The organism is Pseudomonas syringae (genome assembly GCF_001698815.1).
Classification (GTDB): domain Bacteria; phylum Pseudomonadota; class Gammaproteobacteria; order Pseudomonadales; family Pseudomonadaceae; genus Aquipseudomonas; species Aquipseudomonas syringae_A.
On record NZ_LGSI01000037.1, the window covers coordinates 57,672 to 113,569 of the forward strand.

At 60.5% G+C, this 55,898-nt stretch carries 53 protein-coding genes and 6 pseudogenes (2 of these 59 cut by a window edge); 33 read left to right on the top strand and 26 right to left on the bottom strand.

Going from position 1 to position 55,898, the window contains the following annotated elements; translation table 11 throughout:
* From hemN to AFK24_RS10110, 7 genes and pseudogenes are all read left to right on the top strand, one after another.
* Nucleotides 1-1,182: the 3' portion of an oxygen-independent coproporphyrinogen III oxidase gene (gene hemN / locus AFK24_RS10085; RefSeq protein WP_065833096.1), read on the top strand. It extends 207 nt beyond the left edge of the window; 1,182 of the gene's 1,389 nt are visible here — the last part of the coding sequence; its start codon lies off the left edge, out of view; the stop codon is at nt 1,180-1,182.
* 175 nt (nt 1,183-1,357) lie between these two features.
* A pseudogene (locus AFK24_RS29875) lies at nt 1,358-1,540 on the top strand (nitrous oxide reductase family maturation protein NosD); the annotation flags it as partial.
* Nucleotides 1,528-2,196 (top strand): annotated as a pseudogene (locus AFK24_RS10090) (ATP-binding cassette domain-containing protein); the annotation flags it as partial. The pseudogenes AFK24_RS29875 and AFK24_RS10090, both read left to right, overlap by 13 nt.
* Nucleotides 2,193-3,023 (top strand): ABC transporter permease, encoded by an 831-nt coding sequence (locus tag AFK24_RS10095; RefSeq protein ID WP_065833097.1) that lies wholly within the window; start codon nt 2,193-2,195, stop codon nt 3,021-3,023. The pseudogene AFK24_RS10090 and the gene AFK24_RS10095, both read left to right, overlap by 4 nt.
* A gap of 27 nt (nt 3,024-3,050) precedes the next feature.
* Nucleotides 3,051-3,581 carry a nitrous oxide reductase accessory protein NosL gene (locus tag AFK24_RS10100; RefSeq protein WP_139110485.1) on the top strand — a complete coding sequence of 177 codons (531 nt, stop codon included), beginning with the start codon at nt 3,051-3,053 and terminating at the stop codon, nt 3,579-3,581.
* A 24-nt stretch (nt 3,582-3,605) separates the two neighbouring features.
* A pseudogene (locus AFK24_RS10105) lies at nt 3,606-3,947 on the top strand (anaerobic ribonucleoside-triphosphate reductase activating protein); the annotation flags it as partial.
* A pseudogene (locus AFK24_RS10110) lies at nt 3,932-4,141 on the top strand (methyl-accepting chemotaxis protein); the annotation flags it as partial. The pseudogenes AFK24_RS10105 and AFK24_RS10110, both read left to right, overlap by 16 nt.
* A gap of 50 nt (nt 4,142-4,191) precedes the next feature.
* Here AFK24_RS10110 and AFK24_RS10115 read toward each other — a convergent pair.
* From AFK24_RS10115 to AFK24_RS10135, 5 genes are all read right to left on the bottom strand, one after another.
* The gene (locus AFK24_RS10115; protein WP_065833099.1) at nt 4,192-5,571 is read right to left on the bottom strand and encodes a 4Fe-4S binding protein; all 1,380 of its coding nucleotides are present in this window, start codon (nt 5,569-5,571) and stop codon (nt 4,192-4,194) included.
* On the bottom strand, nt 5,559-6,413 hold the full coding sequence (locus AFK24_RS10120; protein ID WP_065833100.1) for an FTR1 family iron permease: 855 nt from the start codon (nt 6,411-6,413) through the stop codon (nt 5,559-5,561). The genes AFK24_RS10115 and AFK24_RS10120 overlap by 13 nt, the downstream gene beginning before the upstream one ends.
* A 22-nt stretch (nt 6,414-6,435) precedes the next feature.
* Nucleotides 6,436-6,768: a cupredoxin domain-containing protein gene (locus AFK24_RS10125; RefSeq protein ID WP_065833101.1), complete on the bottom strand. Its 333-nt coding sequence runs from the start codon at nt 6,766-6,768 to the stop codon at nt 6,436-6,438.
* Entirely contained in the window at nt 6,769-7,293 is a 525-nt protein-coding gene (locus tag AFK24_RS10130; RefSeq protein ID WP_065833102.1) for an iron transporter, read from the bottom strand. It lies immediately after the preceding gene.
* An 87-nt stretch (nt 7,294-7,380) separates the two neighbouring features.
* Nucleotides 7,381-7,740 (bottom strand): hypothetical protein, encoded by a 360-nt coding sequence (locus AFK24_RS10135; protein ID WP_065833103.1) that lies wholly within the window; start codon nt 7,738-7,740, stop codon nt 7,381-7,383.
* A gap of 160 nt (nt 7,741-7,900) precedes the next feature.
* On the opposite strand from AFK24_RS10135, the gene AFK24_RS10140 reads away from it, so the two are divergent.
* Nucleotides 7,901-8,113 (top strand): DUF3079 domain-containing protein, encoded by a 213-nt coding sequence (locus tag AFK24_RS10140; RefSeq protein ID WP_065833104.1) that lies wholly within the window; start codon nt 7,901-7,903, stop codon nt 8,111-8,113.
* Between the two features lie 75 nt (nt 8,114-8,188).
* On the opposite strand, the gene AFK24_RS10145 is transcribed toward AFK24_RS10140, so the two are convergent.
* From AFK24_RS10145 to AFK24_RS10180, 8 genes are all read right to left on the bottom strand, one after another.
* Nucleotides 8,189-8,398: a hypothetical protein gene (locus AFK24_RS10145; RefSeq protein WP_065833105.1), complete on the bottom strand. Its 210-nt coding sequence runs from the start codon at nt 8,396-8,398 to the stop codon at nt 8,189-8,191.
* A gap of 77 nt (nt 8,399-8,475) precedes the next feature.
* Nucleotides 8,476-9,657, bottom strand: a complete 1,182-nt coding sequence (locus tag AFK24_RS10150) for a fumarylacetoacetate hydrolase family protein (protein ID WP_065833106.1) — start codon at nt 9,655-9,657, stop codon at nt 8,476-8,478.
* Between the two features lie 17 nt (nt 9,658-9,674).
* Complete coding sequence (locus AFK24_RS10155) at nt 9,675-11,459, bottom strand: IlvD/Edd family dehydratase (RefSeq protein WP_065833107.1); 1,785 nt, start codon at nt 11,457-11,459, stop codon at nt 9,675-9,677.
* A 16-nt stretch (nt 11,460-11,475) separates the two neighbouring features.
* Nucleotides 11,476-12,360: an NAD(P)-dependent oxidoreductase gene (locus AFK24_RS10160; protein ID WP_065833108.1), complete on the bottom strand. Its 885-nt coding sequence runs from the start codon at nt 12,358-12,360 to the stop codon at nt 11,476-11,478.
* Nucleotides 12,357-13,730: an MFS transporter gene (locus AFK24_RS10165; protein WP_065833109.1), complete on the bottom strand. Its 1,374-nt coding sequence runs from the start codon at nt 13,728-13,730 to the stop codon at nt 12,357-12,359. Before AFK24_RS10165 ends, AFK24_RS10160 begins: the two co-directional genes overlap by 4 nt.
* A gap of 61 nt (nt 13,731-13,791) precedes the next feature.
* Entirely contained in the window at nt 13,792-14,766 is a 975-nt protein-coding gene (denD, locus tag AFK24_RS10170; RefSeq protein WP_065833110.1) for a D-erythronate dehydrogenase, read from the bottom strand.
* A 148-nt stretch (nt 14,767-14,914) separates the two neighbouring features.
* The gene (locus AFK24_RS10175) at nt 14,915-15,763 is read right to left on the bottom strand and encodes an ureidoglycolate lyase (protein WP_065833111.1); all 849 of its coding nucleotides are present in this window, start codon (nt 15,761-15,763) and stop codon (nt 14,915-14,917) included.
* A gap of 29 nt (nt 15,764-15,792) precedes the next feature.
* Nucleotides 15,793-16,533 (bottom strand): SDR family oxidoreductase, encoded by a 741-nt coding sequence (locus AFK24_RS10180; protein ID WP_065833112.1) that lies wholly within the window; start codon nt 16,531-16,533, stop codon nt 15,793-15,795.
* A gap of 107 nt (nt 16,534-16,640) precedes the next feature.
* Here AFK24_RS10180 and AFK24_RS10185 point away from each other — a divergent pair, with 107 nt between their 5' ends.
* Nucleotides 16,641-17,597, top strand: a complete 957-nt coding sequence (locus AFK24_RS10185; protein WP_065833113.1) for a LysR family transcriptional regulator — start codon at nt 16,641-16,643, stop codon at nt 17,595-17,597.
* 117 nt (nt 17,598-17,714) lie between these two features.
* Nucleotides 17,715-19,001: an MFS transporter gene (locus tag AFK24_RS10190; protein ID WP_065833114.1), complete on the top strand. Its 1,287-nt coding sequence runs from the start codon at nt 17,715-17,717 to the stop codon at nt 18,999-19,001.
* Between the two features lie 3 nt (nt 19,002-19,004).
* Here the strand turns inward: AFK24_RS10190 and AFK24_RS10195 are convergent, their stop codons facing one another.
* Complete coding sequence (locus AFK24_RS10195; RefSeq protein WP_065833115.1) at nt 19,005-19,406, bottom strand: hypothetical protein; 402 nt, start codon at nt 19,404-19,406, stop codon at nt 19,005-19,007.
* 139 nt (nt 19,407-19,545) lie between these two features.
* Here AFK24_RS10195 and AFK24_RS10200 point away from each other — a divergent pair, with 139 nt between their 5' ends.
* Nucleotides 19,546-20,127 (top strand): GNAT family N-acetyltransferase, encoded by a 582-nt coding sequence (locus AFK24_RS10200; RefSeq protein WP_065833116.1) that lies wholly within the window; start codon nt 19,546-19,548, stop codon nt 20,125-20,127.
* A 118-nt stretch (nt 20,128-20,245) separates the two neighbouring features.
* On the opposite strand, the gene AFK24_RS10205 is transcribed toward AFK24_RS10200, so the two are convergent.
* Nucleotides 20,246-20,959: a murein L,D-transpeptidase catalytic domain family protein gene (locus AFK24_RS10205; protein ID WP_065833117.1), complete on the bottom strand. Its 714-nt coding sequence runs from the start codon at nt 20,957-20,959 to the stop codon at nt 20,246-20,248.
* An 84-nt stretch (nt 20,960-21,043) separates the two neighbouring features.
* On the opposite strand from AFK24_RS10205, the gene AFK24_RS10210 reads away from it, so the two are divergent.
* Nucleotides 21,044-22,615 (top strand): L,D-transpeptidase family protein, encoded by a 1,572-nt coding sequence (locus AFK24_RS10210; protein WP_065833118.1) that lies wholly within the window; start codon nt 21,044-21,046, stop codon nt 22,613-22,615.
* Between the two features lie 55 nt (nt 22,616-22,670).
* Here AFK24_RS10210 and AFK24_RS10215 read toward each other — a convergent pair whose 3' ends face one another.
* From AFK24_RS10215 to AFK24_RS10240, 6 genes are all read right to left on the bottom strand, one after another.
* Nucleotides 22,671-24,428 (bottom strand): L-lactate permease, encoded by a 1,758-nt coding sequence (locus AFK24_RS10215; RefSeq protein WP_065833119.1) that lies wholly within the window; start codon nt 24,426-24,428, stop codon nt 22,671-22,673.
* Nucleotides 24,429-24,539: 111 nt separating this feature from the next.
* A complete protein-coding gene (locus tag AFK24_RS10220) occupies nt 24,540-25,841 on the bottom strand; it encodes an NAD(P)/FAD-dependent oxidoreductase (protein ID WP_065833120.1) in 1,302 nt (433 codons plus the stop codon).
* Nucleotides 25,842-25,844: 3 nt separating this feature from the next.
* Nucleotides 25,845-26,609, bottom strand: coding sequence for an amino acid ABC transporter ATP-binding protein (locus tag AFK24_RS10225; RefSeq protein WP_065833121.1), 765 nt, complete (start codon nt 26,607-26,609; stop codon nt 25,845-25,847).
* A gap of 19 nt (nt 26,610-26,628) precedes the next feature.
* Nucleotides 26,629-27,339, bottom strand: coding sequence for an amino acid ABC transporter permease (locus AFK24_RS10230; RefSeq protein WP_065833122.1), 711 nt, complete (start codon nt 27,337-27,339; stop codon nt 26,629-26,631).
* Nucleotides 27,340-27,348: 9 nt separating this feature from the next.
* Nucleotides 27,349-28,011 carry an amino acid ABC transporter permease gene (locus AFK24_RS10235; protein WP_065833123.1) on the bottom strand — a complete coding sequence of 221 codons (663 nt, stop codon included), beginning with the start codon at nt 28,009-28,011 and terminating at the stop codon, nt 27,349-27,351.
* Between the two features lie 33 nt (nt 28,012-28,044).
* Complete coding sequence (locus tag AFK24_RS10240; protein ID WP_065833205.1) at nt 28,045-28,881, bottom strand: transporter substrate-binding domain-containing protein; 837 nt, start codon at nt 28,879-28,881, stop codon at nt 28,045-28,047.
* A 121-nt stretch (nt 28,882-29,002) separates the two neighbouring features.
* Between AFK24_RS10240 and AFK24_RS10245 the strand changes: the two genes are divergently transcribed.
* The 17 genes and pseudogenes from AFK24_RS10245 to AFK24_RS10320 all read left to right on the top strand — a co-directional run bounded on the left by AFK24_RS10245 (nt 29,003) and on the right by AFK24_RS10320 (nt 48,882).
* Complete coding sequence (locus tag AFK24_RS10245) at nt 29,003-29,908, top strand: LysR substrate-binding domain-containing protein (RefSeq protein ID WP_065833124.1); 906 nt, start codon at nt 29,003-29,005, stop codon at nt 29,906-29,908.
* Nucleotides 29,909-30,327: 419 nt separating this feature from the next.
* On the top strand, nt 30,328-31,185 hold the full coding sequence (locus AFK24_RS10250; RefSeq protein ID WP_065833125.1) for a class II aldolase/adducin family protein: 858 nt from the start codon (nt 30,328-30,330) through the stop codon (nt 31,183-31,185).
* 10 nt (nt 31,186-31,195) lie between these two features.
* Nucleotides 31,196-32,167, top strand: a complete 972-nt coding sequence (locus tag AFK24_RS10255) for an ABC transporter substrate-binding protein (RefSeq protein ID WP_065833126.1) — start codon at nt 31,196-31,198, stop codon at nt 32,165-32,167.
* On the top strand, nt 32,164-34,614 hold the full coding sequence (locus AFK24_RS10260) for a TonB-dependent receptor plug domain-containing protein (protein ID WP_065833127.1): 2,451 nt from the start codon (nt 32,164-32,166) through the stop codon (nt 34,612-34,614). The genes AFK24_RS10255 and AFK24_RS10260 overlap by 4 nt, the downstream gene beginning before the upstream one ends.
* Nucleotides 34,615-34,627: 13 nt before the next feature.
* The gene (locus AFK24_RS10265) at nt 34,628-35,971 is read left to right on the top strand and encodes an LLM class flavin-dependent oxidoreductase (protein ID WP_065833128.1); all 1,344 of its coding nucleotides are present in this window, start codon (nt 34,628-34,630) and stop codon (nt 35,969-35,971) included.
* A gap of 74 nt (nt 35,972-36,045) precedes the next feature.
* Nucleotides 36,046-37,668, top strand: coding sequence for an ABC transporter substrate-binding protein (locus AFK24_RS10270; protein ID WP_065833129.1), 1,623 nt, complete (start codon nt 36,046-36,048; stop codon nt 37,666-37,668).
* 298 nt (nt 37,669-37,966) lie between these two features.
* The gene (locus AFK24_RS10275) at nt 37,967-38,983 is read left to right on the top strand and encodes an ABC transporter permease (RefSeq protein ID WP_080482115.1); all 1,017 of its coding nucleotides are present in this window, start codon (nt 37,967-37,969) and stop codon (nt 38,981-38,983) included.
* Nucleotides 38,980-39,870 carry an ABC transporter permease gene (locus AFK24_RS10280; RefSeq protein ID WP_139110486.1) on the top strand — a complete coding sequence of 297 codons (891 nt, stop codon included), beginning with the start codon at nt 38,980-38,982 and terminating at the stop codon, nt 39,868-39,870. The genes AFK24_RS10275 and AFK24_RS10280 overlap by 4 nt, the downstream gene beginning before the upstream one ends.
* Nucleotides 39,867-41,522 (top strand): dipeptide ABC transporter ATP-binding protein, encoded by a 1,656-nt coding sequence (locus AFK24_RS10285; protein WP_065833130.1) that lies wholly within the window; start codon nt 39,867-39,869, stop codon nt 41,520-41,522. Before AFK24_RS10280 ends, AFK24_RS10285 begins: the two co-directional genes overlap by 4 nt.
* A gap of 144 nt (nt 41,523-41,666) precedes the next feature.
* Nucleotides 41,667-42,332 (top strand): amino acid ABC transporter permease, encoded by a 666-nt coding sequence (locus tag AFK24_RS10290; protein ID WP_065833131.1) that lies wholly within the window; start codon nt 41,667-41,669, stop codon nt 42,330-42,332.
* Nucleotides 42,313-42,972 (top strand): amino acid ABC transporter permease, encoded by a 660-nt coding sequence (locus AFK24_RS10295; RefSeq protein WP_065833132.1) that lies wholly within the window; start codon nt 42,313-42,315, stop codon nt 42,970-42,972. The genes AFK24_RS10290 and AFK24_RS10295 overlap by 20 nt, the downstream gene beginning before the upstream one ends.
* Nucleotides 42,969-43,730 carry an amino acid ABC transporter ATP-binding protein gene (locus AFK24_RS10300; protein WP_065833133.1) on the top strand — a complete coding sequence of 254 codons (762 nt, stop codon included), beginning with the start codon at nt 42,969-42,971 and terminating at the stop codon, nt 43,728-43,730. The genes AFK24_RS10295 and AFK24_RS10300 overlap by 4 nt, the downstream gene beginning before the upstream one ends.
* Nucleotides 43,727-44,599, top strand: coding sequence for a transporter substrate-binding domain-containing protein (locus AFK24_RS10305; protein ID WP_065833134.1), 873 nt, complete (start codon nt 43,727-43,729; stop codon nt 44,597-44,599). Before AFK24_RS10300 ends, AFK24_RS10305 begins: the two co-directional genes overlap by 4 nt.
* Nucleotides 44,600-44,879: 280 nt before the next feature.
* Nucleotides 44,880-45,644 (top strand): annotated as a pseudogene (locus tag AFK24_RS32015) (PAS domain-containing protein); the annotation flags it as partial.
* 114 nt (nt 45,645-45,758) lie between these two features.
* Nucleotides 45,759-46,193 (top strand): annotated as a pseudogene (locus tag AFK24_RS32020) (methyl-accepting chemotaxis protein); the annotation flags it as partial.
* Nucleotides 46,194-46,453: 260 nt separating this feature from the next.
* Complete coding sequence (locus AFK24_RS10315) at nt 46,454-47,905, top strand: iron-containing redox enzyme family protein (RefSeq protein ID WP_065833136.1); 1,452 nt, start codon at nt 46,454-46,456, stop codon at nt 47,903-47,905.
* Nucleotides 47,902-48,882: a methyltransferase gene (locus AFK24_RS10320; protein WP_080482116.1), complete on the top strand. Its 981-nt coding sequence runs from the start codon at nt 47,902-47,904 to the stop codon at nt 48,880-48,882. Before AFK24_RS10315 ends, AFK24_RS10320 begins: the two co-directional genes overlap by 4 nt.
* Before the next feature lie 59 nt (nt 48,883-48,941).
* Here AFK24_RS10320 and AFK24_RS10325 read toward each other — a convergent pair whose 3' ends face one another.
* On the bottom strand, nt 48,942-49,634 hold the full coding sequence (locus AFK24_RS10325; RefSeq protein ID WP_065833137.1) for a hypothetical protein: 693 nt from the start codon (nt 49,632-49,634) through the stop codon (nt 48,942-48,944).
* Nucleotides 49,635-49,893: 259 nt separating this feature from the next.
* Here AFK24_RS10325 and AFK24_RS10330 point away from each other — a divergent pair, with 259 nt between their 5' ends.
* Nucleotides 49,894-50,271, top strand: a complete 378-nt coding sequence (locus AFK24_RS10330) for a hypothetical protein (RefSeq protein WP_065833138.1) — start codon at nt 49,894-49,896, stop codon at nt 50,269-50,271.
* Nucleotides 50,272-50,793: 522 nt separating this feature from the next.
* On the opposite strand, the gene AFK24_RS10335 is transcribed toward AFK24_RS10330, so the two are convergent.
* Entirely contained in the window at nt 50,794-51,357 is a 564-nt protein-coding gene (locus AFK24_RS10335) for a type 1 glutamine amidotransferase domain-containing protein (RefSeq protein ID WP_065833139.1), read from the bottom strand.
* Between the two features lie 107 nt (nt 51,358-51,464).
* Nucleotides 51,465-51,683 (bottom strand): hypothetical protein, encoded by a 219-nt coding sequence (locus AFK24_RS10340; protein ID WP_065833140.1) that lies wholly within the window; start codon nt 51,681-51,683, stop codon nt 51,465-51,467.
* A 169-nt stretch (nt 51,684-51,852) separates the two neighbouring features.
* On the opposite strand from AFK24_RS10340, the gene glsB reads away from it, so the two are divergent.
* Nucleotides 51,853-52,761 (top strand): glutaminase B, encoded by a 909-nt coding sequence (glsB, locus tag AFK24_RS10345; RefSeq protein ID WP_065833141.1) that lies wholly within the window; start codon nt 51,853-51,855, stop codon nt 52,759-52,761.
* A gap of 117 nt (nt 52,762-52,878) precedes the next feature.
* Nucleotides 52,879-54,027: a DUF1615 domain-containing protein gene (locus AFK24_RS10350; protein WP_170826313.1), complete on the top strand. Its 1,149-nt coding sequence runs from the start codon at nt 52,879-52,881 to the stop codon at nt 54,025-54,027.
* On the opposite strand, the gene AFK24_RS10355 is transcribed toward AFK24_RS10350, so the two are convergent.
* Complete coding sequence (locus tag AFK24_RS10355) at nt 54,024-54,254, bottom strand: DUF6555 family protein (RefSeq protein ID WP_065833142.1); 231 nt, start codon at nt 54,252-54,254, stop codon at nt 54,024-54,026. The two genes, AFK24_RS10350 and AFK24_RS10355, sit on opposite strands and share 4 nt — an antisense overlap.
* A 92-nt stretch (nt 54,255-54,346) precedes the next feature.
* Nucleotides 54,347-54,772 carry a DUF1810 domain-containing protein gene (locus AFK24_RS10360; protein ID WP_065833143.1) on the bottom strand — a complete coding sequence of 142 codons (426 nt, stop codon included), beginning with the start codon at nt 54,770-54,772 and terminating at the stop codon, nt 54,347-54,349.
* A gap of 147 nt (nt 54,773-54,919) precedes the next feature.
* On the opposite strand from AFK24_RS10360, the gene AFK24_RS10365 reads away from it, so the two are divergent.
* A protein-coding gene (locus AFK24_RS10365) for an ABC transporter ATP-binding protein (protein WP_065833144.1) crosses the window boundary here: on the top strand, nt 54,920-55,898 show its 5' portion. The gene runs 833 nt beyond the window's last position; 979 of the gene's 1,812 nt are visible here — the first part of the coding sequence; the start codon lies at nt 54,920-54,922; the stop codon falls past the right edge of the window.

A 55,898-nucleotide genomic window follows, 5' to 3' on the forward strand; every position in this document is an offset into this window, starting at 1 on the left:
TACTACTGCGCCTGCAACAAGATCATTACCCAGAAAACCCACCGCGCCGTCGAATACCTGACTTACCTCAAGCGGGAAATCGTCATGCAGGCCGCCCTGTTCGACCGTTCGCGCAAACTCACGCAACTGCACCTGGGCGGTGGCACGCCGACCTATCTGACCAGCGAACAGCTGGCTGACCTGATGGATTGCCTGCACCAGGCATTTGACATGGATGACAGCGATGACCATGAGTTTTCCATCGAAGTCGACCCTCGCACCATCAGCGCTGAGCAGATTCAGTCGTTGCGCCAGCTGGGCTTCAATCGCCTGAGCTTTGGCGTGCAAGACTTTGACCCGGACGTGCAGGCCGCGGTCAATCGCCAGCAAAGCGAAGAGCAGATTTACGCGCTGGTCGCTGCGGCGCGCCAGGCGCGATTCAAATCGATCAGCGTCGATCTTATCTACGGTCTGCCCTTGCAGACCGTGAGCAGTTTCGATGTCACCCTCGGCAAGATCATCGCGTTGCGTCCGGACCGGATTGCGGCCTACAGCTACGCCCATTTGCCGGAGCTGGTGCGCGCGCAGCGGCTGATTCGTCCGGCCGACATGCCGCCGCCGGAGCGCAAGCTGGAGTTGCTTGAACTGACCATCCGCCGTCTGACCGAGGCCGGTTATGTCTATATCGGCATGGACCACTTCGCCTTGCCGGACGATGAGCTGGCGTTGGCCCGGGCCAATGGCACGTTGCAGCGCAATTTCCAGGGTTATTCAACCCATGCCGATTGCGATCTGATCGGTCTCGGTGTGTCGTCGATCGGCAAGGTCGGCGACAGCTACAGCCAGAGCGTCAAGGAGCTTTCACAGTATTACGCCCGGCTCGATCAAGGCTTGCTGCCGGTGCATCGGGGTTATCGATTGAGCGCCGATGATCAGCTGCGCCGTGAAGTGATCAGCGATCTGATGTGCCATGGCCGAATCGATTTCGACAAATTTGAAGCGCTGCATGACTTCTGCTTTACCGAGTATTTTGCCGATGCCCTGGCGCAACTGGATGAGCATGTTCGCGATGGATTGCTGCAGATTCACGACGACTCGCTGGTGCTGTTGCCCCACGGGCATCTGATGATGCGCAGCGCGGCGATGGCCTTTGACGCCTATCTGGGCGGCGAGCAGAAAGGCCGGTTTTCACGCACCGTTTGAAGTGGCGAGGCGCTCTGTCGCAAGGATTTTATCGAGTTGATTTCAATCAAGGGCAGGCTGCGCAACGCACCCTAACATGAGCGCAAGACCCTGGAAATCAGCGAATTCATGACAATCCATCAGCCTTCGATACATGGCAACCGACGCGCCTGGAGCGTCCGGCTGATGGTGATAACCCAACGACAACGTCGACCGTCTGCTGTGGCTCTACCCGCAGGTGCGACTGTTGATGAATAGCCCCGGGATCGAATTGCTGCGCGGCGTGCAACGGGCCTTTCCGGTAGTGAAATCGCCGGGCGTACTGGACAGCCATCCGCTGATGAAATCCACCCTCCAAACCCTGACCACCCGCTGCTGACGGGCCTGGAAACCCTGCGCCATTTCGCGCGACTCAAAGGGGCAGCGCCCGCTCAGGTGGACGTGCTGCTGGAAGAAGTTGGCTTGACCGGTGCGGCGCATCGCCGGGTCAAGACTTACTCCAAGGGCATGCGCCAACGCCTGGGACTGGCGCAAGCCTTGCTCGGCGAACCGCGCCTGTTGTTGCTCGACGAGCCGACGGTCGGCCTTGATCCCATCGCCACCCAAGACCTCTATCGGTTGCTCGATCGTCTGCGCAGCCAGGGCAGCAGCATCATTCTCTGTTCCCACGTACTGCCGGGGGTCGAGGCGCACATCAACCGCGCGGCGATTCTGACCCAGGGGCGCCTTTTGGCGCTGGGCAGTCTGCGCAACCTGCGGGAGGAAGCCGGGTTGCCGACGCTGATTCGCGCTAACGGGCTCAAGCGCGCCGGGCCGTTGCAGGAATCCTGGAACGACGCCGGGTACGTCACCCAGCGCTGGGGTGCGGAAGGTCTTGAGGTGGCCGCGCTCAATGGCAGCAAGCTTGACCTGTTGCGCCAACTGCTCAATGAAGACGACCCGGCTGACGTGGAAATAACCCCACCGTCCCTGGAAGACATCTACCGCTACTACATGGGGCGGGCGGGTGCGACCCCCAACGGAGAGATCGTATGAACCCGATCTGGAACATGGCCCGCAAGGAGTTCAGCGACGGCATGCGCAACCGCTGGTTGTTGGCGATCAGCATGCTGTTCGCGATATTGGCCACCGGTATCGCTTGGCTGGGGGCCGCGGCGTCCGGTCAACTGGGATTTACCTCGGTGCCTGCCACCATCGCCAGTCTGGCCAGTCTGGCGACTTTCCTGATGCCGCTGATTGCCTTGCTGTTGGCCTATGACGCCATTGTCGGCGAAGACGAAAGCGGCACCTTGCTGCTGTTATTGACCTATCTGCTCGGGCGCGGGCACATCCTGCTCGGCAAATTTATTGGCCACGGGTTGATCCTCGCACTGGCGACGCTGATCGGATTCGGCTGCGCAATGCTGGCCATCGCCCTGCTGGTGGAGGACGTTGAGCTGAACCTGCTGCTCTGGGCGTTTGGACGATTCATGTTGTCGTCGACGCTACTGGGGTGGGGCTTTCTTGGACTGGCCTATGCGTTAAGCAGCGTGTCTGCCGAGAAATCCACGGCGGCCGGGCTCGCGTTGGGCGTGTGGTTTTTCTTCGTGCTGGTGTTCGACCTGGCACTGCTGGCATTGCTGGTGCTCAGCGAAGGGCAGTTCAACCCGAAAGTGCTGCCCTGGTTATTGCTGCTCAATCCTGCCGACATCTATCGCTTGATCAATCTCTCCGGTTTCACAAACGGCACCAATGCCGCAGGCGTGCTGACTCTGGGCAGCGATCTGCCGGTGCCCGGCGCAATGCTCTGGTTATGCCTGATGGTGTGGGTTGCCGTGCCGTTGGGCTCGGCCTGGCTGCTGTTCCGCCGCCGGGTGACATGAATTCACACTTTGGTTTTGGAGCATCTGATGATCAACACTCTATTTTCGACGACGGCACGTGCGGTGGCTGGCTTGATGATCTGTGTGCTGCTGGCGGCCTGTGACGAGCCCGCTAAAGCCAGCTACAGCGACGCTGCCGTGGCGTTTCATCCCAGTGATGAGTGTCATGTCTGCGGCATGATCATCGACGGCTTCCCCGGGCCCAAGGGCGAAGTGGTCGAGCGTTCCGGGGTCAAGAAATTCTGCTCCATGGCGGAGATGATCGGTTGGTGGTTGCAGCCGGAGAATCATCCTGGCGATGCCAGGCTGTATGTTCACGACATGGGCCGCAGTTCATGGAACGCTCCAACTGATTCTCATCTGATCAATGCCAGGGATGCTTTCTATGTGGTCGGCACTCGACTCAAGGGGGCCATGGGCGTGGTGCTGGCTTCGTTCTCCAGTCAGCAGGCTGCCGAGACACTTGCTGCCGAACAAGGCGGCCGTGTGCTGCGGTTCAGCGAGATTGATCAACCCAGGCAAACAATCCGAGCACCGCGAGCGGGTGCACTTCACTGAAAGCGCGGCGCTGGCCGGGCGCCAATGAGTCGAATGCTTCGGGTCGTGGGCATGGTGCCCCTGACCACTATCGACTATCCGGGACAGCTCGCCTGTGTGCTGTTTTGCCAGGGTTGCGCCTGGCGTTGTCGTTACTGCCATAACCCGCAGTTGATCCCGCCGCGCGGCGCGGATGAAGTGGAGTGGCGCCAGGTCCTGGGCTTTTTGCAGCGTCGGCAGGGCCTGCTGGATGCGGTGGTCTTCAGCGGCGGTGAGCCGACCCTGCAAGACAGCTTGTCCGACGCCATGGCCGAAGTGCGGGCGATGGGTTTTCGCATTGGTCTGCACAGTGCCGGGATCAAGCCGTCGGCGTTCGCCAAGGCACTGAGCGCAACATGATGATTGCCAGCGCCACGGAGGAACAGGCATTGGTCGCGCGTGAGGTGGATCGCAACCTGATGGGTATTCGCAACTTGTCTGAACAGGTCTTGCTGGGGGCGCGACATACGCAAACCGCCGGCCTCGATCTGGCGCAGATGGCTGGGGCGCTGCACCAGACAGTGGCGCGCTTCAAGGTCTAGTTCAGCCTGAGCAGGGCCGGATGGGTGGTTGGATCAGGGCGTTGAGGGACTCAGGCCCAACCCCAGAATTGCAACCACCATCCCACTCCGATCAGACCGTTGGCGAGCAACAGGCAAACGCCACCAGACAGGCGCCGAGCCAGGCCAATGCCTTCGCGGTCCAGGCGTTTGCAGCCCAACAGCAGGCTCCAACCCATCGCGGCCATCAACAGACAAGCGCGGGCTGGCTGGACCCACTCCAGCAACAGACCTTCATAGCGCAGCAATTTCACTGTCGTGGCCGACAGCCCGAGAAATAATCCTGCACCACCCAGGGGTGTGAGCGTCAACGCCAGAGGCCAATACAGTGCAGGGTCCTTCGCCAGTCGCGCCGTCACTTGCAGGAGGATCAGCAGCGTGGTGCCGAGGAGCATCGAACTCAGGCTCAGATAAACGACAATGCTGAAACCGTCCAGCCAGCTGAAGCTGTCGTTGAGCAGCGGGTAATGGGTGAGTAACCACCACGGCGCGTCATCCTGCAACGCCCAGAGCTGATCGTGTTCCACCAGCCATTGGGCGAGGGTTTGTTTGAGGGTGATGAACCAGGGGCTGACGGTCCACTGAAACGCACCCATGGCCAGGCCGATCACGCCAAACAGCAGCAACCGGGCATCCCAGCGGGACAGCGTCTGCGCCGTCGCGTGAAGAATCTCCTGGTTGCTGGAACGAGCGATCAGTTGGACCGCGCCGCGTTGTCCGCTGCAGCGGCCGCAGGCATGGCAATCACTGGAGCCCCGCAGGCGACGGATATCCAGGAGCGGCGCGCAATTGGGCGGCGGCAGGCGTGGCGCGGCATTTTCGATCCAGCGCTGCTCATCGACCTGAAAATGCACAGGTGCCAGTCGGGCGAGCAGGGCGAAGACCCCGCTGACCGGGCACAGGTAACGGCACCAGACCCGTTTGCCCCGGGCAAACAGCAGGCCGATGCCGACCGCCGCGACGGTCGAACCGCCAAGAATCAACAACGCTGCCTGCGGGTAGTCATAAACGCTGATCAACTGGCCATAGAGGGTGGTCAGGCAGAACGCCAGGGTTGGCCAGCCGCCCCAGCGCAACCAGCGCGGCACCCCCAGACCTTTACCGTACTGGCTGGCCCATTCACTCAGGGAACCTTCCGGGCAGAGAACGCCGCACCAGAGCCGCCCGAACAACACCATCGACAGCAGCACGAACGGCCACCAGAGCCCCCAGAACAAAAACTGCGCGAACACGGTCAGGTTGTCGAGCATCCGCGCCTGGCTGTCGGGTAGCGGCAACAGGGCGGGGATCACCAACAGCAGCGCATAAAAACCTACGACGACCCACTGTACGGCGCGAATGAGGCGCGCGTGGCGGCGCATGCCGTCCCCCACGCGCTGCAGCCATCGATTGCGCCAGCTCAGGTCGGGCATGGCAGGTTTTCCGCAGTCCGTTGCCGTAGCCAGCCGCCGACGACCAGCCAGTAACCGACCCACACCAGCAAGGTCATGCCACTGGGGGTTGCCCGATAACCGGCAAAACCGGCAAGAAAACTGCCCAATCCATGGCTGTCGCTCAACAGAGCGCTGCTGTCCCAAAGCGCCTCGCCAACGAGGCTATAAACCCACTCCGGCACATCGAGCGCCAATAGTTGGCCGTTGATGCGCTCGCTGCCGCTGACCAGCAGTGCCGCGCCAAGCATCAGCAGGATGATTTCGCTGATTGCAAAGAAGCGCTGCCAGGAAATGAAGCGGCGACTGCTGTGTAACAGGCCGATGGTGAGCGCCGACAGCACCAGTCCGAATGCGCCACCGACGGCGAACAAGGCCAGCTCCGGGCCTCGCAAACGCGCGCCGGCACCGTAGAGAAATACCACGGTCTCGCTGCCTTCGCGGCTGACGGCGAGCATCGCCAACACTAACAGCCCAAGGCCGCCGCGCCGGGCCAGATGGCTATCGGCGTGGCGTCGCAAGTCATGTTTGAGCGTGCGCCCGTGGTGATGCATCCAGCCCACCATTTGCACCATCAGCAGACTGGCAATCAGCGCCAGTGCGGCCTGGAACCATTCACTGGCCGAGCCGCTCATGGCCTCACCGGCAAACAGAATCAGCACCGCGAGCAGGCCTGAGAGCAGCAAACCCAGCATCACACCGCCCCACAGGAACTTGACCAGCCGATTGCCTTGGCCTTGCTGGCTGGCCCAGGCCTGGAGAATGCCGATCACCAGCAGCGCCTCGACGCTTTCGCGCCAGACGATGAACATTGATTGATTCATGGAAACTCCGTGCGTGGACGGGTTATTTGGCGAGGATGCCGCCCTCGGGCAGTTGCGGATTGAACTCGTCGAAAAAGGGATAGTGACCGGGCCTCAGCGGGTGAATGACGACGAAGGTGGTGACGCCCGGCGACAGTACTTTTTCAACCCGCAGCGGTGTGCTCTCGAACTCGGCCGGCCCTTGACCATCGTTTTTCAGGACGATCTTGAAACGCTGCCCGGCCGGTACCTCCAGCAAGGCGGGAGTGAAGTGGCCATCGCGCAGGATCAGTTCGTAGGTCGGTAGCTCGGCATGGGCGGTCAACGGCGCAACGGCTCCGGCGAGCATCAGCCAGGCAAGAGGCAGGCGCTTCATTCAATAGCCGCCTTTTTTACCAATCCCGGCGTAGATGAATTCGTAGTGCAATTCGCAGCGTTCGAACCAGGGCGCTACACCGGTTTCCTTATCGGTATGACGTCCGAGGGAGCCGTGACCGGCGGGTGGCAGGACGGTGAAGGTCAGTTGATATTTGCCCGGCCCCAGCAACTTCACGTTGTCGCCATAGTGCGGGCCGTCATTGGCGACCATCGCATGGAAGTCGCCCTTGAGTTCGTCCGGGTCGCCGGCTTTTTTCAAGTTGAACGAGACATTGAGGTAAGGCACGAAACTGCCTTCCTGAAAGCCCTGCCGATTGTCGGCGGTGGCCCGAATGTCGGCCTCCAGATGGACATCCGAATCGGCCGTGGCCCGCATCATGCCAGCCGGCGCCATCTCGATCGGTTGCAGATACACCGCCCCGACTTCCAGCCCCTGACACAGCTGTGGTTCTCCAATCGGGTATTCCTTTGCGTGAGCCAAAGGTGCAAGCAGGAGCAGGGCGAGTGAGAGGTGGGTACGCATGATGTCTTCCTGAGCACTGACGAGTAGGAACCCGAGTCTAGGAAGTTTTTCTGCGAATAATAATGATTGTTATCAAGTTTCGTGTGATTAAACCGCTGGCTCGTCACGCTGGCGAAATCGTTGGGCGCGTTCGACGCTGTGGGTCATCTGTGCAGCCGCGTGAACGGTCAACGGATGTTGGGTAAAACCGGGTCTGGGGGAAATGTAGTCGGCCATTTCCCGGGCCACGGCGAGCTGGCGTTCCGAACCTTCGGCCAGCAGCGCGATGACCAGGTTTTCCAGGGCAATGACCCGGACACGCAAGTGAACCAGTTCGGCGTGGGTCAACGCGGGCGGGGCGGTGAACGCCTCGCCATCGATGGACTGTGCGGCGTTTTGATCGTCCCATGTCGACAGGGGTGGATGGTCGGGTGTCTCAGCATTTTGGAAAGGATTTTTATTGAGCATGAGCGACGTCTCCAAGTCTGATCAGCAGTTGCAAGCTTAGCCCCAGGATCGCGATGGGGCGAGGGCAGCTGCTCGATGTCGATATCTTGATATCCATCAAGGATAACGTTGCACCCAGGCTGTAAGTTGGGAGTACGCCTCTCGATGAACGGAGAACGGCATGGCCAAGAACTTCCCCGCCAACCCCTCGCACCCCGAACGGATCTGTTGGGGATGCGACCAGTATTGTCCGGCCAAATCCCTCGCCTGCGGCAATGGCTCCGACCGGACGATGCATCCGGCCGAGCTGTTCGGCGAAGATTGGGACGTACCCGGCGACTGGGGCCTGGACAAGCTCATCGTCACAGACAAAGCGCCGGATAAAGGTGTGTAGTGGGTTGGCATCACCCTGCAGTGACACTTCAAGGGCTCGTCGTCCTGATGCGCCTGACCGTTGCGTGACCGGTATTTAAATCCCGAGTCCAAACCTGAAGTTGCCAAACTTCCAGTCTGGCGAACTTTTCTGGTAGCAGCCTGGCTGGTTGGCCGGTGTTGCGTCGCAGGATATCTTCCCGACTTTGCTTGAACCCTGGCCTTCGCCGGTGCCGCGTTCGCTGTATACAGCGCAGCCACCCAGCATCGGCAACGCTAATGCCAGGGCAAGTATCAGATGCTTCATATGTCTTTCCTTAAACATAAATGGGTTCGGCCATTAAAACATATCTGATTACCTGCACCCGGCACTGCCGGGTGGTTTCAGCGCAGCAATCCACGCTGCGCGAGATTTCTCATCAATGCGCCGACCCCAAACGTCCAGGGCGGTGCCTGATGGCTGCCGGTCACGCGGTTGTGCAGGGCGCCCAGTGACGCGGATGAAATGCTCACCAGATCGCCTTCCTTGTGAGTAAAGCCCTGGCCTGGCAGGTCGCGATCATCGGTGGGGGCGAAGAGTGTGCCGAGAAACAGCACGAAGCCGTCCGGGTATTGGTGGTTGGCATTGAGTGTCTGCGCGGCGAGATCTGCCGGATCACGGCTGATCTGACTCATGGAACTACTGCCGTTGAGCACGTAGTCGTCATTGCCTTCGACCCGCAGGGCCACTTCACAGCGCCGCACATCGTCAAGGCTGAAATGTTCGTCGAACAGGCGAATGAACGGCCCCAATGCGCAGGAAGCGTTGTTGTCCTTGGCCTTGCTCAGCAGTAACGCGCTGCGGCCTTCGACGTCGCGCAGGTTGACGTCGTTCCCCAGGGTCGCACCGTGAATACGGCCTCGGCTATCCACGGCCAGCACCACTTCCGGTTCCGGGTTGTTCCAGCTCGACTCGGGATGAATCCCGATGGCGCTGCCGCTGCCCACGGCGGCCAGGAGCGGCGCCTTGGTGAAGATTTCCGCGTCAGGGCCGATGCCGACTTCCAGGTACTGCGACCACATTTTTTGCTCAATCAATACCTGTTTCAGGCGCAAGGCTTCCGGGGAGCCGGGGCGCAAGTCACGCAGGTTGTCGCCGATCACGTTCTGCACCAGGCCACGGATTTGCTCGGCACGCTGCGCGTCGCCGCCGGCTTTCTCCTCGATGACCCGTTCGATCATGCTGGCGGCGAAGGTAACACCGGCGGCCTTGATGACTTGCAGGTCCGCCGGTGCCAGCAGGCTGGGCTTCGCCGGATCGCGCAGCTCGCCGCTGTTGGCCAGCAACGCTTCTATTGTGCCCAGCGAGGTGCCAATGGCGTCGCGTACCGCCTGCAGCGGGGCTTCGTTGTCCAGCAGCTGGCTCAGGGTCGGGAAGCGTGCGGTGCAGTCGATGACTTCACCGTCACGCAGCACCACCACGGCCGGACCGCCAAGTTCGCCCGGCAGCCACACGCGACCGACCAGCGTCGCGCGTTGCCAATCGTCGGGCAGGGTATTTCCAATCGTCAATTGCAGCGCTTGCATAAGGCTGATCCTTGGGTTCAGTGGGAATGGCGCGGGGTGCCGTTTTCCGGGATAACGCGCCAGTACAGAGTGGCCGGTTCCAGACAGCCGCCCGTGGACAGCTGGCCGACCAGTTGCCGGTAGAGTTCCTGCCATGGGGTTTGCGAAGGGGCGAGGGCGGGCAGCGGTTCCTGGCGACGGACGTCCAGTTCGGCGTCGTCCACCAGTAGATTGACGCTGCGCGCATTGAGGTCGACGCGTAGCCGGTCACCGGTGCGCAGCAGCGACAGGCCGCCACCCACGGCGGATTCCGGGGACATGTTGAGAATCGACGGGCTGGCTGAAGTGCCGCTCTGGCGACCGTCGCCCAGGCACGGCAGCGAGTCGATACAGGCCTTGATCAGCGCGGACGGCGGCGCCATGTTCACCACTTCGGCGCTGCCGGGATAACCAACGGTGCCGCAGCCGCGAATCACCAGGATGCAGCGCTCATCGATGTCCAGAGTCGGGTCGTTGATCCGTGCCTGATAGTCTTCAGGCCCTTCGAACACGATGGCCCGCGCTTCGAAGCAGTTGGGTTGCAACGGGTCGCTGAGGTAGGTGCTGCGGAACGCTTCGCCCACCACCGACATCTTCATGATGGCGCTGTCGAAAAAATTGCCGCTCAGGACGATGAAACCAGCGCGGTGCTTGAGCGGGTCTTCCCAGGTACGAATGACGTCGCGGTCGCCAGTCACGGCATCTGCAACGATCTCGCCCATGGTTCTGCCACTCACCGATTGGCAATCACGGTGCAGTCGGCCGACCTTGTCCAGTTCATGCATCACGGCGGGTACGCCGCCCGCGCGGTGGAAGCCTTCACCGAGATATTCGCCAGCAGGCATGCAATTGACCAACAGCGGCACGTCTTCTCCGACCCGCTGCCAGTCTTCCAGTGACAGGTCGATGCCGCTGTGGCGGGCGATGGCGATCAGGTGCGGTGGGCAGTTGGTGGAAGCGCCCAACGCGGAGGCGACGGCGATGGCGTTCTCGAACGCCGCGTGGGTCATGATCTGTGACGGACGCACGTCTTCGCGAACCAGATCGACAATGCGCAGACCTGTGGCATAGGCCATCTGCCCGCGCTCGCGGTAGGGCGCAGGAATGCTCGCGCAGCCCGGTAACGACATCCCGAGCGCTTCGGCCAGGGCGTTCATCGACAGGGCCGTGCCCATGGTGTTGCAGTGGCCAACCGAGGGTGACGACGCGGTAGTCAGGGTCATGAAGCCCTCGTAGTCGATTTCGCCCGCGCTGAGCAGATTGCGCGCATGCCACAGCACGGTGCCTGAACCGATGCGCTGGCCCTTGTGCCAGCCGTCGAGCATCGGCCCGCCGGACAGCACGATTGACGGCAGATCGGTGGTCGCCGCGGCCATCAGGCAGGCTGGCGTGGTTTTGTCACAACCGGTGGTGAGCACCACGCCATCCAGCGGATAGCCGTGCAGCACCTCCACCAGTCCCAGATAAGCGAGGTTGCGGTCCAGTGCGGCGGTGGGGCGACGCGACTGCTCGGCAATCGGGTGCACGGGGAATTCCATCGGGATGCCGCCCGCGTCGCGAATGCCGTCCTTGACCCGTTTGGCCAGTTCGATGTGATGGCGGTTGCAGGGTGTCAGGTCGCTGCCGGTTTGGGCGATGCCGATGATCGGCCGCCCCGATTGCAGCTCGGCGCGAGTCAGGCCCTGGTTCATGTAGCGTTCCACGTACAGCGCGGTGAGATCGGCGTGAGCCGGATCGTCAAACCACTGCTGACTGCGCAGGCGGCGTAGGGTTGGATCGGTCATGGCAGGCTCCAGCAAGTTATTCAGGCAATGGGTTGTGGCGGCGTAGCTGACGGATCAGTCCGGCATGGTCAAGTTCGCCGTCACCGGCCTCGACCATGGCCTGGAACAGTCCGTCGACCAGATTGGCCACGGGCAGCGTCAGGCCCAGGGTTCGGGCCTGGGCGAGGGCGGTGTGAGTGTCCTTGAGTTGCCATTTGGCAGCGCCGCCGGGGGTGAAATCGTTGTCGAGCATGCGTTGGCCATGCTGACGCCAGATCGGCGAGTCGACGAAACCGCCGAGCAGCGCTTGATGGACTTTCGCCGGGTCGGCCCCGCCACGCTCAGCCAGCAACAGCCCTTCGGCGACGGTGGCGATGGTGCTGGCGACGATCAATTGGTTGACCAGTTTGGACAGCTGACCAGTCCCGGCCGGGCCGACATGCACCGCACGACCCATGACGTCCAGTACCGCGCGGCCCTGTTCGAATGCCGCTGCGTCACCGCCGACCATGATTGCCAGGCTGGCTTCACGGGCGCCGCGTTCGCCGCCGGACACCGGTGCGTCGAGGTAGCGCAGCCCTTGTGCAGCACACAAGCGGGCGTGTTCGACGGCGGTTTCGACAGGGATCGAACTCATCACGATCACCAGCGCACCTTCGGCCAGCGCCAGCGCGGCGCCGCCTTCGCCAAACAGAATCTGGTCACAGGTCGGGCCATCGCTGAGCATGCAGACCAGCACCTGTGCGCCGTCTGCTGCCTGCGCGGCAGTCTCGAAAATGCTTGCGCCGTGGGCCGCGAGTTCCGCAGCCTTGGCAGCCGAGCGGTTCCAGATCTGTACCGGATAACCGGCCTGCAGCAGGTTGCTGACCATGGGTTTGCCCATGATGCCGGTGCCGATGAAGGCCACGGTTTGCCGGGTCATGCCTTGTCTCCCAAGGCGTCAGTGGGGGCGCTTTTCGTATCAATCAGCGGCGCCGGATTGCGCGGCATCAACACCATGCCCAGGCCTCCGGCGCCGACCAGCGCGGCAATGATCAAGAAGCCCGGCGTGTAGCTGCCGGTCACGTTGAACAGGAACCCGGTCAGGTAAGGACCGGTGAAACCGCTGAGGTTACCGATGGAGTTGATCAAGCCAATCCCGGCTGCGGCGCCGACGCCGGTCAGCACTTGCCCGGGCACGGCCCAGAACACGTTGATTGCGCTGTACACGCCCATGGCCAGCAGGATGAAGCCGATGACGATGATCCACGGTTGATTGATCAACAGCGCCAGGGCAATGGAGGCAGCGGCGAGCATCGCAGCGCCGCCCGCGTGCCAGTGACGTTCCTGCAAGCGGTCGGAGCGGCGGCTCCACCAGATCATCGCCACCGCAGCGACGGCATACGGGACGGCGGTGATCAGGCCGTTCTGCATCAGGCCGATCTCCAACCCGAACGAGGCGCGGAACGACGCCAGCACGGTCGGCAGGAAGAAGTTCATGGCGTTGGAGCCCGAGGTGATGCCGAAGTACACCAGCGCCAGCATCCACACCTGACGACTGCCCAGTGCCTTGCGAATCATCTGGCCCTTGGTTGGTTGCACGCCGACCACCAGAGGTTTGTTGCGCTCTTCCTGATCGAGGGTCTTGATCAACCAGTTACGCTGTTCGGCGGTCAGCCAATGGGCATCGGCAGGGCGGTCAGTGAGGTAGAAAAAGCACACCACACCGAGGATCAGTGCCGGCACGGCTTCGACGATGTACATCAAGCGCCAGCCGACAAAACCCCAGGTATCACCCAGTTGCATCAGGCCCACCGACAGCGGCGCGCCGACGATTTGCGCAATGGGTACGCCCAGGTAAAACGAGGCGATCATCCGCGCTCGGTAGCGCGCTGGGAACCACAGCGACAGCAGGTAAATCACGCCGGGAAAAAAGCCCGCTTCGGCGATGCCGAGCAGTACGCGCAAGGTGATGAAATGTCCGGCGGTCTGTAGAAAACCCATGGCCCCGGCAATAATCCCCCAGGTGACCATGATCCGCGCGATCCACACCCGCGCGCCGTAGCGGTGCAGCAAAATATTGCTCGGCACTTCGAACATGAAGTAGCCGAGGAAGAAAATCCCCGCGCCCAGCCCGTAAATGGTCTGGCTGATGCCGATGTCCTCGTTCATGCGTAACGCCGCGAAGCCGACGTTGTTACGGTCCAGGAAGGCTACGACGAACAGGAGGATAAGAAACGGAATCAAGCGCCGGGTCACGCGCTTGATGGTCTGTTTTTCGATGTCCGAGACATCGGGATGTGGTGTGATCATGTCGCACAGCCTCATTATTTTTGTTGTTATCGATAGGAGAAGCGTGAGTCGTCAGTCACCGCTAGCCAGCGGCGGTGTCCTCGATATGGGCGCGGATGATGGCGTCGAAGTCAGCGTCGGCGTTAAAGCCCAAGGCGCGTGCGCGGGGTGCATCGACCTTGCTGGGCCAGCCTTCGACGATGCGCTGAATGGTGGCGTCCGGTTCCCAGCGAATCAGCTTGACCACCTCGGCACCGGCCACTCGCTGCAGGGCCGCAACCATGTCGGCGACGGTGGTGGTCACGCCGGGCAGGGGAATGATGCGTTCATCGCCCAAGGTCTCGGGTGACAGCAGCATGGCGTGCAACATCGCCTCGATGACCCGGCGTGGCGAGGTGAGATAAACCTGAGTGTCCGGTCGCACCGGGCAGACGGCGGTTTGCCCCACCAGCGGCTCGCGAATGATCGAACTGAAGAAGGTCGAGGCTGCCTTGTTCGGCTTGCCGGGACGCACGGCGACAGTGGGCAGGCGCAATACGCGCCCGTCGACAAAGCCCTTGCGGGCATAATCGGCGACCAACAACTCGCCCACCGCTTTTTGCATGCCATAAGACGATTTCGGCGTCAGCACCGTGTCGTCGTTGACGACCTCCGGCAGCTTGCCGCCGAATACCGCAAAGCCGCTGGCGTAGACCAATCGTGGCGTATTGCCCTGTTTACGCAGGGTTTCCAGGAGCGTCATCAGACCGTGCAGATTGACCTGCATGCCCAGATCGAAATCAGCCTCGGCAGCCGAACTGACCACCGCTGCCAGATGCCACACCAGATCCACACCATCGGTGACCCGCGCCACCACATCGGGGTCGGCAATGTCGCCGGTGATCAGTTCGATGCGTGGGTCGTTGGGCAAGTGTTCGCCGGCAAAGGCGTCGAACAGCACGATGCGCTCAATGACCTGTGGAGCCTGACCTTCGAACGTCAGGCTGTGCAGGGCCAGCAAACGCTCGGCCAGTTGTTTGCCAATAAAACCCGTGCCGCCGGTGATGAGGATCCGCATGTGTCACTCCTTTTTTTATTGTTGAATGAAAAACACCTAACCATTTCGTTGGAGCGAGGCTTGCCCGCGAATCAGGCGCGTAGGTGAGCCAGACACACCGCGTTATCGTTCTTCGCGGGCAAGCCTCGCTCCAACAGAACAGGGTCGGTCAGTCAGCCTGCACCGTGCGTTGGCGCTGTTCGCCGAGACCGGCGATGCCCAGGCGCATTTCCTGGCCCGCGCGCAGGAACACCGGCTCGGGTTTCACGCCCAGACCCACGCCCGGTGGCGTGCCGGTGGAAATGATGTCACCGGGCTGCAATGACATGCAGCGGCTGAGGTAGGCAATCAGCGCAGGAATCTGGAACACCAGCGTGCGGGTGTTGCCGTTCTGGTAACGATGCCCGTCGACTTCCAGCCAGAGATCGAGTTGATGCGGGTCGGTGATCTCATCGCGGGTCACCAGCCATGGGCCGATAGGGCCGAAGGTGTCGAAACCCTTGCCTTTGTCCCAGGTGCCGCCGCGCTCAAGCTGCCATTCGCGCTCGGACACGTCGTTGATGACGCAATAGCCCGCCACGTGTTCCATGGCGTTGCTCTCGTCGATGTAGCGACCGCCCTTGCCGATCACCACACCCAACTCGACTTCCCAGTCGGTCTTGGTCGAGCCACGCGGGATCTGCACGTCATCGTTCGGGCCGTTGATGGCGCTGGTCCATTTATTGAAAATCACCGGTTCGTCGGGCACCGGCATGTTCGATTCTGCCGCGTGATCGGCGTAGTTGAGGCCGATGCAGATGAACTTGCCCACCTGGCCGACGCAAGCGCCGATGCGTGGCGAGCCACTTACCAAAGGCAGGCTTGCCACGTCGAGCTTGCTCAGCGCTTCCAGGCTGGCAGGTTCCAGAGCCTGGCCGGTCAAATCAGCAATGTGAGCCGACAAATCGCGAATCTGTCCTTGAGCGTCCAGCAGGCCGGGTTTTTCCTGGCCTTTCTCGCCATAGCGTAGCAGTTTCATAGAGGATTCCTGAATGGATGAAAAAAGGATCAGACGCTCATGCCGCCATCGATGACATGCACGCCGCCGGTAGTGTAGGCACTGGCGTCGCTGGCGAGATACAGGGCCAGGCGGGCGATTTCTTCGGCCGTGCCGATGCGGCCCATGGGTTGGCGATCAACAAAAGCCTGATAGACCTCCGCTTCCGAACGCCCTTGGGCGCGCGCCTGTTCAGCAATACGTTGGCGCAGGGAAGGCGAGTCGACCGTGCCGGGGCAGATGGCGTTGCAGCGAATGCCTTTGCTGACGTAATCGGTGGCCACTGATTTGGTCAGGCCGATCACTGCGGCTTTGCTGGCGGTGTAGGCGAAACGGTTGGGTACGCCTTTCACGCTGGAAGCCACCGAGGCCATGTTGACGATGCTGCCACCACCCGCCGCAAGCATGCCGGGCAGGAACGCGCGAATCATCCGGTACATGGCGGTAACGTTGAGGTCGAAGGAGAACTGCCAGGCCTGTTCGTCGCAATCGAGCAACGCACCGCTGTGCACGTAGCCGGCACAGTTGAACAACACGTCCAGCGTGCCCACCTGTTGGGCGATGGCGTCGATGGCCGAGGGCTGGGTCACGTCCAGTTGCAACACCTGGATGCCGGGGATGTCCTGCAACGCTTCAATGTGCAGGTCGGTGGCGATCACCTGGGCGCCAGCCTCCTGGAAAGCCAGGACCGAAGCACGGCCGATGCCTTGTGCCGCAGCGGTAATCAAAACGCGTTTATTGGCGAGGTTCATGGTGGATGTCCATTGTTGTTATTAAATACGCCGGACATAACCCTAGGGCGACTTGCCGATAATCTCCAATGAGATATTCTCAAGGCTTAATAACCGGAGGTTATCGAATGGCTGACGTCGGCTTCAAACAGTTGTGTAACTGGCTGCGGTTTCGCCATCTGGTGTTGATTGACACGCTCGCCCGTACGCAGAACATGCACGCCACCGCGCAAGCGATGAATATCAGCCAGCCGGCGGTCAGCAAAATGCTCCGTGAGGTCGAAAAACAGCTGGGTTTTGACGTGTTCCAGCGTCTGCCGCGCAGCATGTCGCCCACCGATCTGGGTAGCCATGTTGCCCGTTATGCGCAGATTGCCCTTAACGATGCCGAGCATTTCGTGGGCCAGGTCAATCATCTGCGTCAGGGTGGGCACGGTTTGCTGAAGATCGGCACCATCTTTGCGCCCACTTCCGTGGCGCTGCCGGCGGCGATTGTCGGCATCAAGCAACGCTGGCCATTGCTGAGCCTGGACGTGCTGGAAGGCACCAGCGCCAATTTGCTGAGCATGCTCGAACACAAGCAACTGGATCTGGTCATTGCCCGGTTCACGCTGGACAGCCATCGCAAACTGTTTGACTTTCAGGCCCTGGCGCCCGAGCCGCTGTGCCTGGTCACCGGCAGCCAGCATCCGTTGGCCGGCGCGCGGGAATTGCCATTGGCCGAACTCGGCAGCTGGCCGTGGATCGTTTATCCGGCTGGCACACCGATGCGCGCGCGACTGGAACGAGCTTTCGCCGAAGCAGGCATGCAGACGCCGGAAAACACCGTGGAGACCAGCTCGATGCAGACCACGCTGCAACTCCTGCAAACCGCACCGATGGTGGCGATGCTCGCTGAATCCATGGTCGGGCCGGACATGCAGGCCGGCCGCCTGACCCGCCTGGCGCTGCCGTTCCCTTTGGTGCTGGCGGATTACGGGATCATTACCCGGCGCAACGAGACGCCCGGCTGGTCTGCCCAGGCCTTCATCGAAGAGCTGCTGGCGGGCGCAGATGCCCTGCGCAGCGCACGCCAGACACCTTGATAACCGTTGGTTATCGTTTGATTGAATCTCGTCATTGGGCAGCTGGCAATCGGCCTACTAGAGTGACCGACGCTCCACCTCGACGGTAGGGGCGTCAACCGCTCAGCAGAGGCGCGCATGAGAACAATAAAAAGCTACAAGACGCTGACCATTCTGTTCCTGTTTCTGATTGGCGTAGTCAATTATCTGGACCGCAGTGCGCTGTCAATCGCCAATACCTCCATCCAGAAAGACCTGGCCATCAGCCCGATGCAGATGGGCATCATGCTGTCGGCCTTTTCCGTCGCCTACGCGTTCTCGCAGTTGCCCCTTGGCGCCTTGATCGATCGTCTGGGCAGCAAGCTGGCGCTGGGTGGCTCGCTGATTGTCTGGTCGATTGCCCAGGCGGCGTTCGGCCTGTTCAGCAGTTATGGACATCTGGTGGGTTTGCGGGTGTTGCTGGGGATTGGCGAAGCGCCGGTGTTTCCGTCTGCGGCCAAAGCGCTGTCGGAGTGGTTCGACACCAAGGAACGCGGCACGGCGACCGGCTGGGTCTGGTCCTCGACCTGCATCGGGCCGTGTCTTGCACCGCCGTTGCTGACGTTGTTCATGGTCCATCTGGGCTGGCGGGGCATGTTTGTGCTTACCGGCATCATCGGTCTGATACTGGCCGCCTGCTGGTTTGCCTTCTACAAGAGCAAGGCGCAGTACATGGCCGAGACAGGGCGCGCCGAGCCTGTGCCCGCGCAAGTCAAGCAAAGTACCGGGCCGAAAGTGCGCTGGACCGCGTTGTTCAAGGACCGCAACACCTGGGGCGCTTTTCTCGGCTTCATGGGCGTGATCTACATGATCTGGCTCAACCTGACCTGGTTGCCCGGTTACTTCGAACGCGAGCACGGCCTGGACCTGTACCGCACCGCCTGGGTGGTATCGCTGGCGTATCTGTTCGGCGCGTTGGGCACCATCGTTGCCGGCAAGGTATGCGACAAGCTGGTTGCCCGGGGCATGAAAGTGCTCGCCAGCCGCAAGCTGATGGTGATCATGGGTTTGCTCGGTGGTGCGCTGTTCACCCTGATCGTAGCGTTCACCACCAACGTCGTGGCCTGCGTGGTGCTGCTGTGCCTGACGATGTTTTTCATCAACATTTCCAGCGCCACGGCGTGGATGATCGTCAACACCATCGTGCCGTCGGAGCGGGTTGCATCGTTCGGCTCGATCCAGAATTTCGGCGGCTATCTGGCGGGTTCCATCGCACCGATTCTGACCGGATTCAGTGTGCAGCAGAGCGGCTCGTTCTCCTCGGCGTTCGTCATCAGCGCAGTGGTTGCAGCGTGCTCGGCGGTGGCGTATTTCACGCTGCTCAAGGAGCCTGCGGCGAAACCGGAACCGCTGCCGACCGTCGAGGGTGTGCATTCGGTGGGCTGAGGTTCAGGTATCACGCAACAGGTCGTTGGCGTTGAGCAGTTCGTAGGCGATTTCCGGGTGCTTTTCCAGCCCTCGGCGAATGGCGGCCGGAATCGACTGTCGGGTCTTGCGGCACAGACCCGGCCGTTCACTCAGCGTAATGCCAATGCCGCGCATGGTGCGCACTTCATTGAAGCCCGGCTCGATATGCACGCGTACGCCCAACTGCTCATAAATCCGGCCTTGCAACCGCTGCAGGTCGGCAAGGCTTTGCAGGTTCTCCAGCCGCTCCAGCAGGCGCTTTTCTTCCGTGCGATTCAGGAACAGCACGCGCAAGTCCGCGCCCGGAGTTTCCAGCAGCGAGTCGCGCCCGCAATCGCAGGCGCCGGGCGGGCAGGGTGGGCGGATCGGCAGAGGGGTCGTCATGGAAGCAATCATAAGGGGGCCGGATCGAATTTGCCCATGGGCTTGTGCGCATGATGAAGCTGCAATCATGCGCCTGACTTGCCAACCGCAGTCTGAATCCCGAAGATTGCCGCTTCACTGACCTTTCAAGGCTGTTTTGATGATCCATATCCGCTCCATGACTGCCGAAGACTTCGAGCGCTTCTGGCCCACTTTTCACGCCGTGGCCAGCGCGCAAGAAACCTACGCCTATGACCCCGAAACGACCCGGGAGCAGGCGTTGCAGCTGTGGCTGGAGCTGCCGTTGCACACCTTCGTCGCCGAAGAAGATGGCGAGTTGCTCGGCAGTTACTACCTCAAGGCCAACGCCGCCGGTCCTGGCGAGCATGTCTGCAATTGCGGCTACATGGTCAGCGAAGCCGCCCGTGGCAAGGGCGTCGCGCGCCTGATGTGCGAACACTCCCAGCGTGTTGCGACGGAAGCGGGCTTTTTGGCGATGCAGTTCAATTCAGTGGTGTCGAGCAATGAGGTGGCGGTTGCGCTCTGGCAAAAACTCGGCTTTGACGTGGTCGGTCGCTTGCCACGCGCTTACCGTCACGCGCGGTTGGGGCTGGTGGATTGCCTGGTGATGTTCAAGTGGCTGGCGGACGAGCAGGCCCCCGAGCAGCCCGCAGCGCCGAAGCTGATCGGGCGCAAGAATATCGAGTCGGTGGTGTCACGGCCGCGGCGTAGCAAACCGTAGGACGTCGGCGCCCATCCGGACTTGTAGGCGCGAGGCTTGCCCGCGAAGAACGGTAACGCGGTGGGTCTGATCCACCGACGCGCCTGATTCGCGGGCAAGCCTCGCTCCAACGGAAGAGCTAACCGCCCTTGGCTGCAGGCAGACTTGCAATCTGCCGTGACTGGCAATTCAGGTATGCCGAAGATTTCAGCCAGCGCTGGTCGGGGTACCAGGCGAACATGAATTGGCCATCCTTGAGTTTGTCGATCACCTGACGCGCCACTTGCGGGCGCACGGCCGGGCAGCCCTGGCTGCGTCCGATCCGGCCCTGCCGTTCGCTCCACAACGGGTTCACATAGTCGGCGGCGTGAATCACGATGTCTCGATCACGGGCGCGATCATTGAAACCCGGTTCAAGACCGTCCATGCGCAGTGAATAACCGTGGCTGCCTTCATAGCTTTCCTGAGTGCGGAACAATCCCAGGCTGGACTGGTAACTGCCCATGCGATTGGAAAACTGCGTGGCGAAGTTCTCACCGGACTTTTGCCCGTGGGCCACCAGGTCGCGCAGCACCAATGTCCGTTTGGTGAGGTCGAAGATCCACAGCCGACGAGCGGTGGAGGGCTGGGAATAGTCAATAACGGCCAGATGTTTGGCTTGTCGATCACCACTGCTGACTGCGCATTGCACCGCATTCAGGGCACTTTTCAGTACCGTGGGGTTGAGTTCGGGAGCGGCTTGGGTGAGCTTGCTGTAAAGAATCTGATTATTGGCGCCGGCGGCGAGGGCTGGACCGCAGGTTGCGCATAGGGTAATAGCTGCCAGACAGAGTCGGCGCATGAAGGTCAGCATGTTCAGGGAGTCCTCGCCAGTGGGCGGCTTTTGATTCCTGTTGGTATTCCGTCAAGTCGACGGCCATGGATTGGAGTGAAGTAGTTGGTCAAAAAACGTGCATATTACTTGAGCATCTGCCTGCTCGCTGCGCCATTGGTCGCGATTGCCCAGGACGGGCTCGTCGAACTGCAGAGTCCGGTGCAATCAGCGCTCACCCAATTGCCAGTGCAATGCCCTGTTCTGGCTTCGCGTCTGGACATGCCGGCGCTCAGTCTTTTGCAGGCCTTTTATCAGCAGCAGGGCTACGCGCCGGTCTGGTCCGTCCAAGGGCGCGTGTCGCTATTGGAGGCGGAGCTTCGGCAACTGGCGGACGACGGTCTCAACCCGGCTGATTACACCAAACCCGCCGACCTGGTTTCCACTGACTCAGTCTGCGCCGACCTCAATACTAGCCAGCATTACTTGCAAGCCTTGCAGGACCTGCGTTACGGCCGGTTGCTGCAAGCGCAGTTCGAGCCAATTTGGCGTTCCCGTGAGATCTCGCTTGATCGCACCTCACACGTTTTGGCCATTGCCGGCCCCGGCTTGCAGGACATGGCCGGCGCGTTTCGCCAGGCGCGTCCGATGCTGGAGCAGTACCAGAATCTGCGCCGCGTGTATGCCCAGCAGCGGCAACTGGCGTTGCTCAACTGGAAGCCCCTCGACAGTGGCCCCTTGTTGCGTCCCGACATGCAGGATGCGCGAATCCCTCAACTGGCCCAGCGGTTGTTCAGCGAAGGCTATCTGAGCAGCCCGTTTGCCGGCCCGGATAACGCTTATAGCCCGGCATTGGTGAATGCCGTGAAAAGCTTTCAGCTCAACCATTCGCTGCAATCCGATGGTGTCATCGGCCAGGGAACGGTGAATGAACTGAACGTCAGCCCTGCGACACGCCGCGAACAACTGCGGATAAACCTTGAACGTTTTCGCTGGCTTGCGCAGGATCTGGAACCCGACAGCGTGCTGGTCAACGTTGCGGCGGCCCAACTGAGCGTCTACAAGGGTGGTGTGCCGGTTTGGCAAACCCGCACCCAGGTCGGCCGTGCCGAGCGCCAGACCCCGCTGCTCAAGTCCATGGTCACTCGCTTGACGCTCAACCCGACCTGGACGATCCCGCCGACCATTCTGCGCGAAGACAAATTGCCGGAAATCCGCCGCGATCATGGCTTCCTGCTCAAACACAATCTGCAAGTGCTGGACCTCGCCGGCAATCCGCTGACGGCTGAAGACATTGACTGGGACAATCCCGGCAATATCCTGTTGCGACAGGATGCCGGGCCGAAAAATCCACTTGGCAGGATCGTCATCCGTTTTCCCAACCCTTATTCGGTGTACCTGCACGACACGCCCAGTCAGGCGCTGTTCAGCAAAGGCCCACGCGCCTTCAGTTCCGGCTGCGTGCGGGTCGAGCAACCACTGCGCCTGCGCGACATGCTCCTGAGCCCGGCGGATCGGGAGCGTACCGAAGTGCTGCTGACCACCGGCATCACTCACGAATTCAGGCTGACCAGACCCGTGCCGATCCTGATCACCTACTGGACCGCCCAGGTCGATAGCCAGGGTCGGCTGCTGTATGTCCCGGATGTATATGGCCGCGACCCGGCATTGGCGACAGCGATGGTGGCCCACCCCTGAGCCTTGCACACGCCTCGCCGACCGGACCGGATCAGCAAGGCGTGCAGCCGGTATCTCAGCGCCCGCCGACCACCATGTCGCTGAATGGCGCGACATAAGCCTGCAAGGTCACCAGCCCACCGACCAGAATCGCCAGCACGATGGAGTGGAAAAACACGTAGCGCAGGATTTCCCCTTCATGGCCGTACCAGCGGGTGGCGGTGGAGGCGACGACGATGGACTGCGCATCGACCATCTTGCCCATCACGCCTCCCGAACTATTGGCAGCGGCCATCAGCACCGGGCTGAGCCCCAGTTGTTCGGCAGTGACCCGTTGCAAGCCGCCGAACAGCACGTTCGAAGCGGTGTCCGAGCCGGTCAGGGCAACCCCGAGCCAGCCCAGCAGCGTGCCGAACATGGGATAAAAGATGCCGGTTGCGGCGAAGGCCAGGCCCATGGTCGCATCCAGCCCTGAATACCGCGTCAGGAAGCCCAGGGCGAGCATCGCCACAATGGTGATCAGCGAATAGCGCACCACCCAGATGGTTCGCAGGTAGTGCTTGACCAGTTGCGGGATGGAATAGCCCATCAGCAGTCCACCGAGAATTGCCGCCAGCAGGATGCCGCTGCCGGTGCTGGTGAACCAGTTGAATTTGTACACCGCTTCCTCGGTTTTAGGCTGCGGCACCACAGGCGGGACTTTTTCGACTTGCTGATGCAGGGTGCCGAAGGTCACGGCAGGCGAGAAGAACGGATTGGCCTCGCGCACCGGCTTGCCTTGCGGGTCGAGCATGGCCGCACCGGTTTGCACGTTCATAGCCTGGCGAGTGTCGAACATAGACTTGAAGCTTTGCGTGCCCCAGGCGAAGACAAACACCGTGAGAATGATCCACGGCATCCAGGCGCGCATCACTGCCGGCTTGGCGTCGGTGGCAAAGGTGGCGGTGGGTTTTTCATCCGGATCTTCATCGATTCGCGAATTGTCCACGCGTCCTGACAAGGCGGCCGAGGTATGGATCGTGGCCGGTTTCCAGACCCGGAGAAAACCGGTCAGGCAAGCCATGGAAATCAATGCGGCGATCACGTCCACCAGCATCGGTCCGTGGTAGTTGGAGACGATGAACTGCGGCACGGCAAAGCTGACGCCCGCAACCAGGATCGCCGGCCAGATTTCCAGCATCTTGCGCCATCCGGCAAACGCCCAGATCAGCCAGAACGGCACCAGTACCGAGAAAAACGGCAGCTGGCGGCCGACCATCATCGACAGTTCCATTTCATCCAGGCCGGTCACCTTGGCCAGGGTGATGATCGGTGTGCCCAAGGCACCGAAGGCAACGGGTGCGGTATTGGCAATCAGCGCCAGGCCCGACGCCGCAAGGGGCGAAAACCCCAGGCCGATCAGGATTGCGCCGGTCACTGCAACGGGCGTCCCAAAACCGGCAGCCCCTTCGAAGAACGCCCCAAAGCAGAAGGCGATCAACAGCAATTGCAGGCGTCGATCATCGGTGATGCGTGCCAGGGAGTCTTGCAGCACCTTGAACGAGCCGTTTTCGGTGGTCAGACGGTGCAAAAAGATGATGTTGAGAACAATCCAGCCAATGGGGAGCAAGCCGTTGGCGGCGCCGAACAGCGCCGCGGAACCTGCCATGGTCGCGGGCATGCCAAATGCGAAGATCGCGATCAACAGGGCCGAAGCCAGGGCCAGCAATGCCGCAATGTGGGCCTTGATATGAAAGAACGCCAGCGCTGCAAGCATCACCACCACCGGCACGGCGGCCATGATGGTGGAGAGCACCGGGTTATCGAACGGATCATAGATTTGCTGCCAGACCATATTCCACCTCTGCTTTTATTGTTGGAAATGCAGGCCTCCGAGCCCGGGGGACGGGCTCAGAGGTAGGTGGCTTGCAGTATAGGCGGCATTCTCCGGCTGTCGTGGCGGACGTCAGTTGCGGCGACGATCCAGGTAATCCAGGCCGCGATACCAGCCGCTGACGATGGGCAGGAACCACGCTTTGCCCTGGTACAGCAGGTGTCCGGGGAACTGCGGATTGTCGAACTCGCAGGGTTGCTGCAGCGTACCCAGGTGTTTGCGGGCGAACTGATAACCCAGATAGGTCATCAGGGCGACGCCATTGCCGTTGCAGCCCACGGCATGCTCGCTGCCGTCGTGTTCGCCCATGTGCGCGATCTTGTCGAAGGTCATGCCGACCTGGCCATGCCAGCAATGAGTAACTTGATAGCCTTCCAGCTGCGGCCAGATCTTCAGCATCTTCGCGTAAAGATGCGGCACCGCCTCGCGTTCGTCCATTTCGAACGCACCCGGACGCGCGCCGAACATCACCCGTGTGCCGTCAGGGGAAGGCCGGGTGTAGATCACTTCGCGCTGGCTGTCGGTGATCATCAGGCGGCGCGGGTTGATTTCGTCCATCAGCGCCGTCGGCACCGGTTCGGTGGTGATCTGATAGCTGCGCACCGGAATCACCCGCTTGCCCAGGTAAGGTGTCGCGTCAGAGGTGTAGCCGTTGGTGGCGATGAACACCGTCCTGGCAATCAAGGTGCCTCGGCTGGTGACGACGCGCTTGGTGAGGCCTTGCTCGTCGATTTTTTCCAGCCGCGCATGGGAGGCGAACTTCACGCCCAGGGCAGTGGCGAGCTTGCGCAGCGCCGCGTGATACTTGCCCGCATGCAAGCCGCCGTACTCATCGATGACGATGCCGCCCTTGTAGAACTCGGTGGCGGTGACTTCGGCCTGGCGTGCCTTGGGGATTTCGTGAACGGTCACGCCGGTGTGGGTGCGCAGCAATTCGCCATCGCGGCACAACTGTTCGTAATGACGCTGGCTGATCGCGCCGAAGAAGCGCCCGCTGATATCCAGATCGGCATCGAGCCGGTCTTCGCCGACAAAGCGTTTCAGGTAATCGAACGAGGCCAGGGAGTCTTTCAGCAAGCGCGCCTTGCGGGCCTCGTCTACGCCCTTGACCGCGCCGCCGATCACCAGCTTCTGTCCGCTGGAGACCATGCCGCCGGTGCGCGTGCTGCCGCCGGCGCCAATCGCCAGTTCATCCATCACCAGCACTTGCACGCCGCCCCGCGCCAGCTCGATAGCCGCCGACATCCCGCAAAAGCCGGAGCCGACAATCAGCATCTCGACGCGCTCGGGCAGCGGGCCATTGTGGGTTTCCGGGGAGGCTGCCTCCCACCAGTAGGGCGTGGTTTTGAAGTCGGATGAATAGATCGAAGGCATGGCTCAGTTTCCGGCAGTGATGAAAGAAGACAGGAATTGACGAGTGCGTGCGTCCTCAGGGGCGGTGAACATGACCTGCGGCGGGGCCTGCTCGACCACCTTGCCGCCCGCCATGAACACCACCTGGTCCGCGACTTCACGGGCGAAGCGCATTTCGTGGGTCACCACCACCATGGTCATGCCCTCGTCGGCGAGATCGCGCATGACCTTGAGCACGTCGCCGATGGTTTCCGGGTCGAGGGCCGAGGTGGGTTCGTCGAAAAGCATCGCTTTGGGGCGCATGGCCAGGGCGCGGACGATGGCCACGCGTTGTTGCTGACCACCCGACAGCTCGCTTGGCCAGGCATCGGCCTTGTGTTCCAGGCCGACTTTGACGAGTAATTTGCGCGCGTCGGCTTGCGCCTCGGCCAGGGAGCAGAGCTTGCGGCGCACCGGCGTCAAGGTGATGTTGTCAAGCACGTTCAGGTGCGGGAACAGCGTGTAGTCCTGAAAAACCATGCCCACTTCCAGACGCAGTTTTTGCCACGCCCGTTCGCTGTGGATATTCAGGCTCTGACCGCGCAGCTCCAGCGTGCCCTGGTCGGGCTGGACCAAACCGTTGAGCATGCGGATCAGCGTGCTCTTGCCCGAACCGCTGGGCCCGATCAGGACCATGACGCTGCCCGGCTGTACATCGAGGTCGATACCCTTGAGCACTTCGAGGGTCCCGAAGCGCTTGTGCAAACCGCGCAGGCGCAGCAAGGGCAGGTTAGGGGTTGTCTCGGACATGGGAGGCTTCCTGTAGGCGTCAGTTGGGCGTCAGCGCGGGCGTGTTCTCTGGCGTCGGGGCCAGCGCCACGCGTTCGTGCTTGAGCTTGCGTTCCAGGCGTCGGCCCAGTGCGGTGAGCACCGAACACAACAGGAAGTACACCAGCAGGATCAGCGCATACACCGCTGGCGCCGGGTTGTAGCCGTCCATCATCGACGTGCGTTCCACCACCAGTTGGCCGACCCGGAAGAATTCACCGACGCCGACGATGGCGCCCAGCGTGGTGGATTGCAGCAGCAGCGTCAGCAGGCCGACATAGGCGGGCAGTACGTGTTTGAAGGCTTGCGGGCCGCTGATGAGCAGCAAAACTTCCCAGCCCTTGAGGCCCAAGGCTCGCGCGCTGTTGATCTGATGCAGCGGCACCGCGTTAAGTGCGCCACGCATCAGCTCGGCAGCATTGGCGCCGCCCCACAACGACAGGCCCAGGGTTACCGCCGTGAAGGGCGAGAAATCCAGCCCCAGCAGCGGCGCACCGAAAAACACGAAGAAGATGTTCACGATCAGCGGGATGCCGCGCAGCAGTTCGATGTACACGCGCATCAGCCAGCGCAGCGGGGCGAAGCGTGAACTCGCCATGGCGCCGATCAGCACGCCGATCAGGGTCGAACCGGCCAGCGTCACACCAGCCAGCGCCAGAGTGGTCAGCAAACCCTGCAGGAAAAAGCCCGCGTTATTAATCAATAAGTTCATGGTCAGCCCTCAGGTGCGATACGGCTTGTGCAGCCGCGCTTCGAGCCAGGCTGAAGCCAGCGCCAGAGCGCCGACCAGCGCCAGATACAACACGCACATGGCGGCGAGCATTTCCAGGGTGCGGAAGTCCGAAGCGATCTTGTTCACCGCGACATAGGTCAATTCCGCGAGGCCGATGGCTTGCAGGAAGGCCGAGTTTTTCAGCAGGGAAACCGTGGTGTTCAACAGCGAAGGCAAGCTGGTGCGCAGAGCGATGGGGCGTGCGATCAGCCACATGAACTGCCAGCGATTGAGACTCATGGCTGTCGCCGCTTCCCGCAGGCCGGTCGGTACCGAAGCAAGGCCGCCACGGAAGTTTTCAATCTGATAGGCGCCGGCCCAGAGCGTCAGGGTCAACACACCGGACCAGTACAGCGAAACCGGCACGCCCAGCCCCGGCAGTCCGTAATAGATAAAAAACATCTGGCCGAGCAACGGCGTGTTACGGATGAACTCGACATAGCCGGCAATCAGCGGGCTGGCCCAGCGCACCTGCAAATAGCGCAAGGTGCCGCCAATCAGGCCAATGATCAGCGACAGCGCAATCGCCACCAGGCTGACATTGAGCGTGACCCCGACGCCTTTGAGCAAAGCAGGCCACTGTTGCAACAGATAGTGAATGTCGAAATCCATAAACGCGTTCCTCTGCCCAGCGTTGATCAGCCGTTACAGATTGGCGACCGGAGTCGGCTTGGTGAAGCCATCGATGTAGAACTGCTCGGTGCCTTCGGGCGCTACGGCCTTGATCCAGCCGCTGTAGAGGTTCTGTTCCTGCATGCGCGCCAGTGCCGCGTTGACGTAAGCCAGCCACGCCGCTTCGTTCTTGCGCAAGCCAATAGCGGCTTCGGAAATGCCATACGGCTGGCCGATGCGCCGCACGCTTTTGTCACGGGCGCCGATCATCACCAGGGTCGCGGTGTCGTGGGCGTACCCGTCGGCACGGCCTTGCTGGAACGCCATCAAGGCTTCCGAAGAGCTATTGAGATTGGTCAGCTGCACGCCGCTGGCGTGTTCGCCCAGCCAGCGTGCCTGGGTCGAGCCTTTGAGGGCGATGACGGTCTTGCCGTCCAGGTCGGCGATGGTTTTCGCCGGGCTGTCGTTCTTGACCAGAATGTCGCTGCTGTCCCAGCGATAGGGCTTGCTGAATGCCACAACACGTTCACGTTCCGGGGTGATGCCCAGCGTCGCCACCAGCATGTCGACCTTGTTGCCCATCAGCTGCGGGATGCGGCTCTCGGCCGTGACGCAAGTGAGAATGGCTTTGTCTTTGGAGCCAAACGCGTACTCGGCGATTTGCCGTGCGATCTCGACTTCGACACCGGCAAAGCCGCCGTTCTGATCCTTGAAACCGAACGGTGGCTGGTCACAGCGCACGCCTGCCTTGAGTTCGCCCTTGGCTGCGATTTCCGGAGGCAGCGCGGGCAATTCTGCAGCGCTGACCGAAGAAATGCCCAACGCCAAAGCGCAAGCAGTCAGGGTGGTGCTCAAACCTGAATATGTCATGAGGTACTCCGCGGCGACCAAGTGGGGTAGGTGCTGAACGATTTCAGTGTTGATCGACTTGGCAATCCAGTCCAATTGTTATATTCAAGTGTGCTATTCACAGCTGATATAGGTCTATGGCATGAATCTGCGTCAGGTCGAAGCATTTCGGGCGGTCATGATGTTTGGCACCATGGTTGCCGCCGCGCGTGAACTGCACACCTCGCAACCCAGCATCAGCAGGCTGGTGACCGAGCTCGAGGAGCGTTTGCAGTTCAAGCTGTTCGTGCGTGGCGCGAGTCGCCTGACGCCTACCGATGAGGGATCGGCGTTCTATCGGGAGGTCGAGCACAGTTTCAGCGGGCTGGCGTATCTCAACCAGGCCGCCCATGAGATTCGCGTTTCGGGCACCGGCCGTTTGCGCATCGCGGCGATTCCGGCAATCGCAGGCCTGTTGCCGCGCGTGATCAAACGCTTCAAGAAACGCTTCCCGCAAGTGGCGATCCTGCTGGAAATGCGCAGCGAAGCCACGGTTCGCCGCTGGACTTCAGTGGGCTATTGCGACATCGGCTACGCGTCGAGCATTGGCGAATCGCCCAATGTGCATGCGCAACAGTTGTATCAACTACCGGGCGTTGCGGTGCTGCCCACCGGCCATGCCTTGGCAGCAAAAAACCGAGTCAGTCTTGAAGACTTGCGTGGCGAGCCGTTCATTTCGCTGTCCGCCGTCGACCGTACCCGCCGCCTTATCGACGAAGCCTTCGAGCGTGCCGATGTCGGCCGCCAGCTAAGCATCGAAACCCCGTACAGCATGACGCTTTGCGCCCTGGTCGCCCAAGGCATGGGCGTGTCGATTGCCAACCCGCTGTCGACGCTCGACGCACCGCCCGGCCTGATTTTTCGGCCGTTGACCTGCGTGATCCCGTTTTTTGGCTTTACCATCCTTCCCACCGAAAAAGTCCCCAGCGCACTGGCCAAAGTGTTCGTCGAAATGACCCAGGAAGTGATCAGCGAGGAGGAATGGCGGGGGCGACTGCACGCAGAATAACGCTGCTCGATGGGGTCTCCGGGCTTAACTGTATATGCTTTATAAGCATGTTCTATAATCAATCTAATAACTTAAATTAATATTAGCTTAGCGTTAATTAGAATTTCACACCGCCAAATACATCGATTATGTTCTTAAGCATCGGCTGAATAGGCCGCGTTTCAGACCTACAGCGTTACATCCTGAATGTCTCGACCCGACCCCTCGCACGGTGGAGGAGAGCAATAACTCCATGCGAGGGCCTGCACCATGAAAACCTGATTCCCCACTCCCGTTCTTCCTGCGCCCGGCAAGCCAATGCTGCTGGCGCGGAACAGTCTTCATCACGAACCCGTTTTGATTTCCGCGCCTGGTGCGCAGCGACGGCGTTCGCCCCAAGAAAATAGCTCGGCAACACGAGCCCTGGTTGAGTAGACCGCATGAGCCATGCAAGCACCTCAAGCACGACAAGCACGACAAGCACGACAAGCAAAAGTATTTTCAGCCTGCCCCACGCTAACAATCGTTTGACCCTGGACGCGGTTCCACGCCACGACGATTTGCTGCAAGAACGCCTGCATCGCAAACAGCGTCTGGCGGCGGCCTATCGGTTGTTCGCGCAATACGGTTTTGAAGTCGGCCTGGCCGGACATTTCACGGCGCGCGATCCCATCGAAACCGAGCACTACTGGATCAATCCCCTTGGCGTGCCGTTCTCGCAGATCAGCGTCTCGCAATTGCTGCGCGTCGATAGCCAGGGCCAGGTCGTAGAGGGCGAAGGCCTGCTCAATACCAGCGCCCTGGACTTGCATTACGGTTTGCAGCAAGCGCGACCCGAAGTGGTCGGCATCGCGCATTTGCACGGGTTTTATGGCCGCACCTGGTCATCGCTGGGTCAGCTGTTTGATCCGATCACCGCTGAAGCCGGGGCTTTTGTGGGTGATCAGGCGATTTTCCGCCGCCATGACCTGCGCAAAGCCGACGGCACACCGGAGCAGGATCGCGACCTCGTTACCGGCGCGTTTGTCGACAGTTTCGCTGGCAACAACTTGTTGTTCTGGCAGAACCATGGCGTGTGGACCGTCGGCGAAACGGTGGAAAGTGCGGCCTGGCGCTTCATTCTCGCCGAGGACGTGGCGCGTTCGCACTTGCTGGCCAGGGCCGCCGGGGTACCGATCATTCCCCAGCTGGAACCCGCGAGCGCCGAGGGCAGGGCGCGCAACGAACTGTTCAGCTGGCTCAACTTCCAGCCGCTGTGGGATGAAATCATCGCCCGCCAGCCAGATCTGTTGGCGTAGGCGGCGGGTCATGGTTGCGCTTAATCGACGTCAACTGCTCGCCGCCAGTGCGGGCGCGCTGCTCGGCGGACTGCTGGCACCGGTCAGCGCCTGGGCTTCGACACCCGCGTTGCGGGTCTGGCGCTACAAGGGTTCGGCGGCCACATTCATGGCCTTGGCCGGGCAACTGGACACGCCTTATCCAATTGAGTGGGTGGACATCGGCGGCGGCAATCTGGTGCTTGAAGCGTTGAACAGCGACAGCCTGGATTACGTGTCGATGAGCGAGATCCCGCCGATTTTCGCGTCCATCGCCAAGGTGCCCATTGCGCTGGTGGCGACCATTCCCGGCGATGTGCATGACATCGGCATCGTGATCAAAAACGGCTCGGGGATTCATGGCGTTGCCGATTTGAAGGGCAAGAAGATCAGCTATGTGCGCGCCACCAATACCCACTATTTCCTGCTGCGCCTGTTGCAACGTCATGGGCTGTCATTGGCGGATGTGCAGCCGATTCCCATGCCGATGCAGGAATCCCTGATCGCCTTTCGCAGCGGGCATGTGGACGCGCTGATTGGTGGCGGGATTTCCGTCCTGCAGGCCGAAATGGCCGGTGGCACGCAACTGCAGGACGTCAGCGATTACGTGGGCAACACGATTATCGCCACCACGCAAAAAGTCTTGCAGGACGCCAGTCGCCAGGCGCAGGTCGCCGATTTTCTGCGGCGTGAACAAGCCACCTGGGCCTGGGTGGAAAAGCATCCAGAGGCCTGGGCGCAGAGTAACGAACAGCTCACCGGAATCGCCGCAGACCTGTACCTCAAGCAACTGCGGCAGCGCGGTACGCCACAGCGACTCGGGCCGATCACCGGGCAGGCGATTGTCGACCAGCAAAAAGTTGCAGACACCTTTTTCGAAAATCGATTGATTCGCCAACCGGTCGATGTGCGACCGCTGTGGCGAACCGATTTCACGCAATTTCTGGACACTCAAACCCTATGAAAGCACCTTCGTCTTCTGTCGCATTGCCTTGGGCGCCCTGGTTTTTCGCCGGTTTCAGCTTGCTGCCGACTCTGGCGCTGGCCGCCAGCGACACCGACACGTTGGACACCGTCATCGTCACCGGCTCGCGCGGCAGTGAAGCGCGCACCGTCACCAGCAGCCCGGCGCCAATCGACGTGATCAGCGCCCAGCAACTGGAAAAAACCGGTTCCGGCAGCCTGCGTGGCGCGCTGGAAAAAACCCTGCCGTCATTCAGTCAGCGACCTTCGGGCAGCTCCAATGACAGCATTGCCCGACCGTACAGCCTGCGCGGGCTGAACGGCTCCAATGTGCTGGTGCTGGTCAACGGCAAGCGCCGCCATAACAGCGCAGTGATCAACCTGGATTCCACGGCGGCTTACGGCACCAATCCGGTGGATCTGGACATGATCCCGATCAGCGCCATCGATCATATCGAGGTGCTGCGCGATGGCGCATCGGCGCAATACGGCTCGGACGCCATCGCCGGGGTGATCAATATCATCCTCAAGCAGAACGATCACGGTGGCTCGGCCAGCACGCAATACGGCGAGTATTACAAAGGCGACGGCGGCATCATCAAGCAGTCGCTGAACACCGGTTTTGCGTTGCCCAATGACGGCTTCTTCAACCTTTCGCTGGATGCCAAATCCCAGCAGACCGCCGTTCGCTCCCGGGACGCCACCGGTTCGTTGTATTACCCCCAGGCCAACGGTTCGCCGGACCCGCGCGAGGCGACCACCGACCGCGAATTGCAGAAAAACGGTTTGCCGAAAATCAAGGCCATCAACGTTGGCTACAACGCTGAAGCGCCGCTCAATGACGACCTGACGCTGTATTCCTTTTCCACCTTGAGCAAGCGCGATGCCCGAGGCGGGCAGAATTATCGGCGACCTAATTCGACCAACATCATTCCGGAGATCTACCCCAACGGCACCGCGCCTTTTTATACCCTGGAAGAGGTGGACTATCAGGTGGCCGCCGGTGCCAAAGGCCTGGTCAAGGACTGGAGCTGGGATTTGAGTTCGACCTTCGGCCGCGACAAGGGCCAGGCGGGCGCGGACGAAACCCTCAATGCGTCCCTCGGCCCGAGCAGCCCGACCCATTTCGACAGCTACACCAACACCTTCGATCAGTGGACCAATAACCTGGACCTGACCCGCGCCTTCGAAGTCGGCCTGGCCAAACCGTTGCAGGTTTCCCTGGGGGCCGAGCACCGTCACGAGCGCTACAAGACCGAATCCGACGATGTGCTTTCCTATCTCAACGGCGGTTATGTTTATCCCAGCGGGCCATTGGCCGGGCAGCCGGCTGCCGTTGGCGCGCAAGGTGCGATTACCCTGACCCCGGAAGATGCCGGACAGAACAGCCGCAACAGCTACGCGACCTATGTCGATCTGGGCATCAATCCCACCGAGAAGCTGTATCTGGGCATCGCCGGACGCTTCGAGAAGTACGACGATGATTCGGGCAATACCGCCAGCGGAAAACTGTCGGCCCGCTATGACTTCACACCGATTTTCGCCATTCGCGGCACCTTGAGCAATGGCTTCCGTGCGCCTTCCCTGTCGCAGTCGACCTATGCGCAGACCTCCAACCAGTACACCTTGGTGAACGGTATCGCCCAGTTCGTCGAGGCCAAGACTGCCCGTGTCGATTCGGCGCTGGCCAAGGCGCTGGGCGCCAGTGATCTTGAGCCGGAGAAGTCGCGCAACATCAGCGTCGGCTTCACCTACAAGCCGCTGCCCCAGGCCAACCTGACCCTCGATGCCTATCAGATCGAAATCAAGGATCGCATCGGCCTGACCGGTTTCCTGTATGGATCCGGGGTCAATCAGATTCTGCAGCAACAAGGCCTGAAACCGGGTTATCGCGTCAAATACTTCACCAACGCCGCCGACACCACCACGCGCGGCGTCGATCTGGTCACCGACTACAAGGTCGATTACGGCCGCTACGGCAGCGTCAAATACGGTGTTGCGTTCAACTACAACAAGACCGATCTGGACAGCATCAAGTCGACGCCCGGCGTCTTGGCGTCCAGCGGCCTGGAGCTGTTTGACCGGGTCGCCCAGGGCTATCTGACCGTGGCCAACCCGAAGACCAAACTGATCCTCAGCGGCAACTGGAAAATCGACAAGTTCGACATCAATGCCTCGCTCAATCGCTACGACAAGGTCATCGCCCGCGACGCCAATCCGGCCTATGACGTGACTTACGGCGCGAAGTGGATCACCGATCTGGAAGTGGCCTATGCCGTGACCGACAGCCTCGGCGTGGCGGTCGGCGCGAACAACCTGTTCGACGTGCGCGCCGACAACAACGGCTACCCCAATGGCGATATCAACGGCTTCCCCAAGTTCGGCAGCATCTCGCCGTTCGATCCCTACGGCGGCCTTTGGTACACCCGAGTAAGTTACAACTTCTGACAGGGGCACGAGTATGAGCACTGCAAAACCACAGATCATCCTCGGCGCGTTCATTCCCAGCGCCGGGATAATGGGTTCCGCCTGGCGTCATCCCCAGGCGGCGGCTGATTCCTTCAAGGATTTCGGCCACTACCGCTGGATCGCCGAAACACTTGAGAAAGCGCGCTTTCATGCGCTGTTCTTCAACGACAGCCTTAACGTCGAGCTGGATTTACAAGCGCTGGCGCGGGGACCGAACAGTGTGCGCTGGGACCCGCTGGTGCTGATCCCGGCACTGGCGCTGGTGACGCAGCATATCGGCCTGATCGGCACCGCCAGCACGACCTATAACGAGCCTTACAATATTGCCCGCAAGTTTGCTTCCATCGACCATCTGAGCGGCGGTCGGGCGGGCTGGAATCTCGTGACGTCCCTGGGCGGCGGCGAGAACTTCAATCTCGACGCCCACGTGCAACATGCCGACCGTTATCAGCGCGCCGAAGAGTTTTACGACGTGGTCAGCGGTTTGTGGGACAGCTGGGAGGACGACGCGTTTGTGCAGGACAAGGCGTCCGGCACCTGGCTCGACACCGACAAGATGCACGTGCTCGATCACCACGGTAGTTCGTTCCAGGTCAAAGGCCCGCTCAATGCGGCGCGACCGATTCAGGGCTATCCGGTCATCGCCCAGGCCGGCTCTTCCGATGCCGGACGCGCCTTGGCGGCGCGCGCGGGGGAACTGATTTTTACCGCACAACACACCGTGGAGCAGGGCGTGGCGTTCTACACGGAGATCAAACAACGCGCTGTGCAACTGGGACGCAATGTCGAGCACCTGAAAGTGCTGCCGGGCGTCTCGACGGTGGTCGGCCGCACCCAGGCGGAGGCCCAGGCTAAGTACGACCGCTTGCAGGAGTTGCTCGACCCCACGTCGTTCCTGCGCACCATTTCGCGCTTCACCAGCCTGGGTTTTGACCTGTCGGAGTTGCCCTTCGACGAAGTGGTGCCGCTGCCGCCGGAAACCTTCGATACCAACACCCATAAAAGTCGACAGAAGCTGGTCTTCGACCTGATCCGCCGGGAGCGCCCGACCGTGCGCCAGCTGTTCAACAAGCTCACGGCGGGTGGGCATCGAATCCTCATCGGCACGCCACAAAGCATTGCCGACGATTTCCAGCAATGGTTCGAAGCCGGTGCCGCCGATGGTTTCAATGTGATGTTCAGCGGCCTGCACGAAGGCATCAGCGATTTTGCCGAAGGCGTGGTTCCCGAATTGCAGCGTCGCGGGTTGTTTCGTCACGAGTACCGAGGCCAGACGCTGCGGGAAAATCTCGGTCTGCCTTACATCGCCAACCGCCATGCCGCCTCATCACAGTGATGACCTGTGCCCCGCAATCCTGCGCCGCGAAGCCGATAGCTTCGCGTTTTGCCGATCCGACAAAAGTTGTGCTTATGACATTGAAAGCTTCGATCAAGCTGTCCCGCGCCGCGAACATGCCCCCGGCGAAACTGCTGCCGCTTCTGGCTGCGCTGCTGCTGACCGGCTGCGGCGATTCCCACGGACCTGCGTCGGCCACGGTTGCCGCGAGCCCGGTGTCCAGCGGGACGCTCAAGGTCGCGCTGGATGGCGATCCCAATTGCGTTGACCCGCAACAGGCCGGCAACAACACCGCGCTCAATGTCGGGCGTCAGCTCACAGATTCTTTGACCGATCAGGATCCGAAAACCGGCGAAATCGTGCCGTGGCTGGCAACCCGCTGGGAGGTTGACCCGGATTCGCGGCGCTTCACGTTTTACCTGCGCCAAGGGGTGAGTTTCAGCGATGGCAGCGCGCTGGATGCCAGCGCCGTAAAGGCCAACTTCGAAAATATCGTCACCCTTGGGGCGCGTTCGATCCTTGGTTCGACGTATCTGGCCGGGCTCAAAAGCATTGAAACGCCAGACGCGCATACGGTTATCGTCGAGTTCCAGCGACCCAATGCGCAATTTCTGCAGGCGAGCTCTACCATGAGCCTGGGCGTGCTGGCCGGAGCAACCCTGGCGTTGCCGCCGGGTGAACGTTGCCAGGGCAACCTGATCGGCAGCGGGCCGTTTGTGCTGAAGTCTTTCGTCCACAACCAGCGCGTGTCGCTGGCCCGACGTGACGATTACGCCTGGGCTTCCTCTCTGGCCAGCCACAAAGGCAAGGCCTGGCTGGACGCTATCGAATTCGTCATCGTGCCGGAATCCGGCGTGCGTCTGGGCAGCCTGTTGTCCGGGCAGATCGATGTCGATACCGGTGTGGTTCCGCAAAACGAGCAGGTGCTGGAGACCCAGGGCGTGCCATTGCTGACCCGCGCCAATCCCGGCGTGGTCTACAACCTGACGCCGGACGAAACGGATCCGCTGTACAGCGACGTGCGGGTGCGTCAGGCATTGATCAAAGCCATCGACCGCGAGCAGCTGCGCAGCATCATTTCCCGTTTCCAGAAACCGGCCAGTGCCTTGCTGGCCAGCAGCACGCCGTTCTACCGCGATCTGTCGCCGTTGCTGGCCTACGACCCGGAAGGCGCGCGAGGTTTGCTTGAGGAAGCGGGCTGGCGTGTGGGCGCTGACGGTATTCGCGAGCGAGACGGAAAACGCCTGGCGTTGCGTTTGGATTATTGGCAAAGCACGCCGATTCTGGAGCTGATTCAACAGCAATTACGGCTGGTCGGCGTGGATTTGCGCCTGAATAAATACACCATAAGTCAAGTCACGGCGTTGCAGGCCAGCGGCGACATGCACCTGACGTTTTTCAATCTGACCCGCGCCGATCCTGACGTGATCCGCACCGTGTACCAATCGCCGGGACGCAACTACAACCGGCGCGATCCGGGCCCGCTTGATCAGATCCTGCAACAGTCGGCCGCAACGCTGGACAGCGCGCAACGCCAGAAACTGGTGGATCAGGCCAGTGAAACCCTGCTGCGCGAGGCTCACGCGATTCCGCTGATCGAACTGGTGACGGTGCTGGCCCATGGCAAACAGGTGCATGGCTTGCACTTTGAAGCTTCATCGAGGCTGCAGTTTTTCGATACCTGGTTGCAGCGGTAGGTGATTTGGATCTGTGGGAGCGAGGCTTGCCCGCGAAGAACGATGACGCGGTGGATCAGGGTCACCGAGGCGCCTGGTTCGCGGGCAAGCCTCGCTCCAACGAGCATTTCAATTCACGAGGCTTCATCGCGATTTCGATACCTGGTTGCAGCGGTAGCGCGAACGCCATACCCGTGGGAGCAAGCTTGCTTGCGAAGGCGATATACCAGGTTCAAACAATACGCCGGATGTGCTGACCTTTTCGCGAGCAAGCTCGCTCCCACAAAAAGCATTCATGCGATGTTCAAGAGGAAACCCCATGACTGACAGTTCGCTGAATCCAGGCAATGCCGACCTTGTGTTACGCGCGCCCGGTTTCCCTTTGCGTCAGGCTGCGACTTATCTGTTGAACCGGGTCGGCCAAGCGTTGCTGGTGTTATGGGCGGCGTTCAGTGTGTCGTTTGTGATTTTGTACGCGCTGCCCAGTGATCCGGTGAGCATCATGCTCAATCAGCAAGGCGAGCCCTCGGCGGTGGATCTGGCGCAGATCGCCGCGCTGCGCGCCGAATATCACCTCGACCAGCCGCTGCCGGTGCAATACGGCATTGCCTTGTGGCGCGCGCTGCATCTGGATTTAGGCCATTCGATACAAAGCGGCGAACCCGTGATAAAGGCGTTGAGCGAGGCTTTGCCAGCCACTGCCGCGCTGACCTTTCTGGCTCTCGGTTTTGCTTTGTTGGCCGGCATTGCCCTGGCGCTGACCGCCAGCCTGGTGCGCAGCGACTGGTTGCGCAACGGGTTACTGGGCATGCCAGCGGTGGCGGTGTCGTTGCCGACCTTCTGGATCGGCTTGTTGCTGCTGCAAGGTTTTTCGTTCTCCTGGCACTGGTTTCCGGCCATGGGCAATCAGGGCTTTAGCTCACTGATATTGCCGGCGCTGACCCTGGCGATTCCCACAGCGGCAGTGATCGCCCAGGTGCTGGCGCGCTCACTGGCGGCGGTGCGCGCGCAGCCGTTTGTCGATGTGTTGATTGCCAAGGGACTGAGCCCGCGACGCCTGCTGTTTGTTCATCAACTGCATAATGCGGCGATTCCGTTGCTGAGCCTTTCCGGGGTAATCGTTGGCAATCTGCTGGCCGGTTCCGTGGTCACTGAAACAGTGTTTTCCCGGGAAGGCGTGGGGCGGCTTGCTCAGGCAGCGGTGAGTGGCCAAGACATTCCATTGGTGCAGGGCGTGGTGGTGTTGGCGGCGGCGATCTTTATCAGCGTCAATCTGCTGGTCGACCTGATTTACCCGCTGCTTGATCCGCGTTTACAAGGGAGGGCAGGACGATGAGCCAGGTGTTGAATCAGCCATCGAGCGCATTGGCTGCGCCGCCAACCAGCGCCTATTGGCAAAGGTCGAAACTGGCTTCGCTGTTAAGGCGTCGGCCGCTGCTGCCGTTGGGTCTGTTGGTCCTGCTGCTGGTGTTGGCCTGGGCGTTATGGCCCGGCGCGTTCAGCCATTACGATCCGTTGTTGGGAGTACCGAGCCAGGCCTTGCAGAGCCCGAGTACCAGTCATTGGTTTGGCACAGATCAGCTGGGCCGCGATCTGTATAGCCGCACGGTGCATGGCGCAGCCATTTCGTTGCAGGCCACGGCGCTGGCGGTGGCAATTGCCTTGGTGGTGGGCATTGTGCTGGGGATCATTGCCGGCTATTTCGGCGGCGTGGCCGATGCGCTGCTGATGCGCGTGGTGGAAGTGCTGATGGCGATTCCTTCGCTGTTGTTGGCCATGGCGATCATTACCGTGCTGGGCTTCGGCACGCTGAATATTGCCTTGGCGGTGGGGCTTTCATCGGTGGCTACGTTCGCCCGCCTGGTGAGGGGCGAGGTCTTGCGCTGGCGCACGGCGGTGTTCGTCGAAGCAGCGGTGTCCTGCGGCGTCGGGCCATGGACGATCATTCGCCGGCACATTCTGATTCACGCCGCCGGACCTGTGCTGGCCCTGGCTGCACTGGAATTTGGCAGCGCAGTCTTGTCGGTCGCGGCGCTGAGTTTCCTTGGTTTCGGCGCGCCACCGCCGCAACCGGAGTGGGGATTGCTGATCTCCGAAGGCCGCAACTATATGGTCGCGGCCTGGTGGTACACGACATTGCCGGGGCTGGTGGTAGCAGCGGTGGTGTTAGCGACCAACCAATTGGCCAGAGCGGTACAGGATTTACAAGGAAATCAGTCATGAGTGCGCCGGAAAACGCGGTTTTGCAGATCAGTGGCTTAAGCATTGGTTATCGGACCCGCGAAGGTCGGGTGCCAGGCGTCGACGGGATCAACTTCTCGCTGTTCGCCGGGGAAATCGTCGCGGTGGTCGGTGAGTCCGGATCAGGCAAATCCACCACCGCTGCGGCGCTGGTCGGGTTGTTGGCCGGTAATGCGCAGATCGAAAGCGGCAGCATCAAGCTCAACGGCGTAGAGCAGATCCGCGCCAGCGAACGTCACTGGCGGGCGTTGCGCGGCAAGGTACTCGGCTTTGTGCCGCAGGATCCGGGCATGTCGCTGGACCCGGTAAAACGCATCGGTGCGCAGTTGTGCGAAGCCATGACTGTCCACGGCGTGCCCAAGTCCGAAGCGCGGGCGCGGGCGGCGACGTTGCTGGCGGACGTCGGCTTACAGAATCCCGAGCGGGTAGGGCGCAGCTTTCCGCATCAGCTGTCCGGCGGCATGCGTCAACGGGTGCTGATTGCCATCGCACTGGCCAACAATCCGGCGGTAATTATTGCTGACGAACCCACCAGCGCGCTGGATGTGGGCGTGCAGCGGCAGATTCTCGATCAACTGCAATCTCTGGCGCGCAAGCGGGGCACGGCGGTGCTGTTGATCACCCACGATCTGGGCGTGGCACTGGACCGCGCCGACCGGCTGATCGTCATGCACAACGGGCGGATTGTCGAAACCGGCGCAGCGCGGCAGATTTTCCAGCGTCCGCAGCATGCCTACACGCAGCAGTTGTTGGGCGCAGTTCCAACCTTGGCGAGTGCGGCACCCCGGCCAGTCGCATCGCGGCGCGATTCAGTGGTAGCGCTGCAATCGCCGCTGCTGCAAGTCGAACACCTCGGCAAAGACTTTTCGACCTGGCGTAACCCGGGTTCGGCGGCGGTGGACGATGTGTCGTTTTCGGTGATGCGCCACGGCACCACCAGCCTGGTGGGCGAGTCTGGTTCCGGCAAGTCCACCACCGCGCGGCTGATAGTGGGTCTGGAAAAGCTTGATGCCGGGCGGGTGCTGTTCGATGGGCAGGACATCAGCGGCTATTCACGGCGGAACTGGCAGCCATTACGCAGACGGATTCAGGTGGTGTATCAGAATCCCTACGCATCCCTTGACCCGCGTTTTACCCTGGAGCAGATCATCAGCGAACCCTTGCAAGCCTATGCCGTGGGCGACCGGGAATCACGGACGAGGCGCGCGGCGGACCTGCTTGAACAGGTCGAGTTGCCGCTGCGTCTGCTGCACAGCCGACCGGGTGAATTGTCCGGCGGCCAGCGACAGCGAGTTGCCATCGCCCGAGCGCTGGCCCTTGAACCGGAGCTGGTGGTATTGGACGAACCGCTTTCGGCGCTGGACGCTTCAGTGCAAACGCAGATTCTGGCGTTGCTTGCCCAGTTACAGCAACGGCTGGGACTGAGCTATCTGTTCATTTCCCACGACCTGGCGGTGGTGCGGCAGATTTCCGATCAGGTGGTGGTCATGCGCGCGGGCAAAGTGGTCGAGCAGGGCGGCTGTCACGATGTTTTCCAGTCTCCCGGTCATGCCTATACCCGGCGTCTGTTGGCGGATATTCCGGGGCAGTTGTATCTGCAAGAGCAGCAGGTGCAATCCCGCTCCAGCGCATGAGGCCGGGAAGACTTGGCTCTATGCTTAGATCTATTCGGTATTAAATTTTATAAAAACAAAAGCTTAGGATATATAGCTACAAGATAGCTCAAGGCCACTTACGATGTATCCCGCCCCTGCTTTCCCTGCTGTCGAAGGTCGCCCATGACCTTCGACTATGCCTTTGCCATTTCCACGCTGCCTGCCTTTCTTAAAGCCGTTGGTGTCACCTTGCAGGTCGGCTTGATCGCGATTCTGACTTCGTTGCTGGTTGCGGTACTCAACGCCGCCATCGCCACGTTTCGCGTGCCGGTGCTGCATCGACTGGTCCCGCTGTATGTGGAACTGGCGCGCAATACGCCGCTGCTGATTCAGCTGTTCTTCATCTATTTCGCCTTGCCGACGCTGGGGATTCGCGTTTCCGGCTTTGCCTCGGCGGTGATTGCGATGACCTTCCTTGGCGGCGCATACCTGACCGAAATCCTGCGCGCCGGCATCGAGGCGGTACCCAAGGCGCAGATCGAATCGGGCCTGTCCATCGGCTTGTCCCGCTGGCAGTTGTTGCGGCACGTGATTTTGCCCCAGGCGGGCATTCTCAGCCTGCCGGCGCTGTTCGCCAACTTCGTATTCCTGCTCAAGGAAACCACGGTGGTCTCGGCCGTAGCTGTTCCGGAAATCCTCTACACGGCCAAAAGTTATATCGCGCTGTATTACAAAACCTACGAAATGCTCGCCGTGATGACCGGCCTGTGCGTGCTGTTGTTCCTGCCGCTGTCGCTGTTGCTGGGCGTTCTGGAAAGGAGGCTCCAGCATGGCCAGTTCGGGTCTTGATTTGTTGTGGGTGTCGGCGCCGCAGCTGCTGACTGGTGCTGGGCGGACGTTGGGTATTTCGCTGCTGGCAATTGTGTTTAGCAGCCTTGGCGGGTTGGTCTACGGCGTGCTGCGCAGTCTTGGCAAACCTTGGTTCGACATACCGCTGCGCATTTATCTGGAGCTGTTTCGCGCGATCCCGGTATTGGTCTGGCTGTACCTGTTCTTCTTCGGCTTGCCGATCTTCCTTGGCCTGAGCATTCCGGCGTTCTGGTGCGCGGTGCTGGTCCTGTCGTTGTGGGGCGCCAGCGAGGTGGGCGAGGTGGTCCGTGGCGGACTGCGTTCGATACCGCGCGGCCAGCGCGAAGCCGGGCTGGCGATTGGACTGGGCTTGCGTCAGCTCTACGGTCGGGTGCTGTTGCCTCAGGCTCTCAAACGCCTGACGCCACCGGTTATCAACGTCTACACGCGGCTGATCAAGACCAGCTCGCTGGCGGTGCTGATCGGGGTGATCGACGTCACCAAGGTGGGCCAGCAGATCATCGAGCGCACCTACGAATCGGTGCTGATCTATGGCTTTCTGTTCCTGTTTTTCTTTTTCATCTGCTATCCGCTGTCGGCCGCGTCCCGCGTGCTTGAACGGCGCTGGAATCACGCATGAGCGCATTGATCGAACTGGCCGGATTCAGCAAGAATTTCGGCGCGACACCTGTATTGCAGGACATCGACCTGCAGGTCGCAGAAGGCGAAGTGCTGGTCATCCTTGGCCCCAGCGGTTGCGGTAAAAGCACTTTGCTGCGCTGCCTCAACGGCCTGGAATTGGGCCACGCGGGCAACCTGCGGTTCGCCGGGACGGACCTGGCCGCCAATGCCGACTGGCGCAAGGTTCGCCAGCAAATCGGCATGGTCTTCCAGAGTTATCACCTGTTCCCGCACATGACGGTGCTCGACAACATTCTGCTCGGCCCGGTGCAGGTGCAGAAGCGCGCGCCCAAGGAAGCCCGGCAACAGGCCGAAGCGTTGTTGACGCGGGTTGGCCTGGCTGACAAGCGTGATGTCTACCCGCGTGAACTGTCCGGTGGCCAGCAACAGCGCATCGCTATTGTTCGGGCGTTGTGCATGAACCCCAAAGTCATGCTCTTCGACGAAGTCACCGCCGCCCTCGACCCGGAAATGGTCAAGGAAGTGCTGGAGGTGATCCTCGATCTTGCCCAGGGCGGGATGACCATGCTGATCGTCACACACGAAATGGCGTTTGCCCGTGCCGTGGCGGATCGAATCCTGTTCATGGACCGCGGCCGTATCGCGGAACAGAACGACCCCGAAACTTTCTTCAGCGCCCCGCAGACCGCACGAGCGCAGCAGTTCCTGGAGAGGTTTTCCTACGTAGAAAACATGCCCAAAAGGAAAGCATCGTGAGTTTTAAAACTGCCCTGGTTGTACCTCTGATTGCCCTCGGTCTGTTGACCGGTTGCGACAAACCCGCAGAACCCAAGCCCTCGGCGCAGGCCAAGCCTGTCGCTGCGGCAAGCTATCTGGACATCATCAAGAAACGCGACAAATTGATTGTCGGCGTGTTCAGCGACAAGCCGCCGTTCGGCTTCGTCAACGAACAGGGTGAATACGTCGGGTTCGACACTGATCTTGGCAAGCGCTTCGCCAAGGATTTGCTGGGCGATGAAAAGAAGATCGAGTTTGTGGTGGTTGAACCGGCCAGCCGTATCCCGTTCCTGCAAAGCGACAAGGTCGACCTGATTCTGGCCAACATGACCGTGACTCCGGAGCGTCGCGAAGCGGTGGAGTTCACCAACCCGAATCTGCGCGTTGCCGTGCAGGCGTTGGTACCTGAGGCCAGTTCGGTAAAAGTCCTTGATGATCTGGCGAGCAAAACCACTATCGTCACCACTGGCACTACGGCCGATATCTGGCTGACGAAAAATCACCCGGACTGGAAGGTGCTGAAGTTCGAGAAGAACTCCGAGTCTCTTCAGGCCCTGGCCAACGGTCGCGGTGATGCGTATGCCCAGGACAATCTGGTGTTGTTCAGCTGGGCGAAGAAAAACCCCGGTTATCGCGTGCTGGAACAGAAGCTGGGCGACGAAGCACCGATCGCCCCGGCAGTGAAGAAAGGCAACATCGAACTGCGCGACTGGGTCAACGCGGAGCTTGCCAAACTGGGCGAAGAGAAATACCTGCTCAAGCTCTACGACCAGTACGTGCGCAAGGAACTGGCTGACGGCACCGATCCTTCAGCGGTAATAGTTGAAGGCGGTAGCTGGAAGCCTTAACAGGATCTGTAGGACCGGCTTCCACCAGGAGAACACCCTCCCGGCTAAAGCCGGTCCTACGTAATGCTCCCCGCTTCAAGTCTTGTCTAGTGCGTAGATATCTGTTAACAATCACAATAAGCGCTTATCTCGCGGTAACTTAGTCATTGTAAGTAGTTAGCTGGCTAATAACTTATAGTTGACGTCAATTCTTAACTTTTTCCATCCACTTAAGTTCGCCCATGACCCGCCGATAGTCAGCATAGAGTTCAATGGTTTTTGCTATCGCTGAGGGTACGTCATGTTCAATAAACTTCTAAAAAACGAACTGGCAGCCAGGACGGCCGAGGTTGTGGAGTTCAAAGGACTGATTGCGGCACTTGAACGTTCGATGGCAGTGGTGGAGTTCGACCTGACCGGTAAAGTGCTACGCGCCAACGACAATTTTCTGAAAGCCATGGGCTATAGCGAGGATGAGTTGCTGAGCAAGTCCCACCAGGACTTTTGTTTGCCGACCCTGACGCGCAGCAAGGAGTACAGCGAGTTCTGGGCGCAGCTCAGGGCCGGCAAGTTTGTTTCGGGTACCTTCCAGCGTGTCACCGGCCGGGGGCAGAACATTTGGCTTGAGGCCAGCTACAACCCGGTAACGGATGAACGGGGCCAGGTGTTGAAGGTGGTCAAGTACGCGCTGGACATCACCGCCAAGGTGAGCCAGGAAGCCGAAACCCGTAGCAAACTGGCCGCCCTTGATCGGGCCATGGCGGTCGTGGAGTTTGATCTGAGCGGTAATGTTCTGGTCGCCAATGACAATTTCCTGAAAGTGATGGGTTATGGGGCGGCTGAACTCAAGGGCAAGCAACACCGCCTGTTCTGCGAGCCGAGTCTGGTCAACAGTGCCGAGTACAGTGACTTCTGGCGTCGACTGAATGCGGGTGAGTTTTTCAGCGGGCAATTCAAGCGACTCGCGAAGAATGGTCGCGTGGTCTGGCTGGAAGCCTCTTACAATCCGGTGTATGACGCGGACGGCAAACTCTACAAGATCGTAAAGTTTGCCAGCGACATCAGTGATCGGGTCGAAAAGTTCGAGTCCGATTCCCGTGGCGCATCCCGCGCTTACCACATTTCCGCCGAGACGGAAAAAGTCGCCGAGCACGGCGCCGAAGTCATTCAGCAGACCGCTCGGGAAATGCGCCAGATTGCCGACAATATCGGCGCTTCGGCCCGACTGGTTGGCCAACTGGGTGAACGCTCCGAGCAGATCACGGCAATCGTCAACACCATTCGCGGCATCGCCGATCAGACCAACTTGCTGGCCCTCAACGCCGCCATCGAGGCTGCGAGGGCTGGAGATCAGGGCCGGGGGTTTGCGGTGGTGGCCGATGAAGTCCGGCAACTGGCCGGGCGCACCAGCCGCTCGACGGCGGAGATTGCCGAGATGATCGGCATGATCCTGACCGAAACCCGTGATGCGGTCGCCAGCATGGACGCCACTCAGGAGGGCGCGCAACGCGGCGTCAGCCTCGCTGATCAGGCCGGGACGGTTATCCTGCAAATCCGCACGGGGACCAGTGATGCCGTGCAAGCGGTCAGCATGTTCGCGTCCAGTCATGACTGATCAGAGGCTGTCCCTGGCAAAGACTGAACTCGATCATTGAAAAGCAGGTTGTCTGCGAATGAATGGTTTATCTACGGATAAGCCTTGTATTCGGATGGTCGGCGGCATGGCCTTCGACCATCCATCTGGACCCCATCCAGGAGCGGTGAATTTTCCAAACGGCCAGTACTCCTTCTTACAACGACTTAAAGAAGCGCTTTCGCGTGAGTATTTGCGCGTGAGCATGTCTTGCTTGTATCAGGAACTGCCAGGAAGTATTTATGACCTCTCTTCAAATGCCGACAGAGTCTGCTTTCTCTCAGCCTCATCGAACTGTGCAAAGTTATTACAAAGCGACCTATGACGCGCTGATGCACAGTCCGTTGCTGCAGGATGATCCTCAGGCTGCGGCCTTTTTACGCCAACAGCTGCAACTCGCCGACATGCAGCCCTGTCATCTGCCCGCCGAGCCTGAACACCTTGAGCAGTGGATCGCGGAAGGTGTGGGCAAAGTCGCCGAGCACTATTCGGCGTATCTGGACCAACGTCGCGCCGGGTCGCCGCGCCGGTTTTTTACCAACAAGGCCCACGCGATGTATTTTCTGCAACATGTTGCGCCGACCAAACGGGTCGATGGGGCATGGCTGTACGGGTTGCTGCCGCATTGGGCCGATTACCGGTTTCATGGGTTGATCCGCACCTATCTCGAAGAACTGGGCGATGGCGATGCGGCGCTGAACCACGTTTCGCTGTATCAGAAACTTCTGGCGGACCTGGAATGCGATCTAAGCGACGGGCTCGATGACGAAGCTTATCTGCAAGGGGCCATTCAGTTGGCACTGGGCAATCAGGCCAGGCAATTTCTGCCGGAGGTGATCGGGTACAACCTGGGCTATGAACAACTTCCGTTGCACTTGCTGATCACCTCGTTCGAGCTGAACGAACTGGGTATCGATCCGTACTATTTCACGCTGCACATCACCATCGACAATGCCAGCACCGGCCACGCTCGCAAGGCGGCGCAAAGCGTCCTGGCCTTGCTGCCCATGGGCGAGCAGCGCGACGATTTCTATCAGCGCATTGCCAACGGCTACCGACTCAACGAATTGGGGGCTGGCACCACAGCCGTGATCCAGGCGTTTGATCTGGAGCAGGAATTGATCGCACTGTTGGAGCGCAAGCGCACCTTTGGCCAGCACATGCATTCGGACTATTGCCGCCTGGATGGCAAGACCGTCAACCAGTGGCTGGCGGAGCCGGACCAGATGGGGGAGTTTCTTGCGGTGCTGGAAAATCGCGGCTGGATAAAACGCCATCAGGATCCGACCGAAAGTCGCTTCTGGCAGCTGATCGAAGGCGCGGGTGCGGCCATGTTCGGGGTGTTCAATGCTTATGAAAAGCAGGTGCTGCATGACTGGATCGCGGGCGACTGGTCAGCCACTGCGGTGCAGTCGACCTCCAGCAAGCGAACTCCGGATGCATTCCGGGCACGCTTCAGGTCGGCGCCGCGCAACGATGGTCTGCGCACGGCCGACCAGCACACGCGGCTCGAAGATGTCGATCCCGATGTCAGCGGCTTGCTGGCCGATCTCAACAACGCCACGGCGGCGCAGAAGATGCAGGTCCTGATCGAGCGCATGTCGCCCGCCAGGCACGCGACTCCCGCCGGACTGTTTGCGACCAAACGCTATGTCGAAGCCATGGCTGAGCGTCTGACGGGAGAGCGAGCATGAACGCCAACCAGGCTTTTGCGATTGATACGTCGGACATTCGGCTCCAGCGCTCTTCCCATGACGCGCTGGTGAAGCTCGGGCAAGGCCTCGTTGCCGACGGTTACCGCTTTATCACGCCTACGCCGCTGACCCATCAACGGGTCAACGCGCGCGCAGGCAATCAGCTGGCGTCCTCGCTGCGGGATGTGTTCGGCTGGAGCCGGCCGTTTCCGGAAACGTTGTTGCCGGCCGACGAACTGAACGAGTTGCTGGCTGCCGGTATTGTTGCCGCCCACGCGCGCGGCTTCATCAGTCGCGTCAGGTGGTCGAGCCTGGGAGATTTGTCGCTGGCGCATTCGGCGTTTCCGACCACGGACGAGGACTCGGTGTTCTTCGGCCCGGATACCTACCGTTTCGCGCAGTCGATTCGCGACCAGTTGAGCAGGACTTTCACGCCCATCAGGCGCGCCGTGGACATCGGCTGCGGCAGCGGCGCGGGCGCGCTGGTGATCGCCCGCGCACAGCCTCACGCTCAAGTGTTCGCCGTGGATATCAATCCCAAGGCGCTGCACTTTGCCCAGGTCAATGCCCAGGTAGCCGGGATCGACAACGTTGAATGCCTGGAGAGTGACATTCTGCGCGGCGTGAACGGTGAGTTCGATCTGATTATCGCCAACCCGCCCTACATGAAGGACGCGCGCCAGCGGGCATATCGCCACGGTGGCGATGCGCTGGGTGCTGATCTGTCGGTGCGAATCCTGCGCGAGTCTTTGCCGCGGCTGGCGGTGGGTGGCGCGTTGGTGCTGTACACCGGCGTGGCAATGGTCGACGGCGCGGATCCGTTCCTGGCTGCGGTGGCAGATGATATTGCCGGTCCAGCGTGGGCCTGGACCTATCGGGAGATTGATCCGGATGTCTTCGGCGAAGAATTGCTCGAGGATGGCTATCGGGACGTGGAGCGGATTGCAGCGGTGGAATTGGTGGTGCGCCGGGTCTGATGACTCGGTGGCTTGAGAAAAGCCCGTTCACGCGACCGGGCTTTTGCGTTTCAGGACGGTCAGGCGATGCTGTAACCGTCAAACGCCTTCTGCTGCTGCAAGGCGGTAATGATATTTTTGCGCGTCACCGGCAACTCGTTGCCTTCGTTATCAACGAAGGTTTCGCTTTCCAGCTCCGCCTCGTCGCCTTCGCCAACAAAGCTGAAGCCCAGGAATTCGAAGGCTTCACGGTCGACGTTCGGCCGGGAGCGCGGCGTACGCATCGGCAGGCTGACAGTGATGCCATCCTTGCTGATGGAAAACACTTCGACGTCCTTCTTGGCCCGGGCGACCTTGCTTTTGCCGGTACCCGGATTGCTGATGGCCTGATGGGTCTGGTTCAGCACCTTGAGCGCCAGGCTATACACCAGTTCCTGAAACGCCGGGTCATCCTTGTAGCTGAACAGGATGCGACTGATAGAGAACCGCGTGCTCAAATCCGCCAGAGCCGCGCTGTCGGACGCCTCGGCGTCCTTGAGCTGCTTGAGTTCGCCCATCAACTCGTAGGCCTTGTCGTCGTCAAGACTGTCCTGAGCTTGGCGAATTGCGGCTCGTAGCTGACGAATCTGATCGCTTTCCTTGGCGCTCTGGAAGGTATCAAGCACCATTTCGCTGATGATCTTGGCCTGAGGCACGTGTTGGGAAAGGCTGATGGCATCTTCGTAAGCGAGCTTGGAGGAGGTCACGGCGTGTTCTGTATGGGAATCAGGCATTGAATTTCACTATTTCGTTAACCGGGTTTGAGGCGCGAAAGGCATTGAGCTTTTCGGGGCGCCTAATCTAGTGGACGAGGGCGCTGTTGTCACGAGCCAATAGCCCGGAGGTTGATTCATGGCCGTCATCCGGGACCAAGGCGGCATATTCAGGGTCGATTTACACTTTTATCCTGTCACTGGCGATCCTTGGCTTGTTTTCTTGCGCCGTCCTGTTGATCATTCCGCTCACGGCTATTTAGTAAAGAGATTAAGTGACATGAGTATGGGACTGACTGAAGAAGACATGCGCCGGGCGCTGGGCCTTGATGAGCCAGCCAAGCCCGCCGAGCAACCTGAGCCGGTAATCGAGTTCGACCTCGAACCGACCGTTGCGCCGGAACCTGAACCCGAGTTCATCATCGCGCCGCCTGAGGCCGAGGTTAAGCCTGAAGCCGTGCGTCCGAAAGCCAAGCGTGTATCACCCGCACTTCGGGTCACCATGCGCTGCACCAAGGTCTTCGAAGGCGAAGAGACGATGTTCGTGTACGACGCCAAGACCCTGAGCACCTTCGATGCCGAGCAGGAAGCGAAGAAGGCAGCGGCCAAGGAAAAATTCAAGTATTTCGAAGTGATATCGGTCAAGCGCGTGGAGTGAGGGTGATAACACTGTGGGACCGGATTTATCCGGGAAAAGGCCATCGCTCACGCCGTAAATCTGTGTCGCCGCCACGAACGCCTCGCGAATAAATTCGCTCCTACAGTTGAGATGCGGTCCACACAGATTCAACGCCGCTTTGGCTTTGTTCTTGATCTTGATCTTAAGCGCCCCGTCAAACCACGCCGGCCGAAATCCGATGTTGATTTGGAGGATAAACCGGCAGGACGCCGGTTTAGCCGCACTGGGCCAGGGATGGCCCTTTGCGGCGACCCTCCACATCAATGTCGGATTACGGGCATGCCGAGCCAAAGCGAGGGACCGAGTGGTGGGGCAAGAGCGCTTTGGTTACTTTCGCGCTTTTCGAAAGTGACGCGCCGTAAGGGCGCAACCCTAAGTAGCCGTTACCGAAGCAATGGATATGTACGCACGCATCCTGTGGAAGCGAGCTTTAACCACTACAGAAACTATGGGCAGTGCCGACATGTTCGTGGGCAAGCCTCGCTCCAACGGACTTCGCGCCTAAGCTTCTTGCAACGCCGCCGCGATGGCTTCGTTGAACGCCGGGATATCGTCCGGATTACGCGATGTGATCAAGGTCCAGCCATTGGCCCCGCACTGTTTGACCTGTGCATCGACCCAGTTCGCCGCCTTGGCATTGATCAGGTCAGTGCGCAGGCTCGGGTATGACGTCAGCGTCTTGCCTTCAATGACGCCGGCATCAATCAGCAGCCAGGGCCCGTGGCAAATGGCTGCGACGATCTTTCCGGCTTTCGCGAATTCACTGACCAGACGCTGGGCGTCCTTGTCCTGACGCAGCGTGTCGGCGTTGACCGTACCACCCGGAATCACCAGCGCGTCAAAGTCACTGGCGGCAAGGCCAGAGAGTTTGCTGTCCGACTCCACGGTGCGATCTTTTTCGGTGTCCTGCATGAACGTCTGCGCAGTGCCGCCTTCGATGGATGCATGAGTCGCCTTGGCGCCATAGCTGCGCAATGCCTCCAGCGGCTTGAGCAACTCGTCGCGCTCGATTCCGGAATTGGCAGTGATGAACAGAACGTTTTTGCCTTGCAGTTGGGCTGTCATTGTCGGTTTTCCTCTACTCATGAAAGTCAGGAACGCACGGTCTGCCATGCGCTCTTGTGAATGGGAGGTTTTGCCGACAACGAAAGTTCAGCCCGATTGCACCAGCGTCAGGATTCCACCGGTGCGTAGTAGCCGCCCACCGCCGGTGGCTGGACCAGCGTTGCGGTCTTGCCCGGCGTCATTGGCTCGCGGCTGTCGCCGGAAATCATCCCTACCACTTCGCCGTCGTCCAGTAACGCCCAGGCGGCGACCGGATGAATGTAGAGCTTGCCGGAATGGCCGTCCTTGTGAATGAAGTTCCACCCTGAGCAGGGTGTGATTTGCATGATTTTTGCTGTCACGAGAATGCCCTCTCGATTGAGTACAGATCGAGCCTAGCAGGTGTTCGGGCAAAAGGAGTCGAGCGAACCGGTCGATATTTTCCGCAACTGCCGGTGTGATGCGCCGCGACCGTTGGTCGTCTAGCTTGCGGTCCCAAAAACAATGAGCGCACCCATGCAAAAGCTGTTGAACGAGATACTCGATGAAGTACGGCCGCTGATCGGTCAGGGCAAAGTCGCCAACTACATCCCGGCATTGGGTGATGTTGCTCCGGATCAGTTGGGTATCGCGGTCTACAGCAATGATGGCGAATTGCATTATGCCGGGGATGCCACGACGCGCTTCTCGATTCAGAGTATTTCCAAAGTATTCAGCCTGGTGCAGGCCATCGGCCACTCGGGCGAAGACATCTGGCAGCGGTTGGGCCATGAGCCGTCCGGTCAGCCGTTCAATTCCCTGGTGCAGCTGGAATTCGAGCGGGGCAGGCCGCGCAACCCGTTTATCAATGCCGGAGCTTTGGTGATCTGCGACATCAACCAGGGCCGCTTCGCCGCGCCTTCGTTGTCATTGCGCGACTTCGTGCGGCGGCTATGCGGCAACCCGGAGGTAATCTCCGATTCGAAAGTTGCTGAGTCCGAGTACCAGCACCGTTCGCGCAATGCCGCAGCGGCGTATTTGATGAAGTCGTTCGACAACTTCCATAACGACGTGGAAGACGTGTTGCGCAGCTATTTTCACCACTGCGCGATGAGCATGAGTTGCGTCGATCTGGCGCGGGCTTTTGGCTTTCTCGCCAACCAGGGATTTTGCGTACACAGCGGCCAGCAGATTCTTACCTCCCGGCAGACCAAGCAACTCAACTCGATCATGGCCACCAGCGGGTTGTACGACGAAGCGGGTAACTTCGCCTATCGTGTCGGCCTGCCAGGCAAGAGCGGCGTCGGCGGCGGTATCGTGGCGGTGGTGCCGGGGCGGTTTTCGGTGTGCGTCTGGTCGCCGGAACTCAATCCCGCCGGCAATTCCCTGGCAGGCATGGCGGCGCTGGAGAAGCTCAGCGAGCGCATTGAGTGGTCGGTGTTCTGAGGCGCAGCTCCCTCCAGAAATATATTCCCGAGCATTCCCGCTCCGGCGCTGGTCTACTGGGTTCACGTCAGCCAACTCTGCGGCTGACGGCACGCTCACCAGCAAGCCAGGGAACGCATGTACCTGAATCGATCAATCCCGTTTTTTTTCGAATCGCCGTGCAAGCCTGCCAAGCCGCTGCTTGCATTGGCCGCCGCACTGTTGCTCAGCGCTTGCGGCACCCAGCGCAGCCAGGAAGGTCCAGAGCTGACGCCCGGACAAATCCGTGCACAAATTTTGCGCCTGATGCCGGCCAAGGTTCCTGAGCGCGAGGCCTGGGCGGTGGATATCCAGGCTGCGTTTACTGCGCAGGACATCGCACCGACGACCCAGAATTTATGTTCGGTGCTGGCCGTGGCCGAGCAGGAATCAACCTTTCAGGTGGATCCGCCGGTGCCGGGGCTGGGGAAGATCGCTCGCACCGAGATCGACCGCCGCGCCGCGCGTCTGCACATTCCCGGCGTGCTGATTCGGACGGCCTTGCAGATTCGTTCGCCTGACGGTAAATCCTATGCCGCGCGGCTGGATGCAGCGCGCACCGAGAAACAGCTCAGCGCCATTTTTGATGACTTCATCGGCATGGTGCCCATGGGGCAAACCCTGTTCGGCAACTTCAATCCGGTACACACCGGCGGGCCGATGCAAGTGAGCATCGCGTTCGCCGAAAAACAGGCGAAAAGCTATCCGTATCCGGTGGCCGGGACGATTCGTCAGGAAGTATTCAGTCGGCGCGGCGGCATGTATTTCGGCATCGCCCATTTGCTGGGCTATCCGGCCAACTACCCCGCGCCGTTGTACCGGTTTGCCGACTTCAACGCCGGTTGGTACGCCAGTCGCAATGCGGCATTTCAGAGTGCGGTGAGTCAGGCGACGGGAATCAAGCTGGCGCTGGATGGCGACTTGATCCGCTACGACTCGACGTCACCCAGTTCCACCGAACTGGCGATACGTGCGTTGAGCAAGCGTCTGGACATGAATAACTCGGCGATCTTCAGTCAGCTCAAGCAGGGCGATACGCTGGAGTTCGAAGACACCAAACTGTATGAGCGGGTATTTGCGCTGGCCGACGCTGCGGCGGGTAAATCACTGCCTAGGGCGATCTTGCCGGGCATCACGCTGCAAAGTCCGAAGATTACGCGCAATCTCACCACGGCCTGGTTTGCCCAGCGAGTCGATGATCGGCGCGAACGTTGTATGCAAAAGGTTGCGACGGGGACTAAAGGCTAGGGCAACTCTTCCCATTCGACCAACTTGAGTTGCGCGCGCTCGGCGTGTTGTTGCAACGCTTCCAGCTCCGTACGCAGGCTCGACAGATTATGTTGCACACCAATTCGTGCATGCAGGCAAGCGTAAAACCAGGCATCGGAGTCACTCATCGTCGAATCAGGCTGAATGAAGATTCTTCGTTCCCCTCTGAAAACGTATCGAATCTCAAAATGTCGGCCACTCGCCATAACCTTGCTATCTCTGTTGTGATAGCGCTATGACATTGGTGGCATACAGCCAGTTCCCTTGGTGTTTTTTTTTCAGCCCAAAGGTCGCGGGATCAAACGTTGAGCTTGTCCACGGTTGATGGATCCGGCACGCCATCGAAGAAGGTATCCAGCACATTCTGAAAGATGCGGCGTTGAGGGTCTGCCACGGCGAACAGCGTCATGCTGGAGTGCAGTTTCATGTCGTCCGGCGAGCCGAAAATCTGCCGCGCGGTCCATTGCACCTGAGGCTCGATGATCTGCGCGCAGAGTTCCAGACGCGGCCCCAATACCGGGTGTTGCAGATAGGCCTGCGCTTCTTTAAGGCAGGTGATGGCGTAAAATCTGGCCGTCTCGCTACGGCCCAGCCCGCTGATCTGCGGGAAGACGAACCACATCCAGTGGCTCCTCTTTCTGCCCTCGCGCAATTCAGCCAGCACTTGCTCGAAAACGGGTGCCTGTGCGTCAACGAAGCGTTGCAGATTGTAGAAGTCGTTCATGGCACACCTTCCAGCAGACAGAGATTTATCGAGTGTGGTATTCGGCGACGGCCTTATGATGTCCCAGTTTAGCCGCTGAACCTCTGCGTTGCGCCGGGTTCGATAGACGTTCATCCCATCGTTTTTTGTCCGAGAGCCTTCCCGCGCATGCCCGTTGTCAGCCGTTTCGCCGCATTTTTCGATCAGGCACGCCGTGCGCTGGGATTGGTCTGGGTCACTTCCCGGGGCTTGTCGTTGGGGCTGGTGGTCGCCACTTTGCTGGCGGGCGTGCTGCCGGCGCTGGCCGCTTTTTTGGGGCAGCGCATCGTTGATGCGGTGGTCGCGGCCATGCAACTGCATGCCGACACCGGCAACGCGCCGCTCTGGCCGGTGTTGCGTTATGTGCTGATGGAGGCGGGCGTGTTGGGCTTGCTGGCCGGCACTCAGCGGGCCTTGTCGGTCCAGCAGTCGTTGCTACGCGTGCAGTTGGGACAGCAGGTCAATACGTTGATTCTGGAAAAGGCGCAAACCCTGTCACTCAGTCAGTTCGAGGACTCGGAGTTCTACGACAAGCTGGTGCGGGTGCGCCGCGAGGCCTCGACCCGGCCGCTGGCGTTGGTGACCAAATCCCTGGGCCTGACCCAGAATCTGATTTCCCTGATCAGCTTTGCTGTGTTGCTGGTGCATTTTTCGCCCTGGGCTCTGCTGATTCTGGTGCTGGGTGCGTTGCCGGTGTTTTTCGCCGAAGCGCATTTTTCCGGCGATGCCTTCCGCTTGTTTACTCGCCGGGCCCCGGAAAGCCGTCAGCAGAATTACATCGAAACGCTGCTTTCCCATGAGACCTACATCAAGGAGGTCAAGCTGTTCGGCTTCGGTCCCTTGTTGCTGCAGCGTTATCGCGACACGTTCGCGCGGTTGTATGCCGAAGACCGCCGCCTGACCCTGCGCCGCGACGGTTGGGGATTCCTGTTGGGTTTGCTCGGCACTGCGGCGTTTTATCTCGCTTATGCGTGGGTGGTGGTGGACGCGGTGCATGGTCTGATCACGCTGGGGCAGATGACCATGTATCTGGTGCTGTTCAAGCAAGGGCAAGGCGCGGTGAGCAGCAGCCTGAGCGCCATCAGCGGGCTTTACGAGGACGGCCTTT

Excerpts from the sequence above, each read along its gene's own strand:
- AFK24_RS10095 (WP_065833097.1), top strand. The coding sequence starts at position 2,193 with ATGAACCCGATCTGGAACATGGCCCGCAAGGAGTTCAGCGACGGCATG.
- AFK24_RS10100 (WP_139110485.1), top strand. The coding sequence starts at position 3,051 with ATGATCAACACTCTATTTTCGACGACGGCACGTGCGGTGGCTGGCTTG.
- AFK24_RS10115 (WP_065833099.1), bottom strand. The coding sequence starts at position 5,571 with ATGCCCGACCTGAGCTGGCGCAATCGATGGCTGCAGCGCGTGGGGGAC.
- AFK24_RS10120 (WP_065833100.1), bottom strand. The coding sequence starts at position 6,413 with ATGAATCAATCAATGTTCATCGTCTGGCGCGAAAGCGTCGAGGCGCTG.
- AFK24_RS10125 (WP_065833101.1), bottom strand. The coding sequence starts at position 6,768 with ATGAAGCGCCTGCCTCTTGCCTGGCTGATGCTCGCCGGAGCCGTTGCG.
- AFK24_RS10130 (WP_065833102.1), bottom strand. The coding sequence starts at position 7,293 with ATGCGTACCCACCTCTCACTCGCCCTGCTCCTGCTTGCACCTTTGGCT.
- AFK24_RS10135 (WP_065833103.1), bottom strand. The coding sequence starts at position 7,740 with ATGCTCAATAAAAATCCTTTCCAAAATGCTGAGACACCCGACCATCCA.
- AFK24_RS10140 (WP_065833104.1), top strand. The coding sequence starts at position 7,901 with ATGGCCAAGAACTTCCCCGCCAACCCCTCGCACCCCGAACGGATCTGT.
- AFK24_RS10145 (WP_065833105.1), bottom strand. The coding sequence starts at position 8,398 with ATGAAGCATCTGATACTTGCCCTGGCATTAGCGTTGCCGATGCTGGGT.
- AFK24_RS10150 (WP_065833106.1), bottom strand. The coding sequence starts at position 9,657 with ATGCAAGCGCTGCAATTGACGATTGGAAATACCCTGCCCGACGATTGG.
- AFK24_RS10155 (WP_065833107.1), bottom strand. The coding sequence starts at position 11,459 with ATGACCGATCCAACCCTACGCCGCCTGCGCAGTCAGCAGTGGTTTGAC.
- AFK24_RS10160 (WP_065833108.1), bottom strand. The coding sequence starts at position 12,360 with ATGACCCGGCAAACCGTGGCCTTCATCGGCACCGGCATCATGGGCAAA.
- AFK24_RS10165 (WP_065833109.1), bottom strand. The coding sequence starts at position 13,730 with ATGATCACACCACATCCCGATGTCTCGGACATCGAAAAACAGACCATC.
- denD (WP_065833110.1), bottom strand. The coding sequence starts at position 14,766 with ATGCGGATCCTCATCACCGGCGGCACGGGTTTTATTGGCAAACAACTG.
- AFK24_RS10175 (WP_065833111.1), bottom strand. The coding sequence starts at position 15,763 with ATGAAACTGCTACGCTATGGCGAGAAAGGCCAGGAAAAACCCGGCCTG.
- AFK24_RS10180 (WP_065833112.1), bottom strand. The coding sequence starts at position 16,533 with ATGAACCTCGCCAATAAACGCGTTTTGATTACCGCTGCGGCACAAGGC.
- AFK24_RS10185 (WP_065833113.1), top strand. The coding sequence starts at position 16,641 with ATGGCTGACGTCGGCTTCAAACAGTTGTGTAACTGGCTGCGGTTTCGC.
- AFK24_RS10190 (WP_065833114.1), top strand. The coding sequence starts at position 17,715 with ATGAGAACAATAAAAAGCTACAAGACGCTGACCATTCTGTTCCTGTTT.
- AFK24_RS10195 (WP_065833115.1), bottom strand. The coding sequence starts at position 19,406 with ATGACGACCCCTCTGCCGATCCGCCCACCCTGCCCGCCCGGCGCCTGC.
- AFK24_RS10200 (WP_065833116.1), top strand. The coding sequence starts at position 19,546 with ATGATCCATATCCGCTCCATGACTGCCGAAGACTTCGAGCGCTTCTGG.
- AFK24_RS10205 (WP_065833117.1), bottom strand. The coding sequence starts at position 20,959 with ATGCTGACCTTCATGCGCCGACTCTGTCTGGCAGCTATTACCCTATGC.
- AFK24_RS10215 (WP_065833119.1), bottom strand. The coding sequence starts at position 24,428 with ATGGTCTGGCAGCAAATCTATGATCCGTTCGATAACCCGGTGCTCTCC.
- AFK24_RS10220 (WP_065833120.1), bottom strand. The coding sequence starts at position 25,841 with ATGCCTTCGATCTATTCATCCGACTTCAAAACCACGCCCTACTGGTGG.
- AFK24_RS10225 (WP_065833121.1), bottom strand. The coding sequence starts at position 26,609 with ATGTCCGAGACAACCCCTAACCTGCCCTTGCTGCGCCTGCGCGGTTTG.
- AFK24_RS10230 (WP_065833122.1), bottom strand. The coding sequence starts at position 27,339 with ATGAACTTATTGATTAATAACGCGGGCTTTTTCCTGCAGGGTTTGCTG.
- AFK24_RS10235 (WP_065833123.1), bottom strand. The coding sequence starts at position 28,011 with ATGGATTTCGACATTCACTATCTGTTGCAACAGTGGCCTGCTTTGCTC.
- AFK24_RS10240 (WP_065833205.1), bottom strand. The coding sequence starts at position 28,881 with ATGACATATTCAGGTTTGAGCACCACCCTGACTGCTTGCGCTTTGGCG.
- AFK24_RS10245 (WP_065833124.1), top strand. The coding sequence starts at position 29,003 with ATGAATCTGCGTCAGGTCGAAGCATTTCGGGCGGTCATGATGTTTGGC.
- AFK24_RS10250 (WP_065833125.1), top strand. The coding sequence starts at position 30,328 with ATGAGCCATGCAAGCACCTCAAGCACGACAAGCACGACAAGCACGACA.
- AFK24_RS10255 (WP_065833126.1), top strand. The coding sequence starts at position 31,196 with ATGGTTGCGCTTAATCGACGTCAACTGCTCGCCGCCAGTGCGGGCGCG.
- AFK24_RS10260 (WP_065833127.1), top strand. The coding sequence starts at position 32,164 with ATGAAAGCACCTTCGTCTTCTGTCGCATTGCCTTGGGCGCCCTGGTTT.
- AFK24_RS10265 (WP_065833128.1), top strand. The coding sequence starts at position 34,628 with ATGAGCACTGCAAAACCACAGATCATCCTCGGCGCGTTCATTCCCAGC.
- AFK24_RS10270 (WP_065833129.1), top strand. The coding sequence starts at position 36,046 with ATGACATTGAAAGCTTCGATCAAGCTGTCCCGCGCCGCGAACATGCCC.
- AFK24_RS10275 (WP_080482115.1), top strand. The coding sequence starts at position 37,967 with ATGACTGACAGTTCGCTGAATCCAGGCAATGCCGACCTTGTGTTACGC.
- AFK24_RS10280 (WP_139110486.1), top strand. The coding sequence starts at position 38,980 with ATGAGCCAGGTGTTGAATCAGCCATCGAGCGCATTGGCTGCGCCGCCA.
- AFK24_RS10285 (WP_065833130.1), top strand. The coding sequence starts at position 39,867 with ATGAGTGCGCCGGAAAACGCGGTTTTGCAGATCAGTGGCTTAAGCATT.
- AFK24_RS10290 (WP_065833131.1), top strand. The coding sequence starts at position 41,667 with ATGACCTTCGACTATGCCTTTGCCATTTCCACGCTGCCTGCCTTTCTT.
- AFK24_RS10295 (WP_065833132.1), top strand. The coding sequence starts at position 42,313 with ATGGCCAGTTCGGGTCTTGATTTGTTGTGGGTGTCGGCGCCGCAGCTG.
- AFK24_RS10300 (WP_065833133.1), top strand. The coding sequence starts at position 42,969 with ATGAGCGCATTGATCGAACTGGCCGGATTCAGCAAGAATTTCGGCGCG.
- AFK24_RS10315 (WP_065833136.1), top strand. The coding sequence starts at position 46,454 with ATGACCTCTCTTCAAATGCCGACAGAGTCTGCTTTCTCTCAGCCTCAT.
- AFK24_RS10320 (WP_080482116.1), top strand. The coding sequence starts at position 47,902 with ATGAACGCCAACCAGGCTTTTGCGATTGATACGTCGGACATTCGGCTC.
- AFK24_RS10325 (WP_065833137.1), bottom strand. The coding sequence starts at position 49,634 with ATGCCTGATTCCCATACAGAACACGCCGTGACCTCCTCCAAGCTCGCT.
- AFK24_RS10330 (WP_065833138.1), top strand. The coding sequence starts at position 49,894 with ATGAGTATGGGACTGACTGAAGAAGACATGCGCCGGGCGCTGGGCCTT.
- AFK24_RS10335 (WP_065833139.1), bottom strand. The coding sequence starts at position 51,357 with ATGACAGCCCAACTGCAAGGCAAAAACGTTCTGTTCATCACTGCCAAT.
- AFK24_RS10340 (WP_065833140.1), bottom strand. The coding sequence starts at position 51,683 with ATGCAAATCACACCCTGCTCAGGGTGGAACTTCATTCACAAGGACGGC.
- glsB (WP_065833141.1), top strand. The coding sequence starts at position 51,853 with ATGCAAAAGCTGTTGAACGAGATACTCGATGAAGTACGGCCGCTGATC.
- AFK24_RS10350 (WP_170826313.1), top strand. The coding sequence starts at position 52,879 with ATGTACCTGAATCGATCAATCCCGTTTTTTTTCGAATCGCCGTGCAAG.
- AFK24_RS10355 (WP_065833142.1), bottom strand. The coding sequence starts at position 54,254 with ATGGCGAGTGGCCGACATTTTGAGATTCGATACGTTTTCAGAGGGGAA.
- AFK24_RS10360 (WP_065833143.1), bottom strand. The coding sequence starts at position 54,772 with ATGAACGACTTCTACAATCTGCAACGCTTCGTTGACGCACAGGCACCC.